50 protein-coding genes, 1 pseudogene and 1 riboswitch (1 of these 52 cut by a window edge) are annotated in these 57,671 nt (G+C 55.5%); of the genes and pseudogenes, 31 read left to right on the forward strand and 20 right to left on the reverse strand.

Annotated features, from left to right (window positions below; genetic code table 11):
• From thiP to sgrR, 3 genes and pseudogenes are all read right to left on the reverse strand, one after another.
• Positions 1–877 (reverse strand): annotated as a pseudogene (gene thiP / locus JWF83_RS10950) (thiamine/thiamine pyrophosphate ABC transporter permease); the annotation flags it as partial.
• On the reverse strand, positions 853–1,839 hold the full coding sequence (gene thiB, locus JWF83_RS10955) for a thiamine ABC transporter substrate binding subunit (protein WP_413650234.1): 987 nt from the start codon (positions 1,837–1,839) through the stop codon (positions 853–855). The gene thiB and the pseudogene thiP, both read right to left, overlap by 25 nt.
• A 47-nt stretch (positions 1,840–1,886) precedes the next feature.
• Positions 1,887–1,994, reverse strand: a riboswitch (TPP riboswitch).
• 155 nt (positions 1,995–2,149) lie between these two features.
• Positions 2,150–3,811, reverse strand: a complete 1,662-nt coding sequence (gene sgrR, locus JWF83_RS10960; RefSeq protein ID WP_413650235.1) for an HTH-type transcriptional regulator SgrR — start codon at positions 3,809–3,811, stop codon at positions 2,150–2,152.
• Between the two features lie 262 nt (positions 3,812–4,073).
• Between sgrR and JWF83_RS10965 the strand changes: the two genes are divergently transcribed.
• Positions 4,074–5,252, forward strand: coding sequence for a sugar efflux transporter (locus JWF83_RS10965; RefSeq protein ID WP_413650236.1), 1,179 nt, complete (start codon positions 4,074–4,076; stop codon positions 5,250–5,252).
• A 170-nt stretch (positions 5,253–5,422) separates the two neighbouring features.
• Here JWF83_RS10965 and leuD read toward each other — a convergent pair whose 3' ends face one another.
• From leuD to leuL, 5 genes are all read right to left on the reverse strand, one after another.
• Positions 5,423–6,025: a 3-isopropylmalate dehydratase small subunit gene (gene leuD, locus JWF83_RS10970; RefSeq protein WP_413650237.1), complete on the reverse strand. Its 603-nt coding sequence runs from the start codon at positions 6,023–6,025 to the stop codon at positions 5,423–5,425.
• Between the two features lie 10 nt (positions 6,026–6,035).
• The gene (gene leuC, locus JWF83_RS10975; protein ID WP_413650238.1) at positions 6,036–7,436 is read right to left on the reverse strand and encodes a 3-isopropylmalate dehydratase large subunit; all 1,401 of its coding nucleotides are present in this window, start codon (positions 7,434–7,436) and stop codon (positions 6,036–6,038) included.
• Between the two features lie 3 nt (positions 7,437–7,439).
• On the reverse strand, positions 7,440–8,531 hold the full coding sequence (leuB, locus tag JWF83_RS10980; RefSeq protein ID WP_413650239.1) for a 3-isopropylmalate dehydrogenase: 1,092 nt from the start codon (positions 8,529–8,531) through the stop codon (positions 7,440–7,442).
• A 2-nt stretch (positions 8,532–8,533) separates the two neighbouring features.
• A complete protein-coding gene (gene leuA, locus JWF83_RS10985) occupies positions 8,534–10,102 on the reverse strand; it encodes a 2-isopropylmalate synthase (protein ID WP_413650240.1) in 1,569 nt (522 codons plus the stop codon).
• An 88-nt stretch (positions 10,103–10,190) separates the two neighbouring features.
• The gene (gene leuL / locus JWF83_RS10990; RefSeq protein WP_413650241.1) at positions 10,191–10,289 is read right to left on the reverse strand and encodes a leu operon leader peptide; all 99 of its coding nucleotides are present in this window, start codon (positions 10,287–10,289) and stop codon (positions 10,191–10,193) included.
• Positions 10,290–10,770: 481 nt separating this feature from the next.
• Here leuL and ilvI point away from each other — a divergent pair, with 481 nt between their 5' ends.
• From ilvI to mutT, 22 genes are all read left to right on the forward strand, one after another.
• Positions 10,771–12,495: an acetolactate synthase 3 large subunit gene (ilvI, locus tag JWF83_RS10995; protein WP_413650242.1), complete on the forward strand. Its 1,725-nt coding sequence runs from the start codon at positions 10,771–10,773 to the stop codon at positions 12,493–12,495.
• A 2-nt stretch (positions 12,496–12,497) separates the two neighbouring features.
• Positions 12,498–12,989, forward strand: coding sequence for an acetolactate synthase small subunit (ilvN, locus tag JWF83_RS11000; RefSeq protein WP_413650243.1), 492 nt, complete (start codon positions 12,498–12,500; stop codon positions 12,987–12,989).
• A gap of 240 nt (positions 12,990–13,229) precedes the next feature.
• Positions 13,230–14,240 carry a catabolite repressor/activator gene (gene cra, locus JWF83_RS11005; RefSeq protein WP_413650337.1) on the forward strand — a complete coding sequence of 337 codons (1,011 nt, stop codon included), beginning with the start codon at positions 13,230–13,232 and terminating at the stop codon, positions 14,238–14,240.
• A gap of 537 nt (positions 14,241–14,777) precedes the next feature.
• Positions 14,778–15,236, forward strand: a complete 459-nt coding sequence (mraZ, locus tag JWF83_RS11010; RefSeq protein WP_413650244.1) for a division/cell wall cluster transcriptional repressor MraZ — start codon at positions 14,778–14,780, stop codon at positions 15,234–15,236.
• Positions 15,237–15,238: 2 nt separating this feature from the next.
• Positions 15,239–16,180, forward strand: a complete 942-nt coding sequence (rsmH, locus tag JWF83_RS11015) for a 16S rRNA (cytosine(1402)-N(4))-methyltransferase RsmH (protein ID WP_413650245.1) — start codon at positions 15,239–15,241, stop codon at positions 16,178–16,180.
• The gene (ftsL, locus tag JWF83_RS11020; protein ID WP_413650246.1) at positions 16,177–16,497 is read left to right on the forward strand and encodes a cell division protein FtsL; all 321 of its coding nucleotides are present in this window, start codon (positions 16,177–16,179) and stop codon (positions 16,495–16,497) included. Before rsmH ends, ftsL begins: the two co-directional genes overlap by 4 nt.
• Positions 16,498–16,512: 15 nt before the next feature.
• On the forward strand, positions 16,513–18,279 hold the full coding sequence (locus JWF83_RS11025) for a peptidoglycan glycosyltransferase FtsI (RefSeq protein WP_413650247.1): 1,767 nt from the start codon (positions 16,513–16,515) through the stop codon (positions 18,277–18,279).
• A complete protein-coding gene (gene murE / locus JWF83_RS11030; protein ID WP_413650248.1) occupies positions 18,266–19,753 on the forward strand; it encodes a UDP-N-acetylmuramoyl-L-alanyl-D-glutamate--2,6-diaminopimelate ligase in 1,488 nt (495 codons plus the stop codon). Before JWF83_RS11025 ends, murE begins: the two co-directional genes overlap by 14 nt.
• On the forward strand, positions 19,750–21,111 hold the full coding sequence (murF, locus tag JWF83_RS11035; RefSeq protein WP_413650249.1) for a UDP-N-acetylmuramoyl-tripeptide--D-alanyl-D-alanine ligase: 1,362 nt from the start codon (positions 19,750–19,752) through the stop codon (positions 21,109–21,111). Before murE ends, murF begins: the two co-directional genes overlap by 4 nt.
• Positions 21,105–22,187, forward strand: coding sequence for a phospho-N-acetylmuramoyl-pentapeptide-transferase (mraY, locus tag JWF83_RS11040; protein ID WP_413650250.1), 1,083 nt, complete (start codon positions 21,105–21,107; stop codon positions 22,185–22,187). The genes murF and mraY overlap by 7 nt, the downstream gene beginning before the upstream one ends.
• 2 nt (positions 22,188–22,189) lie before the next feature.
• The gene (gene murD / locus JWF83_RS11045) at positions 22,190–23,506 is read left to right on the forward strand and encodes a UDP-N-acetylmuramoyl-L-alanine--D-glutamate ligase (protein WP_413650251.1); all 1,317 of its coding nucleotides are present in this window, start codon (positions 22,190–22,192) and stop codon (positions 23,504–23,506) included.
• Positions 23,506–24,720, forward strand: coding sequence for a cell division protein FtsW (gene ftsW / locus JWF83_RS11050; protein WP_413650252.1), 1,215 nt, complete (start codon positions 23,506–23,508; stop codon positions 24,718–24,720). Before murD ends, ftsW begins: the two co-directional genes overlap by 1 nt.
• On the forward strand, positions 24,717–25,778 hold the full coding sequence (gene murG, locus JWF83_RS11055) for an undecaprenyldiphospho-muramoylpentapeptide beta-N-acetylglucosaminyltransferase (protein WP_413650253.1): 1,062 nt from the start codon (positions 24,717–24,719) through the stop codon (positions 25,776–25,778). Before ftsW ends, murG begins: the two co-directional genes overlap by 4 nt.
• A 97-nt stretch (positions 25,779–25,875) precedes the next feature.
• Complete coding sequence (murC, locus tag JWF83_RS11060; protein WP_413650254.1) at positions 25,876–27,354, forward strand: UDP-N-acetylmuramate--L-alanine ligase; 1,479 nt, start codon at positions 25,876–25,878, stop codon at positions 27,352–27,354.
• Positions 27,347–28,267, forward strand: coding sequence for a D-alanine--D-alanine ligase (locus tag JWF83_RS11065; RefSeq protein ID WP_413650255.1), 921 nt, complete (start codon positions 27,347–27,349; stop codon positions 28,265–28,267). Before murC ends, JWF83_RS11065 begins: the two co-directional genes overlap by 8 nt.
• Position 28,268: 1 nt before the next feature.
• Entirely contained in the window at positions 28,269–29,105 is an 837-nt protein-coding gene (ftsQ, locus tag JWF83_RS11070) for a cell division protein FtsQ (protein WP_413650256.1), read from the forward strand.
• Positions 29,105–30,361, forward strand: coding sequence for a cell division protein FtsA (ftsA, locus tag JWF83_RS11075; protein ID WP_413650257.1), 1,257 nt, complete (start codon positions 29,105–29,107; stop codon positions 30,359–30,361). The genes ftsQ and ftsA overlap by 1 nt, the downstream gene beginning before the upstream one ends.
• A gap of 72 nt (positions 30,362–30,433) precedes the next feature.
• Positions 30,434–31,588, forward strand: coding sequence for a cell division protein FtsZ (gene ftsZ, locus JWF83_RS11080; protein ID WP_413650258.1), 1,155 nt, complete (start codon positions 30,434–30,436; stop codon positions 31,586–31,588).
• 101 nt (positions 31,589–31,689) lie between these two features.
• On the forward strand, positions 31,690–32,607 hold the full coding sequence (gene lpxC / locus JWF83_RS11085; protein WP_413650259.1) for a UDP-3-O-acyl-N-acetylglucosamine deacetylase: 918 nt from the start codon (positions 31,690–31,692) through the stop codon (positions 32,605–32,607).
• A gap of 324 nt (positions 32,608–32,931) precedes the next feature.
• On the forward strand, positions 32,932–33,435 hold the full coding sequence (secM, locus tag JWF83_RS11090) for a secA translation cis-regulator SecM (protein WP_413650260.1): 504 nt from the start codon (positions 32,932–32,934) through the stop codon (positions 33,433–33,435).
• Between the two features lie 78 nt (positions 33,436–33,513).
• Complete coding sequence (secA, locus tag JWF83_RS11095) at positions 33,514–36,219, forward strand: preprotein translocase subunit SecA (RefSeq protein WP_413650261.1); 2,706 nt, start codon at positions 33,514–33,516, stop codon at positions 36,217–36,219.
• 50 nt (positions 36,220–36,269) lie between these two features.
• A complete protein-coding gene (gene mutT, locus JWF83_RS11100) occupies positions 36,270–36,668 on the forward strand; it encodes an 8-oxo-dGTP diphosphatase MutT (protein WP_413650262.1) in 399 nt (132 codons plus the stop codon).
• 43 nt (positions 36,669–36,711) lie between these two features.
• Here the strand turns inward: mutT and yacG are convergent, their stop codons facing one another.
• From yacG to coaE, 3 genes are read right to left on the reverse strand one after another with little or no spacing between them, the layout of a single operon-like run.
• Positions 36,712–36,918 (reverse strand): DNA gyrase inhibitor YacG, encoded by a 207-nt coding sequence (gene yacG, locus JWF83_RS11105; protein WP_413650263.1) that lies wholly within the window; start codon positions 36,916–36,918, stop codon positions 36,712–36,714.
• Positions 36,919–36,930: 12 nt separating this feature from the next.
• Positions 36,931–37,674 carry a cell division protein ZapD gene (zapD, locus tag JWF83_RS11110; protein WP_413650264.1) on the reverse strand — a complete coding sequence of 248 codons (744 nt, stop codon included), beginning with the start codon at positions 37,672–37,674 and terminating at the stop codon, positions 36,931–36,933.
• Positions 37,652–38,290, reverse strand: coding sequence for a dephospho-CoA kinase (gene coaE / locus JWF83_RS11115; protein ID WP_413650265.1), 639 nt, complete (start codon positions 38,288–38,290; stop codon positions 37,652–37,654). The genes zapD and coaE overlap by 23 nt, the downstream gene beginning before the upstream one ends.
• Before the next feature lie 244 nt (positions 38,291–38,534).
• Here coaE and JWF83_RS11120 point away from each other — a divergent pair, with 244 nt between their 5' ends.
• Complete coding sequence (locus JWF83_RS11120; protein ID WP_413650266.1) at positions 38,535–39,575, forward strand: GMP reductase; 1,041 nt, start codon at positions 38,535–38,537, stop codon at positions 39,573–39,575.
• 33 nt (positions 39,576–39,608) lie between these two features.
• Here JWF83_RS11120 and hofC read toward each other — a convergent pair whose 3' ends face one another.
• From hofC to JWF83_RS11150, 6 genes are all read right to left on the reverse strand, one after another.
• Positions 39,609–40,808 carry a protein transport protein HofC gene (gene hofC, locus JWF83_RS11125; protein WP_413650267.1) on the reverse strand — a complete coding sequence of 400 codons (1,200 nt, stop codon included), beginning with the start codon at positions 40,806–40,808 and terminating at the stop codon, positions 39,609–39,611.
• Positions 40,801–42,204 (reverse strand): type II secretion system protein GspE, encoded by a 1,404-nt coding sequence (gene gspE, locus JWF83_RS11130; RefSeq protein ID WP_413650268.1) that lies wholly within the window; start codon positions 42,202–42,204, stop codon positions 40,801–40,803. Before gspE ends, hofC begins: the two co-directional genes overlap by 8 nt.
• Entirely contained in the window at positions 42,204–42,650 is a 447-nt protein-coding gene (gene ppdD / locus JWF83_RS11135) for a prepilin peptidase-dependent pilin (RefSeq protein WP_413650269.1), read from the reverse strand. The genes gspE and ppdD overlap by 1 nt, the downstream gene beginning before the upstream one ends.
• A 379-nt stretch (positions 42,651–43,029) precedes the next feature.
• A complete protein-coding gene (gene nadC / locus JWF83_RS11140) occupies positions 43,030–43,929 on the reverse strand; it encodes a carboxylating nicotinate-nucleotide diphosphorylase (RefSeq protein ID WP_413650270.1) in 900 nt (299 codons plus the stop codon).
• A gap of 93 nt (positions 43,930–44,022) precedes the next feature.
• Positions 44,023–44,421 carry a tautomerase family protein gene (locus JWF83_RS11145; RefSeq protein WP_413650271.1) on the reverse strand — a complete coding sequence of 133 codons (399 nt, stop codon included), beginning with the start codon at positions 44,419–44,421 and terminating at the stop codon, positions 44,023–44,025.
• Complete coding sequence (locus tag JWF83_RS11150) at positions 44,412–44,747, reverse strand: carboxymuconolactone decarboxylase family protein (protein WP_413650272.1); 336 nt, start codon at positions 44,745–44,747, stop codon at positions 44,412–44,414. The genes JWF83_RS11145 and JWF83_RS11150 overlap by 10 nt, the downstream gene beginning before the upstream one ends.
• A gap of 106 nt (positions 44,748–44,853) precedes the next feature.
• Here JWF83_RS11150 and JWF83_RS11155 point away from each other — a divergent pair, with 106 nt between their 5' ends.
• The 4 genes from JWF83_RS11155 (at position 44,854) to ampE (ending at position 48,498) form a co-directional block, all read left to right on the forward strand.
• The gene (locus JWF83_RS11155) at positions 44,854–45,723 is read left to right on the forward strand and encodes a LysR substrate-binding domain-containing protein (protein ID WP_413650273.1); all 870 of its coding nucleotides are present in this window, start codon (positions 44,854–44,856) and stop codon (positions 45,721–45,723) included.
• 93 nt (positions 45,724–45,816) lie between these two features.
• Positions 45,817–46,986 (forward strand): amino acid deaminase, encoded by a 1,170-nt coding sequence (locus tag JWF83_RS11160; protein WP_413650338.1) that lies wholly within the window; start codon positions 45,817–45,819, stop codon positions 46,984–46,986.
• A gap of 82 nt (positions 46,987–47,068) precedes the next feature.
• Positions 47,069–47,647 carry a 1,6-anhydro-N-acetylmuramyl-L-alanine amidase AmpD gene (gene ampD / locus JWF83_RS11165; protein ID WP_413650274.1) on the forward strand — a complete coding sequence of 193 codons (579 nt, stop codon included), beginning with the start codon at positions 47,069–47,071 and terminating at the stop codon, positions 47,645–47,647.
• A complete protein-coding gene (ampE, locus tag JWF83_RS11170; RefSeq protein ID WP_413650275.1) occupies positions 47,644–48,498 on the forward strand; it encodes a beta-lactamase regulator AmpE in 855 nt (284 codons plus the stop codon). The genes ampD and ampE overlap by 4 nt, the downstream gene beginning before the upstream one ends.
• On the opposite strand, the gene JWF83_RS11175 is transcribed toward ampE, so the two are convergent.
• From JWF83_RS11175 to aroP, 3 genes are all read right to left on the reverse strand, one after another.
• Positions 48,499–49,449 (reverse strand): family 43 glycosylhydrolase, encoded by a 951-nt coding sequence (locus JWF83_RS11175; protein ID WP_413650276.1) that lies wholly within the window; start codon positions 49,447–49,449, stop codon positions 48,499–48,501. It lies immediately after the preceding gene.
• A complete protein-coding gene (locus JWF83_RS11180; protein WP_413650277.1) occupies positions 49,449–50,861 on the reverse strand; it encodes a glycoside-pentoside-hexuronide (GPH):cation symporter in 1,413 nt (470 codons plus the stop codon). The genes JWF83_RS11175 and JWF83_RS11180 overlap by 1 nt, the downstream gene beginning before the upstream one ends.
• A gap of 216 nt (positions 50,862–51,077) precedes the next feature.
• On the reverse strand, positions 51,078–52,433 hold the full coding sequence (gene aroP, locus JWF83_RS11185; RefSeq protein WP_413650278.1) for an aromatic amino acid transporter AroP: 1,356 nt from the start codon (positions 52,431–52,433) through the stop codon (positions 51,078–51,080).
• A gap of 527 nt (positions 52,434–52,960) precedes the next feature.
• On the opposite strand from aroP, the gene pdhR reads away from it, so the two are divergent.
• From pdhR to aceF, 3 genes are all read left to right on the forward strand, one after another.
• Positions 52,961–53,725: a pyruvate dehydrogenase complex transcriptional repressor PdhR gene (gene pdhR, locus JWF83_RS11190; RefSeq protein ID WP_413650279.1), complete on the forward strand. Its 765-nt coding sequence runs from the start codon at positions 52,961–52,963 to the stop codon at positions 53,723–53,725.
• 166 nt (positions 53,726–53,891) lie between these two features.
• Positions 53,892–56,555, forward strand: a complete 2,664-nt coding sequence (gene aceE / locus JWF83_RS11195) for a pyruvate dehydrogenase (acetyl-transferring), homodimeric type (RefSeq protein ID WP_413650280.1) — start codon at positions 53,892–53,894, stop codon at positions 56,553–56,555.
• Between the two features lie 13 nt (positions 56,556–56,568).
• A protein-coding gene (gene aceF / locus JWF83_RS11200; RefSeq protein WP_413650281.1) for a dihydrolipoyllysine-residue acetyltransferase crosses the window boundary here: on the forward strand, positions 56,569–57,671 show its 5' portion. Its footprint extends 499 nt past the window's final position; only the first 1,103 of its 1,602 coding nucleotides appear in the window; the start codon lies at positions 56,569–56,571; its stop codon lies beyond the right edge, outside the window.

Genomic DNA, 57,671 nt, shown 5'->3' on the forward strand with positions numbered 1-57,671 from the left:
GGCTATCGGCGAGGCGGGCGCGCAGGCTATCTTCCGGGTTACGCCAGCCATCCAGTGTTGCGCTTCCCGCCGGGATCGCTTTGCTCAGGCGCTGGCTGAGCATTACCAGACCCAGACAACAGAACATTTGCAGCAGCGCCAGCAATGCCGCACGGCCAGCATCGTAGTCGTAGCTGAGCGCCTGAAAGATAGCCAGCTCAATGGTGGTGGCTCTGGGGCCGCCGCCCAGCGACAGGACGGTGGCAAAACTGGCGAAGCACAGCATAAAAATCAGCGCGGCGGCGGGCAGTATTTGCCGTCGCAGCCATGGCCACTCCACCAGACGAAACTGATGCCAGCCACGCATACCCAACTGCGCCGCCAGCTGACGCTGCTCGGCAGGAATATTTTCCAGCGTCTGCAATAGCAGGCGGGTGGCCAGCGGCAGATTAAAAAATACATGGGCCAGCAGAATGCCCTGCAGGCCATAAGGGGAGAAGCGGTAATCAATACCGATTAGCTGACACAGATGCGCCAGCCAGCCTTCGCGGCCATAGACGCTCAGGATGCCAAACACCGCCACCAGTACCGGCAGCACCAGCGTCATGGCGCACAGGCGCAGCAGCGCATGGCGTCCGGGAAAACGCCGCCGGTAAAGCGCGCGCGCCAGCGGTATTGCCGGCATCACCGACAGCAGCGCGGATAGCAGCGCCTGCCAGAAGGAGAAACCCAGTACGTGCCACAGATAGCGATCGTGCCAGATAACGCGCCAGTCGGTTTCCGGCGCGTTAAACCACAAAGCGCCAAGCGCCAGTAGCGCCACGGCGACCAGCAGTATCGCTGCCAGGCCGCCGGGGATCATCCAGCCAGCAATTAGCGGCTGACGGCGCGTTGCCATTCACTGATCCACTGGCTACGTTTATCGGCGACTTGCTGCGAGCTGAACTCCAGCGCGGTTTTTGGCACGCTGAGAGTGCTAAAACCGTCCGGCAGTTTGCTGTCGATCACCGGATACATCCAGTTGCCGGTCGGGATGGTTTGCTGGAACGGCTGGCTGACGATAAATTTCATAAAGCGCTGCGCCAGTTCCGGCTGTTTGCTGCTGGCCAGCTGGCCAGCCACTTCGACCTGCAGATAGTGGCCTTCAGCGAAGTCGGCAGCGGCGTACTGATCTTTCTTCTCTTCAATCAGATGATAAGCCGGCGAGGTGGTGTAACTCAGTACCAGGTCGCCTTCGCCTTTCAGGAACAGGCCATAGGCTTCGCTCCAGCCTTTGGTGACGGTAACGGTTTTCTTCGCCAGCTTTTGCCAGGCCTGCGGCGCCTGATCGCCATACACTTTCTGCATCCACAGCAACAGGCCAAGGCCCGGCGTACTGGTGCGGGGATCCTCATAGATCACCTTCCAGTGTTGATCGCTGTCGACCAGTTCTTTCAGGCTTTTCGGCGGGTTTTTAACTTTGGTTTTGTCATAGACAAAGGCGAAGTAGCCGTAGTCGTAAGGTACAAAGGTGCTGTTATGCCAGCCGCCGGGAATTTTCAGCGCGCCGGTATCGACTTTGGCCGGGCTGAACAGACCGGTTTTTTCCGCCGCCTGCACCAGATTGTTATCGAGGCCGAGGATCACATCGGCTTTGCTGTTTTTGCCTTCCATGCGCAGGCGGTTCAGCAGTGAAACGCCATCTTCCAGAGCAACGAATTTCAGTTCGCAGTTGCAGTCGGCTTCAAACGCTTTTTTCACCGCCGGGCCGGGACCCCAGTCCGCTGAGAAGGAGTCATAGGTATAGACGGTCAGAACCGGTTTGGCGGCAAAAGCCGGTGTCGCCAGCAGTAACAGTAATGGCAGGGTTTTCTTTAACACTTTGCGCTCTCCTGAAGAGAAGTTTTATGAGTCGCAAAGGATCTGAGTGACGGGCAATCTCAAATCCCTACGCCGGTATTAACCGGATCAGGTTCGACGGGTCTGTCTCAGCGGAAATTTGACGGGAGCCATAAATGGCTCCCCTACCGTGTTGTAAATCATTGGGTGTCGAGGCGGCATTTATGCCGCCCGCGCCAAAGATTTTCCGTAGCCACAATGACGGCAGGTATGCCGCCTGCGCCACACAAGGTTTTTCCGCACCCCGTTGAGAACGGCCCATTCTAGTGATTTCTGCCCGGCAACAAAAGCGTCATGATTCCGGCGGCGCAAACCAGGCGGATTTAAAGTCGAACCAGCCGAGGGTATTCATGCGCACTCCACGCATACTGCGCTGGCCTTCCAGCAATAACCAGTGGTGGAACAGCGGGTGCAGACTGTAGCTGTCCACCAGTTGCTTACTCCACTCCGCCAGCGGCAGCTGCTGCTGACGCCAGCGTTGCGCATCACTTTCCCAGTCAATATTGACGCAGTGATGGAGCAGCGGAATTTCATACAGTAAGGAAAAGAGCGAAAACTCTAACGGCAGGGTGAAGTTGGCGCTACCCAGCCAGATATCGCTCTGCGCATCACCGCGATACCAGCTGTCATAGTCCACCTGTTGAGTGATCAGTTTGACGCCATATTCCGCCAGAATCGGCTCCAGCGCATTGGCGATCCCCTGATGCTCAATATGATCGCTGTACCAGGTGAGGGTTAAGGTTTCCAGCCCTTCCGGTTTACTGGCTGGCGTCATATCACGACGGTGATGCCAGCGCGGCAACAGCCCGTAAGCGGGAAACCAGTAGCGCTGGTAGCCGATACCGGAATGATTCAGCATCGCTATCGGGTTAAAGATATAGCTGATCCAGCGCCGCACCTGCTCATTGCGTCCCTGTTCGGAGCGCTGGTCAAACAGCAGAAAATAGCAGCCCTCCTCAAGGCGGCTCTCTTCCGACTTTTCATCCTGCTGGTTACCCTGCAGTTTGACGCCGGAATAGACCAGTTCATCAGTAATTTCCGGCAGAACCCAGATTGCCACCTCATCAATGAGCGCGCGATAACCGAAGTAGTCGTCAAATGCCTGAATTTTTAACTGTGACTGCTGATTGCGGACTACCGAGTAGGGTCCGGTGCCGATTGGCTGACGGCTAAAATCCGCCAGGGTCGGCCATTCGCGCGGCAGGATCATGGTGCTGACGCTACCTAACAGCCAGGGCAGCCAGTTATCCGGCTGGCTGAGATGAATATCGAGCGCCCAGGGGGGGGAAGATTCAATCACGCTCAGATGGCTGAAGAGCGGCTGGCTGGTAAGCCGCGTCAGGGTGGCGATCACATCTTCCATCTCCAGTTCGCGGCCATGATGAAAATGAATCGCCGGTCGCAGATAGAAGCGCCAGTGGGTCGCCGAGATCTGTTGCCAGTGGTGCGCAATATCGGGTTCCAGTTCCCCGTTTTCCTCATTTATGCGCGTCAGGCTGCTAAATATCTGTCTGGCGATATGGGTTTCTGAGCGTCGTAGCGGCGAACCGGGTAATAAATTCACCAGTGGACGATAGTAAAGTACGCGCAGAATATGCTTACCCTGGCGGAAGCTGCGGCCAAGATGCGAGGTAATCATCTGACGCACCTGGTTTTTATCCCCCACCAGTTGCACCAGCTGGTCGATGCGGTCCTGGTCCAGCAGATCTTCGGCGCGCTGCTGTTGCAGCGCCAGGCCGGTATACAGAAAGCTGAGTAGCGAGCGCTTGCCGCGTCCGGCCTCTGACTGCCACTCGAGCCAGCCCTCGGCCTGCATGGCGTTCAGCAGGTTACGCATATGACGGCGGGAACAGCTGAGCTGCAGCGCCAGTTCATTCAGTGTGGTTTCGTGTGACTGACCGTTACAACTTTGCCACAGGCGAATAAATTGCTGGCGCAGGCGGGGAGAGGACATAAAAGAGGAACTCCGCGGTGAAAGCTATCAGTTTTTCATTTCCTGTATTATGGCGATAATAGCGGCAGATGGAAGAGCGGGAGGCATCCGGATCGTTTAAAGATGTGCTCAACCATCCCTTTCTGAGTATGGTGCTTTTTTTTGACCTGCCAGCGACTTTATGTTGCTGGCTTTTTTCTTTTCGCTATGGTTACGTCTACGCTTCTTATTCGTTTTGTTGTTTTATTTGATGATCCCTATTTCATCCTGCAAGGATCAAGGCATGAAATCGCTGCTTACCCGCCGCCGTCGCATTAATCCGGTTTACCTCGCCTTTATGGTGGTCTCCTTTATGATTGGGGTCGCCGGCGCACTACAGGCGCCGACCCTGAGTCTGTTTTTATCCCGTGAAGTGGCCGTGCGCCCGTTCTGGGTCGGACTGTTTTATACCGTCAATGCGATTGCCGGTATCGCGGTGAGTTTGCTGCTGGCGAAGCGTTCCGACAACCGCGGCGACCGGCGTATGCTGATTCTGTTCTGCTGCGGGATGGCGTTACTTAATGCCGTACTGTTCGCCTTTAACCGTCACTACCTGACGCTGATTACGCTGGGGGTGTTTCTGTCGTCGCTGGCCAGCGTGGCGATGCCGCAGATCTTTGCTCTGGCGCGCGAGTATGCCGACAGTTCGGCGCGCGAAGTGGTGATGTTCAGTTCGGTGATGCGTGCGCAGCTGTCGCTGGCGTGGGTTATCGGGCCACCCCTCTCCTTTGCTCTGGCGCTGAATTATGGTTTCACCAGCATGTTTCTGGTGGCGGCGGCGCTGTTTGTGATCTGTCTGGCGCTGATCTGGTTTGCCCTGCCTTCGGTGCCGCGTGTGGAGCAGTCTTCTGAAGTGCTGCTGACGCAAATCAGCGCCTGGAAAAACAGTGATGTGCGTATGCTGTTTCTCGCTTCGATGATTATGTGGACCTGTAATACCATGTATATCATTGATATGCCGCTGTATATTAGCAGCGTGCTCGGGTTGCCGGATCGGCTGGCGGGGCTACTGATGGGGACTGCCGCCGGGCTGGAGATCCCGGCGATGCTGCTGGCCGGGCATTATGTTAAGCGCTTCGGCAAACGCAATATGATGCTGTTTGCCATTGCCTCAGGGGTGCTGTTTTATCTCGGGCTGGTACTGTTTCAGTCGCGTAGCGCATTAATGGCGATACAGATTTTTAATGCTATTTTTATCGGTATTATCGCCGGGATTGGCATGCTCTATTTTCAGGACCTGATGCCGGGGCGGCCAGGAGCCGCGACCACGCTGTTTACCAACAGTATTTCTACCGGGGTGATCCTTGCCGGGGTATTGCAGGGGGCATTATCAGAAACCTGGGGGCACTATTCGGTGTACTGGCTGGCGTTACTGTTATCGATTCTGGCGCTGGTGCTGTCGTTAAAGGTGAAGGACGTATAAAGCAGCAGGGCGGAATAAATCCCGTCATTACCATGGGTGAAGTCGTCGGCACGGGCGGAATAAATCCCGTCATTACCATGGATGAAATCGTCGGCACGGGCGGAATAAATCCCGCCCCTACATGGCGTTATCTGAATATTTTTCCGGCGGCATTGGTTATGCCGCCTGCATTACAGAAACGTCGGTTGCCGGCGCTCGTAATCAGCAATCTCGGCATCATGCTGCAACGTCAGACCAATACTGTCGAGGCCGTTAATCATGCAGTGGCGGCGGAAACTGTCGAGCTCAAAGTGGTAGTGCTTACCCGCGGCAATCACTTCCATGTTCTCCAGATCCACAGTAAAGCTGACGCCCGGTTCGGCTGCCACCAGCGCAAATAGCTCATCCACCTGCGGTTCCGTCAGGGTGACCGGCAATAGCTGGTTATTAAACGCGTTACCGTAAAAGATATCGGCAAAGCCCGGCGCTATCACCGCCTGAATACCGTAATCAGTCAGCGCCCATGGCGCATGTTCACGTGATGAACCACAACCAAAGTTCTCCCGCGCCAGTAAAATACTGGCGCCTTTAAACGCCGGCTTATTCAGGATGAACTGCGGATTCGGCTGGGTTCCGGCGGCATCCAGATAACGCCAGTCGTGAAACAGGTGCTCGCCGAAACCGCTACGCGTCACTTTCTGCAGAAACTGCTTCGGAAGAATGGCATCGGTGTCGACATTCGCCGCATCGATCGGCACCACAATCCCGCTATGCTGAGTAAATTTCTTCGCCATGGTGTTTTCCTTAATGCAGTTCGCGGATATCAGCGAAGTGGCCGGTGACCGCCGCCGCCGCCGCCATGGCCGGACTCAGCAGATGAGTACGGCCATCGCGCCCCTGGCGACCTTCAAAGTTGCGGTTGCTGGTGGAGGCGCAACGCTCGCCGGGGTTCAGACGGTCATTGTTCATCGCCAGACACATCGAGCAACCCGGCAGGCGCCATTCGAAACCGGCATCAAGAAAGATCTTATCCAGACCTTCCGCTTCCGCCTGGGCTTTGACCGGGCCGGAACCGGGAACCACAATCGCCTGCACCCCCTGCGCCACTTTGCGTCCTTTGGCAATGGCCGCCGCCGCGCGCAGATCTTCAATCCGCGAGTTGGTGCAGGAGCCAATAAATACTTTATCGATACGCACGTCGGTCATTTTAATGCCCGGCTGCAGATCCATATAGGCCAGCGCTTTCTCGGCGGATGCGCGTTCGACCGGATCGCTAAAGGAGGCCGGTTCAGGGATCCGCTGGTTAACCGCAATCACCTGGCCCGGATTGGTGCCCCAGGTGACCTGCGGAGCAACCTCTGCCGCATTCAGCGTCACCACCGTATCAAAATGCGCGTCGCTGTCGGATTTCAGGCTGCGCCAGTACTCCACCGCCTGCAGCCACGCTTCGCCTTGCGGCGCGAACTGACGCCCTTTCAGATAGGCAAAGGTGGTGTCGTCAGGCGCGACCAGACCGGCTTTCGCCCCCAGCTCAATCGCCATATTACACAGCGTCATGCGGCCTTCCATGCTCAGCGCTTCCACCGCTTCGCCGCAGAATTCCACCACATGACCGGTGCCGCCGGCGCTACCGGTTTTACCGATAACCGCCAGCACGATATCTTTGGCCGTGATCCCCGGCGCGGTTTTGCCCGTGACTTCGATCTTCATGGCTTTGGCGCGACTCTGTTTCAGAGTCTGCGTCGCCAGCACATGCTCCACTTCCGAGGTGCCGATGCCAAACGCCAGCGCGCCAAAGGCGCCGTGGGTAGAGGTATGGGAGTCACCGCAAACCAGCGTGGCGCCCGGCAGGGTCATACCCTGCTCAGGGCCGACCACATGCACAATACCCTGAAAAGGGTGGTTCAAATCATACAGCTGCACGCCAAACTCAGCGCAGTTTTTGATCAGCTCCTGCATCTGGATACGCGCCATCTCGCCTGACGCGTTGATATCTTTAGTCTGGGTGGAGACATTATGGTCCATGGTGGCGAACGTCTTCGACGGCTGACGTAGCGGACGACCGTGCGCCCGCAGGCCATCAAATGCCTGCGGTGAAGTGACTTCGTGCACTAAGTGGCGATCGATATACAGCAGCGGTGTTTCGTTAGCCACTTCGCGCACCACATGCGCATCAAATAACTTCTGGTATAATGTCTTACCCATTTTTTACTGTTCCTCGGTGATAAACCGGGCAATGATTGAGCCCATTTCATCGGTACTGATTGCCTGACCGTCACCGGCTAAATCGCTGGTGCGGAAACCCTCTTCCAGCGCGCGGTTAATGGCGCGCTCAATGGCGTCAGCCGCCGCGTCTGCTTCCAGGCTGTAACGGAGCAGCAGCGTCAGCGAGAGAATTTGCGCAATCGGGTTAGCGATGTTTTTCCCGGCAATATCCGGTGCTGAACCGCCAGCAGGTTCATACAGACCAAAGCCCTGTTCGTTCAGGCTGGCCGAAGGCAGCATGCCCATTGAACCGGTGATCATCGCGCACTCATCGGACAGAATGTCACCAAAAAGGTTAGAGCAAAGCAGCACGTCAAACTGTGATGGATCTTTAATCAGCTGCATGGTGGCATTGTCGATATACATATGGCTGAGCGCCACATCCGGGTACTCTTTGCCGATTTCGCTGACAATTTCACGCCACATCACTGAGGTCTGCAGCACGTTGGCTTTATCGATGGAGGTCACTTTGTTGCGGCGTTTGCGCGCCGATTCAAACGCGATGCGCGCGATACGTTCAATCTCAAACCGGTGATAGACCTCGGTATCAAACGCACGTTCATGCATCCCGCTGCCTTCACGACCTTTCGGCTGGCCGAAATAGATACCGCCGGTCAGTTCCCGGACGCACAGGATATCAAAGCCTTTATCGGCGATATCGCGGCGCAGCGGACAAAAGGCTTCCAGACCTTTATACAGGCTGGCCGGACGCAGGTTGCTGAACAGTTTAAAGTGTTTACGCAGTGGCAGCAGCGCGCCGCGCTCAGGCTGTTCGGCTGGCGGTAAATGTTCCCATTTCGGGCCGCCCACCGAGCCAAACAGAATCGCATCCGCCTGCTCGCAACCGGCAATGGTTGCCGGCGGCAATGGCATGCCGTGACGATCGATGGCGATGCCACCAATGTCATATTCGCTGGTGGTAATGCGCATGGCGAAACGCTGGCGAATGGCGTCCAGTACCTTTGCCGCCTGCGCCATGACTTCCGGGCCAATGCCGTCACCCGGCAGCACCGCGATATGATAAGTTTTAGACATAATTACACCGTTTCCTTCTGGTCTTTATTCTTAAATTTGCGTTGCAATTCTTGCTCAACCTGACGTGCGCGCCAGATGTTGTTTAAGGCGTTAATCATCGCTTTGGCGGAAGATTCAACGATATCGGTGGCCAGACCGACGCCGTGGAATTTACGGCCATTGTAGTTGACCACGATATCCACCTGGCCCAGCGCATCTTTGCCGTGACCTTTGGCGGTCAGCTGATATTTCACCAGTTCAGTATCAAACTCGGTGATGCGGTTGATCGCCTGATATACCGCGTCCACCGGACCATTTCCGGTTGCCGCTTCCGATTTCTGCTCGTCGCCACAGCCGAGGTTAACCGAGGCGGTGGCGTTAATGCTGGAACCTGATTGCACGTTGAAATCTTTCAGCTGGTAGTGCTCGGGTTCTTCATTCTGTTTGTTGATAAACGCCAGCGCTTCCAGGTCGTAATCAAATACCTGGCCTTTTTTGTCGGCCAGCTTCAGAAAGGCGTCATACAGCGCATCCAGACTGTAATCGGTCTCTTTGTAACCCATCTCTTCCATCCGGTGTTTCACCGCCGCACGGCCCGAGCGTGAAGTCAGGTTCAGCTGGATTTTATGCAGGCCGATCGACTCTGGCGTCAGGATTTCGTAGTTTTCACGGTTTTTCAGTACGCCGTCCTGGTGGATACCGGAGGAGTGGGCAAAGGCATTGGAGCCGACAATCGCTTTATTGGCCGGGATCGGCATATTGCAGATCTGGCTGACAATCTGGCTGGTGCGATAGATTTCCTGATGACGGATATTGGTATGCACATTCATCATCTGGCTGCGGGTTTTGATCGCCATAATCACTTCTTCCAGCGCACAGTTACCGGCGCGCTCACCCAGCCCATTCAGCGTACCTTCCACCTGACGGGCGCCGGCGCGCACCGCGGCGATAGAGTTGCCAACCGCCATCCCCAGGTCATCATGGGTATGTACTGACAGAATTGCTTTATCAATATTGGGTACGCGGGCAATCAGTGAAGAGATGATGTTGCTGTATTCGTCTGGCAGGGTGTAGCCGACGGTGTCCGGGATGTTGATGGTGGTGGCGCCGGCGTTAATCGCCGCTTCCACTACCCGACACAGATCGTCAATCGGCGTACGGCCGCCATCTTCGCAGGAGAATTCGACATCGTCAGTATAGTTACGCGCCCGCTTGATCATGCTCACCGCGCGTTCGATCACTTCCGGCAGGGTGCTGCGCAATTTAGTGGCGATATGCATCGGCGAGGTGGCGAGGAAGGTGTGAATACGATAGGCATCAGCAATGCGCAGCGCTTCATAAGCGGCGTCGATATCTTTCTCGACGCAACGCGCCAGGGCGCAAACGCGGCTGTTTTTAACCTGGCGCGCAATGGTCTGTACCGATTCAAAGTCACCCGGGGAGGAGATCGGGAAACCGACTTCCATTACGTCGACGCCCATGCGCTCCAGCGCCAGAGCAATCTGCAGTTTTTCTTTAACACTCAGGCTGGCCTGCAACGCCTGCTCGCCATCGCGCAGAGTGGTATCGAAAATAATTACTTGTTGGCTCATCGTAGCTGTCCTGTATGTATTTGCCTGTAACGCGAGCATAAAAAAACCCGCGCATCGGCGCGGGTTTTGTTAGTTTTGCGAGTCTGAATCAGTGACTGATTTCGCCCACAAGCCTACCGCGCAAAGAAGATGCGTTTAGTAGTAGACCGAGTAGGCGGAAGTTGCCAATCATTGAATCAAACCCCATAAAATTTCTGTTGCCAATAGTGATACGTGTTTCAGCGGGCGATGTCAACCATCAGACCGGCGCCAATTGCCGGGTGGCGGTTTCATAACTTCCGGCTTAATTTTAATAACAATAAGATCACACTGTTGATGGTTTCACAGACAGAATAAACCGCTTTTGTTGGCCGCCGCCTCAGTGAAAATGTCGAAGCCAGTCCCTTTCCCGCAGATGCTTAATTTTATGCGTTATCCACGAAGCTGCGTTTGTCGTTTGCCTGCCAACTTTTTCGCGGTTATGGTAAATGCACAACTCTAACGAGAAATCAGCAAGGGCATCACTTACCCTGTACCTGGGTTGTGGAAACGATTTCCATAATCTGTGAATAAAACCCAAGGTTCTGCCTTCCTCTGGCATCGTCTGTGCGACGCTTCGTTTTGTGGCGCAGCGCTTATGGCAAGCGAATAGAGTCAGTAGAATCAGTATCTTAAGCCTGGAGGCGAAAATGGAGATGTTGTCAGGAGCCGAGATGGTAGTCCGATCGTTAATCGATCAGGGCGTGAAACATGTGTTCGGTTATCCGGGCGGAGCGGTATTGGATATTTATGACGCTCTGCAAACGGTCGGCGGCGTCGACCATGTGCTGGTGCGTCACGAACAGGGCGCGGTGCATATGGCTGATGGCTATGCGCGCGCCACCGGGGAAGTCGGCGTGGTGCTGGTGACCTCGGGTCCGGGCGCCACCAATGCCATTACCGGCATTGCCACTGCCTATATGGACTCGATTCCACTGGTGGTACTGTCCGGCCAGGTGGCCTCGTCGCTGATTGGCTACGATGCGTTCCAGGAGTGCGACATGGTGGGGATCTCCCGCCCGGTGGTAAAGCACAGTTTCCTGGTGAAACACACCGAAGATATCCCCGGCGTGATTAAAAAAGCCTTCTGGCTGGCGGCCAGCGGTCGTCCGGGGCCGGTGGTTATCGATCTGCCAAAAGATATTCTTAACCCGGCAAACAAACTGCCGTACACCTGGCCGGAGTCGGTGAGCATGCGCTCTTATAACCCGACCACTCAGGGGCATAAAGGCCAGATTAAGCGTGCGCTGCAAACGCTGTTAGCGGCGCAGAAACCGGTTATTTACGCCGGCGGCGGGGTGATCAACGCCGCATGCCACGATCAACTGCGCGAGCTGGCGGAAAAACTCAATGTTCCGGTAACCACCTCCCTGATGGGGCTGGGGGCTTTCCCGGGCAGCCATCGCCAGTGTATCGGCATGCTGGGCATGCACGGCACCTATGAAGCCAATATGACGATGCATCACTCCGATGTGATCTTCGCGGTCGGCGTGCGTTTCGATGACCGCACCACCAACAATCTGGCCAAATACTGCCCGAATGCCACGGTGCTGCATATCGATATCGACCCGACGTCAATTTCGAAAACTGTTCCGGCGGATGTGCCGATTGTCGGCGATGCGAAACAGGTGCTGGAGCAGATGCTGGAACTGTTGGGGCAATCCGACGCCAGCCAGAATTTCGACAGTCTGCGCGACTGGTGGCAGAGCATCGATCAGTGGCGCTCGCGTAAGTGTCTGGAATTCGATCGCAGCAGCGACAAGATCAAGCCGCAGGCGGTGATCGAAACTATCTGTCGTCTGACCCATGGCGATGCCTATGTGACCTCCGATGTCGGTCAGCATCAGATGTTCGCCGCGCTCTACTATCAGTTTGATAAGCCGCGTCGCTGGATCAACTCCGGTGGTCTCGGCACCATGGGCTTCGGCCTGCCGGCGGCGCTGGGCGTGAAGTTAGCCCTGCCGGAAGAGACGGTGGTGTGTGTCACCGGCGATGGCAGTATTCAGATGAATATCCAGGAACTTTCCACCGCGCTGCAATACGGTATTCCGGTACTGGTGCTGAACCTGAACAACCGTTACCTCGGGATGGTGAAGCAGTGGCAGGATATGATCTATTCCGGACGCCATTCGCAATCCTATATGCAGTCGCTGCCTGATTTTGTGCGCCTGGCGGAAGCCTACGGGCACGTGGGTGTGGCGATTAATCATCCGGAAGAGCTGGAAGATAAGCTGACGCACGCGCTGGAAGAGCTGGGCAAAGGGCGCCTGGTGTTTGTTGACGTGAACGTCGATGGCACCGAGCACGTCTACCCGATGCATATTCGCGGTGGCGGTATGGACGAGATGTGGCTGAGCAAAACGGAGAGGACATAATCATGCGTCGTATTTTATCAGTATTGCTGGAGAACGAATCCGGCGCATTGTCCCGCGTAGTCGGCCTGTTTTCGCAGCGCGGTTATAATATCGAAAGCCTGACCGTGGCGCCGACCGACGACCCGACGCTATCGCGCATGACGATTCAAACCGTCGGCGACGAGAAAGTGCTGGAGCAGATTGAAAAGCAGCTGCACAAACTGGTGGATGTGCTGCGCGTCAGCGAACTGGGCCAGGGCTCGCACGTTGAACGTGAAATCATGCTGGTGAAGATCCAGGCCAGCGGTTACGGACGTGAAGAAGTGAAGCGCAGCGCGGAAATTTTCCGTGGTCAAATTATTGACGTTACGCCGACGCTTTACACGGTTCAGCTGGCCGGGACCAGTGACAAGCTGGACGCTTTCCTCAACACCGTACGCGAAGTGGCGGAAATCGTTGAAGTAGCACGTTCCGGTATTGTCGGCGTGTCGCGCGGCGACCGTATTATGCGCTAAGGCGCACCTCTCCGGGGGTGAAGCGTTCTCCGAACCCGGCTCCGGCCGGGTTTTTTTATCTGCCGCAAAAAGTGCCACTCCCCCTCAACAGATTGTTACTTTTGCCGGTTAGCGCCGCTAAGTCGATGAAAAGCGGTTGCTCACCAATCTTTTCTGCTGTTAGATGTAACAAAGGTCTTATCCATGGCTACGACATGGCTATTAATAGCACGGTCGTGGCCGCTGAAGTGTGGGGTTATTGTGAAACTGGATGAAATTGCGCGCCTCGCCGGTGTTTCGCGTACGACCGCCAGCTATGTCATTAATGGCAAAGCAAAGCAGTATCGTGTCAGCGATAAAACCGTCGAGAAAGTGATGTCGGTGGTGCGTGAGCATAATTACCATCCCAATGCGGTTGCGGCAGGCCTGCGTGCCGGTCGTACGCGCTCGATTGGCCTGGTTATTCCCGATCTGGAGAATACCAGCTACACGCGCATCGCCAACTATCTTGAACGTCAGGCGCGTCAGCGCGGCTATCAGCTGCTGATCGCCTGCTCTGAAGACCTGCCGGAAAATGAGATGCGTTGCATTGAGCATCTGCTGCAGCGCCAGGTCGACGCCATTATTGTTTCCACTGCCTTGCCGCCGGAGCATCCGTTCTATCAGCGCTGGATCAACGATCCGCTGCCGATTATCGCCCTGGACCGCGCGCTGGATCGTGAACATTTCACCAGTGTGGTCGGCGCCGATCAGGATGATGCGGAAATGCTGGCGGCGGAACTGCGTAAACTGCCGGTGAAAAATGTACTGTACCTCGGCGCTCTGCCGGAACTCTCCGTCAGCTTTTTACGCGAGGCGGGGTTTCGTCAGGCGTGGCAGGGAGATGAGCGTAAAATTGATTTTATTTACGCCAACAGCTACGAGCGTACCGCGTCGGCCGCGCTGTTTGAGAAGTATCTTGAGGACCATCCGATGCCGGAGGCGCTGTTTACCACCTCCTTTGGCTTGTTGCAGGGCGTGATGGATGTGACGCTGAAACGTGAAGGGCGCCTGCCGGTTGATCTGGCGATTGCCACCTTTGGCGACCATGAACTGCTTGATTTCCTTGAGTGTCCGGTACTGGCGGTGGCGCAGCGTCATCGCGATGTGGCGGAGCGGGTGCTGGAACTGGTGCTGGCCAGCCTTGATGAACCGCGCAAACCGAAGCCGGGTTTAACCCGCATTCGGCGTAATCTGTTTCGCCGCGGGAAATTAAGCCGCAAGAGCAGTTAAAAAAAGAGAGGCAGCGGTTGCTGCCTTTTTTACATTTATTAATATTTTGATTGAAATTTAACTACCACAAAAAATAGCCGGATAAATTTCAAAGCAACAGCCGCGGTTTACGTAAATTAAAGTAAGTATTGCCGCTGCCGATGTTTATAGTAAAAACCTCCAACGACCTGCCGGGACACCATTTTCGCTTCCGTTCAGGCCCCGTCAGGCGCTAACCCTCTGTGCAATCTCTCGGAAATACCTTAAAATGCAAACCGGCTCGCAAAGTTTGCAGTTTAATTTCATTGGCTTTTGGCTGCTATATTTTTGAGCATAATTAAAGTTAATGTGAATTTTTTGTCATTATTCATCGGCTTATTTTTTTGTTTTGTATCAGGCAGGCTTTTTTTTAACTCCCCTCCCTTTACAACCTTTCAGAAATAATGTCATCAGGCCGGTACTGCGGCTTGACAATGTTTTCCTTCGCTCCGTAAACTCTTTTAGTGGGAATTTGTGGTGTAAAGTGGTGAAACGGGGTAACCGAGGGGTGAGGCTGGCATGTTCCGTGGGGCAACGTTAGTCAATCTCGACAGCAAAGGGCGGCTCGCCGTTCCGACGCGCTACCGCGAAATGCTGATCGGGGAATCTCAGGGGCAAATGGTCTGTACCATTGACCTCCACCAGCCATGCCTGTTGCTTTACACCCTGCCCGAATGGGAAATCATTGAACAAAAGCTGTCTCGCTTGTCCAGCATGAACCCCGCCGAACGTCGTGTACAGCGACTGTTACTTGGGCATGCCAGTGAGTGTCAGATGGATAATGCAGGTCGTTTACTGCTGGCGAACACCCTTCGTCAACATGCGAGCCTGACCAAAGAAGTGATGCTGGTTGGACAGTTCAATAAGTTTGAGCTGTGGGATGAACAGACCTGGTATCAACAAGTCAGGGAAGATATTGACGCTGAGCAGTCGAGTCAGGAGCCGTTATCTGATCGATTGCAGGATTTGTCGCTATAGCTATGCAGGATAATTTTAAACATACCACGGTGCTGTTAGACGAGGCGGTAAATGGCCTCAACCTGAAGGATAACGGCATCTATATTGATGGCACGTTCGGGCGCGGAGGGCATTCGCGCCTGATTCTTTCCCAGCTGGGAGAGCAAGGTCGTCTGTACGCCATCGATCGTGATCCGCAAGCTATCGCCGCTGCTGCAGAGATTACCGATCCACGTTTTAACATCATTCATGGCCCGTTTTCCGCTTTGGCAGAGTATGTGGAAGAACGGGGACTGACCGGCAAGATCGACGGTATTTTGTTGGATCTTGGCGTCTCGTCGCCGCAGCTGGATGATGCAGAACGCGGATTTTCCTTTATGCGTGACGGACCACTGGATATGAGGATGGATCCGACGCGCGGCCACTCCGCCGCTGAATGGTTGTTGCATGCCGAAGAGAACGACATTGTCTTTGTCCTGAAGACCTTCGGTGAAGAGCGCTTTGCCAAACGCATTGCGCGCGCCATCGTCGAGCGCAATCGTGAACAGCCAATGACGCGTACCAAAGAACTTGCCGATGTGATCTACGCGGCGACGCCGGTGAAAGACAAGTTTAAGCATCCGGCGACGCGTAGTTTTCAGGCCATCCGTATCTGGGTAAACAGTGAACTGGAAGAGATTGAACTGGCGCTGAAAGGCGCGCTGACGGCGCTGGCTCCGGCAGGACGCTTATCGGTGATCAGTTTTCACTCGCTGGAAGATCGTATTGTGAAACGTTTTATGCGTGAGCAGAGTCGCGGCCCGCAGGTACCGGCGGGGATCCCGATGACCGAAGCGCAGTTGCAGAGCCTGGGTGGCCGCCAGTTGAAAGCGCTCGGCAAGATGATGCCGGGCGATGCGGAAGTGGCTGAGAATCCGCGGGCGCGTAGCTCTGTGCTGCGTATTGCGGAAAGGACCGCAACGTGATTGGTAACGAGCGCCATAGCTTACCTGCGGTGATCGCCGGAGACTTGCTGCGTCATGGCAAGATCCCGCTGATTCTGCTGGTGGCGGTGCTGGTTTCTGCGGTGCTGGTGGTAACGACTGCCCACAAAACCCGTCTGCTGACGGCGCAGCGTGAGCAAATGGTATTGGAGCGTGACGCGCTGGATATCGAATGGCGCAACCTGATTCTGGAAGAAAATGCCCTCGGCGATCATAGCCGGGTCGAGCGTACCGCGACCGAGAAGCTGCAAATGCAGCATGTCGATCCGGCGCAGGAAAATATAGTGGTACAGCAATAAGGAACCACGGACTCAATGAGAGCCGCGACCAAAACGCTTAAATTGAAACGACAGGAAGATCAGGCCAGCTTTGTAAGCTGGCGTTTTGCGTTGCTGTGCGGTTGTATTTTACTGGCGCTGGTGGGTTTGCTGCTGCGCGTGGCTTATCTGCAGGTGATTAACCCGGACAAACTGGTGCGTGAAGGCGATATGCGTTCACTGCGCGTACAGGCGATCCCCACTTCGCGCGGCATGATTAGCGACCGCGCCGGGCGTCCGCTGGCGGTCAGCGTTCCGGTCAACGCTATCTGGGCCGATCCAAAAGAGTTAAATGAACATGGCGGCATCAGCCTCGACAGCCGCTGGAAAGCGCTGTCTGATGCGCTCTCTATTCCCCTCGATCAACTGGCGGCGCGGGTTAATGCCAACCCGAAAGGGCGCTTTGTCTATCTCGCGCGTCAGATCAATCCGGCGATTGGCGACTACATCAAAAAACTGAAGCTCCCGGGCATCTATCTGCGCGAAGAGTCACGCCGTTACTATCCGGCGGGGCAGGTGACCTCGCATCTGATTGGCTTTACCAATATCGATGGTCAGGGCATTGAAGGGGTGGAGAAGAGCTTCGACAAGTGGCTCACCGGCCAGCCTGGCGAACGTACCGTGCGTAAAGACCGCTTTGGCCGGGTGATTGAAGATATCTCCTCGGTCGATAGTCAGGCGGCGCATAACCTCGCACTGAGTATCGATGAGCGTCTGCAGGCGCTGGTTTACCGCGAACTGAATAACGCCGTGGCATTTAACAAAGCGGAATCCGGCACGGCGGTACTGGTGGACGTCACGACCGGCGAAGTACTGGCGATGGCCAATAGCCCGGCATATAACCCGAATAACCTGAGCGGAACGCCGAAGGATGTGATGCGTAACCGTGCGATCACCGACATCTTCGAACCCGGTTCCACGGTGAAGCCGATGGTGGTGATGACCGCGTTGCAGCGCGGCGTGGTGAAAGAAAATAGCGTACTGAATACTGTCCCGTATCGCATTAACGGCCATGAAATTAAGGACGTTGCGCGCTACAGCGAACTGACCCTGACCGGGGTCTTGCAGAAATCGAGTAACGTCGGCGTTTCCAAGCTGGCGTTAGCGATGCCGTCCTCAGCGTTAGTGGATACTTACGCACGCTTTGGACTGGGAAAGGCGACCAATTTGGGATTGGTCGGAGAAAGCAGTGGCTTATATCCTCAAAAACAACGGTGGTCTGACATAGAGAGGGCCACCTTCTCTTTCGGCTACGGGCTAATGGTAACGCCGTTACAGTTAGCGCGAGTCTACGCAACCATTGGCAGCTATGGCATTGCCCGCCCGCTGTCGATTACCAAAGTTGATCCGCCAGTCTCTGGCGAGCGTGTCTTCCCGGAAGATCTGGTGAAGACCGTGGTGCATATGATGGAAAGCGTCGCCCTGCCGGGCGGCGGCGGGGTAAAAGCCGCCATTAAAGGCTATCGCATTGCGATTAAGACCGGTACTGCGAAGAAAGTCGGTCCGGATGGTAGCTACGTGAATAAATACATTGCTTATACCGCAGGCGTTGCGCCTGCCAGCCATCCTCGTTTTGCCCTGGTGGTGGTGATTAACGATCCACAGGCCGGGAAATATTATGGTGGTGCGGTATCCGCACCGGTGTTTGGCGCCATCATGGGCGGCGTATTACGCACCATGAACGTTGAGCCGGATGCGTTACCGACCAGCGACAAAAACGACGTGGTAATTAACAAGAATGAGGGAACAGGTGACAGATCGTAATTTGCGCGACCTACTGGCTCCGTGGGTGCCTGGCGCACCGGAGCGACCGCTTCGTGAAATGACACTGGATAGCCGCCAGGCGGCATCCGGCGATCTGTTTGTGGCGATTGCAGGCCATCAGGCCGACGGGCGACGTTTTATTCCGCAGGCGATTGCGCAGGGGGTGGCGGCAGTGATTGCCGAAGCCGAAGGCGTCGCGGCCGATGGTGATATCAGCGAAATGCACGGCGTACCGGTGATTTATCTTTCGCAGCTGCCGCAGCGTCTGTCGGCGCTGGCCGGACGTTTTTATCAGCAACCGGGCGAACAACTGCGCCTGATTGGCGTCACCGGCACCAACGGTAAGACCACCACTACCCAGCTGTTGGCGCAGTGGGCCACCCTGCTGGGCGAGACCGGCGCGGTGATGGGTACCGTCGGTAATGGTTTGTATGGCCAGCTGATTGCGGCGGAAAACACCACCGGTTCGGCGGTGGATGTGCAGCACGTTTTACATGCGCTGGTGAAGCAGGGCGCGACGCTGGCGGCGATGGAAGTCTCTTCGCACGGTCTGGTGCAGCATCGTGTTGCGGCGCTGCCGTTTGCCGCCGCCGCCTTTACCAATCTCAGCCGCGATCATCTCGACTATCACGGTGATATGACGCGCTATGAAGCCGCTAAGTGGCTGTTGTTTTCTGAGCATCAGGTTGGTCAGATCATTATCAATGCCGACGATGAAGTCGGTTTCCGCTGGTTACAAAGTCTGCCGGATGCGGTGGCGGTCACCATGGAAAATAACCTGCAGCCCGGTTGCCGCGGCCGCTGGTTAAAAGCCACGGATGTGGTGTACCACGATAACGGCGCGACGGTGCGCTTTGAATCCAGCTGGGGTAACGGTGAAATTGACAGCCGCCTGATGGGGGCGTTTAACGTCAGTAACCTGCTGGTGGCGCTGGCAACGTTACTGGCGCTGGATTATCCGCTGGCATCGCTGATTGCCAGCGGTAATCAGTTGCTGCCGGTCTGTGGCCGCATGGAAGTATTTAACGCCCCGGCGAAACCGACGGTGGTGGTGGATTATGCCCATACCCCGGATGCGCTGGAGAAAGCGCTGGAAGCGGCACGCCTGCACTGTAAAGGCCAGCTGTGGTGCGTCTTCGGTTGCGGCGGCGATCGCGACAAAGGTAAGCGTCCGTTGATGGGGGCCATTGCCGAGCAGTTCGCCGATGTGGTGGTGATCACGGATGATAACCCACGCAGCGAAGAGCCGGCGGCGATTGTTGCAGATATTCTTACCGGCCTGCTTGACGCCGGTCGCGCCCGGGTGGTCCACGGACGTGCGCAAGCGGTCACTAACGCCGTAATGCAGGCGCAGCCTGATGATTTAGTTCTGGTGGCCGGTAAAGGTCATGAAGATTATCAGCTGGTCGGCAACCGCCGCCTTGATTACTCCGATCGCGTGACGGTCGCCCGTCTGCTGGGAGTGGTGGCATGATTGCGCTGTCATTAGAGCAGTTGGCGGCTGTCACCGGCGGCAAGCTGGTGGGCGGCGATCTGACGATTGCTGCGGTGACCACCGATACCCGTAAGGTTACCGCCGGGGTGCTGTTTATTGCCCTGCAGGGTGAACGTTTTGATGCCCATGATTTTGTCGGCGATGCGATTGCCAGCGGCGCCTCTGCATTATTGGTAAGTAAGCACTTACCAGTGGCGGTGCCGCAGGTGGTGGTGAAAGACACGCGCCTGGCGCTCGGCCAGCTGGCTGCCTGGGTGCGTCAGCAGAGCAGCGCGCGCGTGGTGGCGTTAACCGGTTCGTCCGGGAAAACCTCGGTGAAAGAGATGACCGCCGCCATCCTGCGCGTTTGCGGTGAAACCCTCTATACCGCCGGTAATCTGAATAATGATATCGGCGTGCCGCTGACGCTGCTGCGTCTGACCGCCGGGCATCAGTATGCGGTAATTGAACTGGGCGCCAACCACCAGGGGGAGATTGCTTACACCACCGATTTGACCCGGCCGGAAAGCGCGCTGGTAAATAATCTCGCGGCGGCCCATCTGGAAGGTTTTGGTTCCCTCGCGGGAGTGGCGCAAGCCAAAGGCGAAATTTTCAACGGTCTGCCGGCAAACGGCACCGCGATTATCAATGCTGACAGCCATGACTGGCCGCACTGGCAGAATCATCTGCAGCATAAAACCGTCTGGCGCTTTTCACCTGAACCACAGCCGGACAGCGATTTCTGGGCCAGCGATATCCGTTTCGCCACTCAGGGCACCTGCTTCACTCTGAACACCCCGGCCGGCGCGGTTGACGTTACGCTGCCGCTGCCTGGCCGCCACAATATCGCTAACGCCCTGGCGGCGGCGGCGCTGGCCCTGTCGGTTGATGCGCCGCTGAGCGCCATTCAGCAGGGTTTAGCCACGCTGCAGGCGGTGCCGGGGCGTTTATTCCCGATTGTGCTTAACCGCCAGCAACTGCTGCTTGATGACAGCTATAACGCCAATGTCGGTTCGATGACCGCCGCGGCGCAGGTGCTGGCAGAGATGCCCGGCTATCGCGTGATGGTGGTCGGCGATATGGCTGAACTGGGCGCAGAAGCGGCGGAGTGCCATCGCGAAGTCGGCGAAGCGGCGCGTCTGGCGGGGATTGATAAAGTATTGAGTGTCGGTTCGCTAAGTAAAGGCATCAGCGATGCCAGCGGTGTGGGCGAACACTTCCAGCAAAAAGCAGCGCTGACTGAACGTTTATTGACGCTGCTGTCGGAACATCAAGAGATGACTATTTTAGTTAAAGGTTCTCGTAGTGCCGCCATGGAGCAGGTAGTACAGAGCTTACAGGAGAAAGGAACATGTTAGTCTGGCTGGCCGAACATCTGGTCGCTTTTTATTCCGGCTTTAACGTCTTTTCCTATCTGACGTTTCGCGCCATTGTCAGCCTGCTGACCGCACTGTTTCTTTCGCTGTGGATGGGGCCGCATCTGATTGCGTGGCTGCAAAAATTACAGATTGGTCAGGTTGTTCGTAACGACGGTCCTGAGTCGCACTTTAGTAAACGTGGTACGCCAACCATGGGCGGCATTATGATCCTCACCTCAATCACCATTTCGGTGCTGATGTGGGCCTATCCGTCGAACCCTTACGTCTGGTGCGTGCTGTTTGTGCTGGTGGGCTATGGCATTGTCGGTTTTGTTGATGATTACCGCAAAGTGGTGCGTAAAGACACCAAAGGACTGATCGCCCGCTGGAAGTATTTCTGGCAGTCGGTGATTGCCCTGGCAGTGGCTTTCGTTATGTATGCCATCGGCAAAGACACCCCGGCCACTGAGCTGGTGGTGCCGTTCTTTAAAGACATTATGCCGCAGTTGGGGCTGCTCTATCTGCTGCTGGCCTATTTCGTGATTGTCGGCACCAGTAATGCCGTCAACCTGACCGATGGTCTCGACGGCCTGGCGATTATGCCAACGGTATTTGTGGCGGCAGGCTTTGCGCTGGTGGCCTGGGCGACCGGTAACGTGAATTTCGCCGCCTACTTACATATTCCTTATCTGCGGCATGCGGGTGAGCTGGTGATTGTCTGTACGGCAATTGTGGGCGCCGGGTTGGGTTTCTTATGGTTCAACACCTATCCGGCGCAGGTATTTATGGGTGATGTCGGTTCACTGGCGCTGGGCGGCGCGCTTGGCACTATCGCCGTGCTGCTGCGTCAGGAGTTTCTGCTGGTGATTATGGGCGGCGTGTTCGTGGTGGAAACGCTGTCGGTGATCCTGCAGGTTGGATCGTTCAAGCTGCGCGGACAACGTATTTTCCGCATGGCGCCGATTCATCATCACTATGAATTGAAGGGCTGGCCGGAACCGCGCGTGATCGTGCGCTTCTGGATTATTTCGCTGATGCTGGTGCTGATTGGCCTGGCAACGCTGAAGGTACGTTAATCATGGCAGACTATCAGGGTAAAAAAGTTGTCATCATCGGCCTCGGTCTGACCGGGCTTTCCTGTGTTGATTTCTTTTTAGCGCAGGGCGTTACGCCCCGCGTAATGGATACCCGACTGTCGCCGCCGGGCCTCGACAAGCTGCCGGAAGCGGTGGAACGCCATTTAGGTTCACTGGATGACAGCTGGCTGCAGAGCGCCGACCTGATTATCGCCAGCCCGGGTATCGCGCTGGCGCATCCTTCGCTGCTGGATGCCGCGGCAAAGGGCGTAGAGATTATTGGCGATATCGAGCTGTTTTGTCGCGAAGCGAAAGCGCCGATTGTGGCGATTACCGGCTCTAACGGCAAAAGCACCGTTACCACGCTGGTGGGAGCGATGGCGCAGGCGGCAGGCTGGACCGTGGGGGTTGGCGGTAATATCGGCCTGCCGGCGCTGACCCTGCTGCAGAATCCGCCTCAGCTGTATGTGCTGGAGCTTTCCAGTTTTCAGCTGGAGACCACGTACAGCCTGAAAGCGGCGGCGGCCACCATCCTCAATGTCACTGAGGACCATATGGATCGCTACCCACTCGGTTTGCAGCAGTATCGTGCCGCCAAGTTAAAGATTTATGAACACGCGGAAGTGTGTGTCGTCAATGCGGATGATGCGCTGACCATGCCGGTACGCGGCGCCGATAAGCGCTGCATCAGCTTTGGCGTTGATGTCGGCGACTATCACCTGAATCGTCAGCAGGGCAGTATCTGGCTGCGGGTTAACGGCGAAAAAGTGCTGAATACCGCGGAGATGACGCTGGTCGGACAGCATAACTATACCAATGCGCTGGCCGCGCTGGCGCTGGCCGATGCCGTCGGTCTGCCGCGCGCCACCAGCCTGCAGGCGCTGACCACCTTTAGTGGCCTCGCGCACCGTTTTCAGCTGGTGTATGAGCACAATGGCGTGCGCTGGATTAATGATTCCAAAGCCACCAATGTCGGCAGCACCGAAGCGGCGCTGAATGGCCTGAAGGTGAAAGGCACGCTGTGGCTGCTACTGGGTGGCGACGGTAAATCGGCGGATTTCAGCCCGCTGGCGCGCTACCTGCAGGGCGATAACGTGCGCATTTACTGCTTCGGGCGCGACGGGGCGGAACTGGCCGCTTTACGTCCGGAGATTGCGGTACAGACCGGGACCATGCAGCAGGCGATGACGCAAATTGCCGCGCAAGTGCAGCCGGGCGATATGGTGCTGTTGTCGCCAGCCTGCGCCAGCCTCGATCAGTTCCGCAACTTTGAACAGCGCGGCGACTATTTCGCGCAACTGGCAAAGGAACTGGGCTGATGCGTTTTCCGGGGCTGAGTCTGGCCGGTGGCATCACCCAACGCCTGAAAGAGTGGGTGATGGGCGCGCGTGAAAACGATGCGACATCAATGGTGTTGTATGACCGCACTCTGCTGTGGCTGACCTTTGGTCTGGCGATTATTGGTTTTGTGATGGTGACCTCGGCTTCCATGCCGGTGGGTCAGCGTTTGTCGAATGATCCGTTCTTTTTCGCCAAACGTGATGCGTTCTATCTGGTGCTGGCGTTTGTGATGGCGCTGGTTACCCTGCGGGTGCCAATGGATGTCTGGCAGCGCTACAGCAATATTATGCTGCTGGCCTCGGTGGTGATGCTGCTGATTGTGCTGGTGGTGGGCAGTTCGGTAAACGGCGCCTCGCGCTGGATTGCCCTCGGACCGCTGCGTATTCAGCCGGCGGAGCTGTCGAAGTTGTCGCTGTTCTGCTATCTCGCCAGCTATCTGGTGCGCAAAGTGGAAGAGGTGCGTAACAACTTCTGGGGCTTCTGCAAACCGATGGGGGTGATGGTGGTGCTGGCGGTGTTACTGCTGGCGCAGCCGGACCTCGGTACCGTGGTGGTGCTGTTTGTCACCACTCTGGCGATGTTGTTCCTCGCCGGGGCGAAATTATGGCAATTTCTGGCGATTATCGGCTCGGGGATCTTCGCTGTTTGCCTGCTGATTGTGGCTGAACCCTATCGTATGCGCCGCGTGACCTCTTTCTGGGATCCGTGGGAGGATCCATTCGGTAGTGGTTACCAGTTAACCCAGTCTTTGATGGCCTTTGGCCGTGGCGAATTCTGGGGGCAGGGACTGGGTAATTCGGTGCAAAAGCTGGAGTATTTACCTGAGGCGCATACTGACTTCATTTTCTCGATTATCGGGGAAGAACTGGGTTATATCGGTGTGGTTTTAGCCCTGTTAATGGTATTCTTCGTCGCTTTTCGGGCGATGTCGATTGGTCGTCGCGCCTTAGAGCTTGACCAGCGTTTTTCCGGTTTTCTGGCCTGTTCGATTGGCGTCTGGTTCAGCTTTCAGGCGCTGGTTAACGTCGGCGCTGCAGCCGGTATGTTGCCGACCAAAGGTCTGACGTTGCCGCTGATCAGTTACGGTGGTTCCAGTCTGATTATTATGTCGACGGCCATCGTCCTGTTGTTGCGTATTGATTATGAAACGCGTCTGGCAAAAGCCCAGGCGTTTACACGAGGTGGTCGATGAGTGGTAAGCGACTGATGGTGATGGCTGGCGGAACCGGTGGACATGTTTTTCCCGGGCTGGCGGTAGCGCACCATCTGATGGCGCAAGGCTGGCAGGTGCGCTGGCTGGGCACCGCTGATCGCATGGAAGCGGATTTAGTACCGAAGAACGGTATTGAAATTGATTTTATTCGCATCTCTGGCCTGCGGGGCAAAGGGGTGAAAGCGCTGCTGCTGGCGCCGATGCGTATTTTCTGCGCATGGCGCCAGGCGCGCGCCATTATGCAGGCTTACCGGCCGGATGTGGTGCTGGGGATGGGCGGTTATGTCTCTGGCCCTGGCGGTCTGGCGGCGTGGAGTTGCGGGATTCCGGTGGTGCTGCATGAGCAGAACGGGATTGCCGGCCTGACCAACAAGTGGCTGGCGAAAATTGCCAGCAAAGTGCTGCAGGCATTTCCCGGGGCGTTCCCGACTGCCGATGTGGTGGGCAACCCGGTGCGTACCGACGTGCTGGCGCTGGCGCTGCCGCAACAGCGTTTAGCCGGGCGTGAAGGGCCGGTGCGCGTATTAGTGATCGGCGGTAGCCAGGGCGCGCGGGTGCTGAACCAGACGCTGCCGCAAGTGGCGGTGATACTGGGCGACAGCATCAGCTTATGGCATCAGACCGGGAAGGGCGCATTAGCGACGGTGGTGCAGGCCTATCAGCAGGTCGGGCAGACGCAGCATAAGGTCACCGAGTTTATCGATGATATGGCTGCAGCCTACGCCTGGGCGGATGTGGTGGTGTGCCGTTCCGGCGCGCTGACCGTCAGCGAAGTGGCGGCGGCAGGTTTACCGGCGATTTTTGTGCCGTTTCAGCATAAAGATCGTCAGCAGTACTGGAATGCGCTGCCGCTGGAGCAGGCGGGCGCGGCCAAAATTTTCGAACAGCCGCAGTTTACTGCGGAGGTGGTAGCAACCACGCTGGCAGGCTGGGATCGCCCGGTACTGCAGCAGATGGCGGTAAAGGCACGAGCGGTGTCGATTCCGGATGCTACCGAGCGGGTTGCTGAAGCGGTGAGCGCGGCAGCACGTAAATAAATAATCCAGGTGCGGCAGTGATGCCGCCCGTTGGGCCGGATTAATCCGGCCCGTAATGGGGCGAATTTATTCGCCCCGGTACTGGCAGGCAGAAGAGATGAATACACAACAATTAGCGAAACTGCGTTTAATCGTGCCCGAGATGCGTCGCGTCCGGCACATTCACTTTGTCGGCATCGGTGGTGCCGGCATGGGCGGTATTGCTGAAGTGTTGGCTAACGAAGGCTATGAGATTAGCGGTTCGGATTTAGCACCCAACCCGGTGACTCAGCATCTGACGACGCTGGGCGCGACGGTCTATTTTAACCATCGCCCGGAGAACGTCAGCGGCGCCAGCGTGGTGGTGGTGTCGACGGCGGTATCTCAGGATAACCCGGAGATCGTCGCCGCGCGTGAAGCGCGTATCCCGGTTATTCGCCGTGCTGAGATGCTGGCTGAGCTGATGCGTTTTCGCCACGGCATCGCCGTGGCCGGTACCCATGGCAAAACCACCACTACGGCGATGGTTTCCAGTATTTATGCCGAGGGTGGACTGGATCCGACCTTTGTCAACGGTGGTCTGGTGAAAGCCGCGGGGACCCATGCGCGTCTCGGCAGCAGCCGTTATCTGATTGCGGAAGCGGATGAGAGCGACGCGTCGTTCCTGCATTTGCAACCGATGGTGGCGATTGTCACCAACATTGAAGCCGACCATATGGATACGTACCAGGGCGACTTTGAGAATTTAAAGCAGACGTTTATTAATTTTCTGCACAACCTGCCATTTTACGGCCGTGCGGTGATGTGTATTGATGATGTGGTGATCCGCGATCTGCTGCCGCGGGTCGGGCGTCAGATTACCACTTACGGTTTCAGCGATGACGCCGATGTGCGCATCGAGAACTACCAGCAGCTGGGCGCGCAGGGGCACTTTACTCTGGTTCGTCAGGATAAGCCGCTGATGAAGGTAACGCTGAACGCCCCTGGCCGTCATAACGCGCTGAATGCGGCGGCGGCGGTGGCGGTGGCGACGGAAGAAGGGATTGAGGATGAGGATATCCTCAGCGCGCTGGAGAGCTTCCAGGGTACCGGACGCCGTTTCGACTTTCTCGGCGAATATCCGCTGGCGCCGGTGAACGGTATGGCGGGCAGCGCGATGCTGGTGGACGATTATGGCCATCATCCGACGGAAGTGGATGCCACGATCAAGGCGGCGCGCGCAGGCTGGCCGGATAAAAAGCTGGTGATGATATTTCAGCCGCACCGTTATACCCGTACCCGCGACCTGTATGACGATTTTGCCAATGTGTTGTCGCAGGTTGATGTATTGCTGATGCTGGATGTCTATCCGGCGGGTGAGTCACCGATCCCGGGCGCCGACAGTCGTTCACTGTGCCGTACCATTCGCGGACGCGGCAAAGTGGATCCGATCCTGGTATCGGATCATGACGCGGTGCTGGAGATGCTGATCCCCGGCTTGTCAGGTAACGATTTGATCCTGGTACAGGGCGCCGGTAACGTCGGCAAGATCGCCCGCAAGCTGGCCGAGCAGCAGTTACAACCACTGGTCACCAATGGAGATGATCATCATGGCTGAGAAAGTCGCCGTATTGCTGGGTGGAACTTCCGCAGAACGTGATGTGTCGTTGCTGTCCGGCAATGCCGTGCTGGCAGGTCTGAGAGAGGCGGGAATTAATGCCCATGCGGTTGATACCCGTGATTTTCCGCCGACGCGCCTGAAAGAGGAGGGCTTTGATAAAGCCTTTATCGCATTACATGGTCGCGGCGGCGAAGACGGTACGCTGCAGGCGCTACTGGAATTTATTGCGCTGCCTTATACCGGCAGCGGCGTGATGGCTTCGGCGATCACCATGGACAAGATGCGCACCAAACTGCTGTGGCAGGGGGCCGGTCTGCCGGTCGCGCCATGGGTGGTGATTAACCGCCAGCAGATGAGTGACGGCATTAGCGCGGAGCAGAATGCGCGTATCGCCGCGCTGGGTTTGCCGCTGTTCGTTAAGCCCAGCTGCGAAGGCTCCAGCGTCGGTATTTCGCGTGTCGATCGCGCGGCCGATCTGATGGCGGCGCTGGAAGAGGCTTTTCGTCACGATAATGAAGTGCTGATTGAGCAGTTTTTAAGTGGTGCTGAGTACACTATCGGCATTGTTGGCGATGAAATTTTGCCTTCAATCCGGATTAAACCGGCCAGCGACTTCTATGACTATCAAGCTAAGTATATTTCTGACGATACTGAGTATTTCTGTCCCAGCGGGTTAAGCGCCGATCGTGAGGCGGAGCTGAGTCAAATCGTTATCGACGCCTGGCGTGCACTGGGTTGCAGCGGCTGGGGACGAGTGGATGTGATGATGGACAGCGACGGCGATTTTTGTCTGCTGGAAGTGAATACGTCGCCGGGGATGACCAGCCATAGTCTGGTGCCGATGGCGGCGAAACAGGCGGGGATGACTTTCCCGCAACTGGTCGCGCGTATTCTGGAGCTGGCGGACTGATATGTCCCAGGCGGCTCTGAATGTACGTAACCGGGAAGCGCAGGAGAAGGCGCGCGCCGGGCGCAGTAATGGTTCGCGCCTCGCGGGAATTATCTTCCTGCTGATGGTGATCGGCACGATGGCCTTTGGTGGCCTGGTAGTACTGAAGTGGATGAATGATGCGTCGCGCTTACCGCTGTCGACGCTGGTGGTGACCGGGAAAACCCACTACACCACCAATGACGATATCCGTCAGGCAATTCTGGCGCTGGGTTCACCGGGCACATTTATGTCGCAGGATGTGAACATTATTCAGCAGCAGATTGAGCGCCTGCCGTGGATCCAACAGGTAAGCGTGCGTAAGCAGTGGCCGGATGAATTAAAGATTCATCTGGTGGAATATGTGCCGGTAGCGCGCTGGAATGATCTGCATATGGTTGATGCAGAAGGGAAATCATTTAGCGTACCGGCAACTCATAGCGGTAAAGAAGAGATGCCGATGCTGTATGGCCCCGAGGGCAGCGAGCAGGAAGTGCTGAACGGCTATCGCGAGATGAGCCAGACGCTGGCGGCAGGTAAGTTTAAGTTGAAGATGGCAGCAATGACGGCACGTCGTTCATGGCAGCTGGTGACGGAAGATGATGTCCGCATCGAACTTGGCCGCAACGATGATATGAAGCGTTTGAAGCGTTTTATGGAGCTCTATCCTTCTCTGCAACAGCAGGCCACGGCGGAGAATAAACGCGTTAGCTACGTTGATCTGCGTTATGACTCTGGCGCGGCAGTAGGATGGGCACCGGCATTTATTGAGCCGCAGGACAGTAATCAGCAACAGAATCAGGCACAGGTTAAACAATAATGATCAAGTCGACGGACAGAAAACTGGTAGTTGGACTCGAGATTGGCACCGCGAAGGTTGCCGCTTTAGTAGGGGAAGTTCTGCCCGATGGCATGGTCAATATTATCGGGGTCGGTAGCTGTCCGTCCCGCGGGATGGATAAAGGCGGTGTAAACGATCTGGAATCGGTAGTGAAATGCGTTCAGCGCGCTATCGACCAGGCGGAACTGATGGCGGATTGCCAGATTTCTTCGGTTTACCTCGCATTATCGGGTAAACACATCAGTTGCCAGAATGAAATCGGGATGGTTCCGATTTCCGAAGAGGAAGTGACCCAGGAAGATGTAGAGAACGTGGTACATACCGCCAAATCGGTCCGCGTTCGTGATGAGCACCGTATCCTGCATGTTATTCCTCAAGAGTATGCCATCGACTATCAGGAAGGGATCAAAAATCCGGTCGGGTTATCCGGGGTGCGTATGCAGGCCAAAGTGCATCTGATCACCTGCCACAACGATATGGCTAAAAACATTGTGAAAGCCGTGGAACGTTGTGGACTGAAAGTCGATCAACTGATTTTCGCCGGTCTGGCATCAAGCTTTGCGGTGCTGACCGAAGATGAGCGCGAACTGGGTGTCTGCGTGGTCGATATTGGCGGCGGCACCATGGATATCGCGGTATATACCGGCGGCGCGTTGCGTCATACCAAAGTGATCCCGTATGCCGGGAACGTGGTAACCAGCGATATCGCCTACGCTTTTGGCACGCCGCCAACGGATGCCGAAGCGATTAAAGTTCGTCATGGCTGTGCGCTGGGCTCCATTGTGGGCAAAGACGAAAACGTCGAAGTACCGAGCGTCGGTGGACGTCCGCCAAGAAGTTTGCAGCGACAGACGCTGGCTGAGGTCATTGAACCGCGCTACACCGAACTGCTGAATCTGGTTAATGAAGAGATTCTGCAGTTGCAGGAACAGCTGCGTCAGCAGGGGGTTAAACACCACCTGGCGGCAGGCATTGTTCTTACCGGCGGTGCTGCACAAATTGAAGGGCTGGCTGCCTGTGCTCAGCGTGTATTCCACACGCAGGTGCGTATTGGGCAGCCGCTGAATATCACCGGATTAACGGATTACGCGCAGGAGCCGTACTACTCAACGGCGGTGGGCTTACTGCACTATGGAAAAGAGTCGCACCTGAACGGTGAGGCTGATGTTGAAAAAAGAGCCTCGGTCGGCAACTGGTTTAAACGCATCAATAGCTGGCTGAGAAAAGAGTTTTAATGTTTAGAAAAGGGGATCAAGCTGGCACTTTTTTGTGGTCCCCAGGCGACAGGCACATAACGGAGAGAAATTATGTTTGAACCTATGGAATTAACCAATGACGCGGTGATTAAAGTCATCGGCGTCGGCGGTGGCGGCGGCAACGCTGTAGAGCATATGGTGCGTGAACGCATCGAAGGCGTGGAGTTCTTCGCGGTTAACACCGACGCCCAGGCGTTGCGTAAAACTGCGGTCGGTCAGACCATCCAGATCGGTAATGGTATTACCAAAGGTCTGGGCGCGGGTGCTAACCCGGAAGTGGGCCGTAACTCCGCTGAGGAAGATCGCGAAGCACTGCGTTCAGCACTGGAAGGTGCCGACATGGTGTTTATCGCCGCTGGCATGGGTGGCGGTACCGGTACCGGCGCCGCGCCTGTGGTGGCCGAAGTGGCAAAAGAGTTGGGTATCCTGACGGTTGCTGTGGTAACCAAGCCTTTTAATTTTGAAGGCAAAAAGCGCATGGCGTTCGCCGAGCAGGGTATCGCGGAGCTGTCCAAGCACGTTGACTCACTGATCACCATTCCTAACGACAAATTGCTGAAAGTGCTGGGTCGTGGTATCTCTCTGCTGGATGCTTTCGGTGCGGCAAACGACGTACTGAAAGGTGCGGTGCAGGGTATCGCCGAGCTGATCACCCGTCCGGGTCTGATGAACGTCGACTTCGCAGACGTGCGTACCGTGATGTCTGAAATGGGTTATGCCATGATGGGCTCCGGCGTGGCCTGTGGTGAAGACCGTGCGGAAGAAGCGGCAGAAATGGCGATCTCCAGCCCACTGCTGGAAGATATCGACCTGTCTGGCGCCCGCGGCGTGCTGGTTAACATCACGGCTGGCTTTGACCTGCGTCTGGATGAGTTCGAAACGGTGGGTAACACCATTCGTGCGTTCGCCTCCGACAATGCCACTGTGGTGATCGGTACCTCACTGGATCCGGAAATGAATGACGAACTGCGCGTGACCGTAGTTGCGACCGGTATCGGCATGGACAAACGTCCGGAAATTACGCTGGTGACCAGCAAGCAATCCAGCCAGCCAGTGATGGATCATCGCTACCAGCAGCACGGTATGGCTCCACTGCCTCAGGAGCAGAAACCGGCCGCGAAAGTGGTGAACGATCAAGGCGCACCGACCAGCAAAGAGCCCGACTATCTGGATATTCCGGCCTTCCTGCGTAAGCAGGCGGACTAGGATTTACCCGATAATTGGGTTACTCCGCTCTTTGTGCTAAAATCTTCGTCCGCTGGTGATATACACTGGCGGTCGGATGAGTAATTTTGCGAGATAATGCGATGATCAAACAACGGACATTAAAACGTATTGTTCAGGCGACTGGTGTCGGGTTACATACCGGCAAGAAAGTCACACTGACGTTACGCCCTGCGCCGGCTAATACCGGGGTCATCTATCGTCGCACTGACTTGAATCCACCGGTCGATTTCCCGGCTGATGCCAAATCCGTGCGTGATACTATGCTCTCTACTTGCCTGGTAAATGAGCATGGCGTGCGTATTTCCACAGTCGAACACCTGAACGCAGCACTTTCCGGTCTGGGTATTGATAACATTGTGGTTGAAGTCGATGCGCCTGAAATCCCGATTATGGACGGCAGCGCAGCACCCTTTGTTTATCTGCTGATGGACGCCGGTATTGAAGAGCTGAACAGCGCGAAAAAATTTGTTCGCATCAAACAACCAGTCCGGGTTGAAGATGGCGACAAATGGGCTGAAATCAAGCCATTCAATGGTTTTTCGCTGGACTTTACCATCGATTTTAACCATCCGGCGATTGATTCCAGCGCTCAACGTTACTGCATGAATTTCTCATCAGAAGCGTTTACGCGTCAGATCAGCCGTGCACGTACTTTCGGCTTTATGCGTGAAATCGAGTATCTGCAGTCCAAAGGTCTGTGCCTTGGCGGCAGCTTCGACTGTGCAATCGTGGTGGATGATTACCGCGTATTGAACGAAGACGGTTTACGCTTTGAAGACGAATTTGTCCGTCACAAAATGCTTGATGCGATCGGTGACCTGTTTATGTGTGGCCATAATATCATTGGTGCGTTTACCGCATTCAAATCAGGCCATGCATTAAATAATAAACTGCTGCAGGCGGTAATGGCGAAACAGGAAGCCTGGGAATGGGCAACGTTTGAAGACGATGCTGAACTTCCGCTGGCATTCAAGGCACCAAATCTGGTTCTGGCATAAGTCAAAACCGGACTATATAACGACTGGTTGAGCTGGTACTCTCTCCGGCCAGTGAGACCAGTCGTTCTGTTATTCTGCGCGCTCCGCACTCTACTGACCTCTCGCTTTTGTTGCGTTTATTTGCTGCTTTACCAGGCAAATAACCAGACTTTTCCCCTGCCTGAGAGATTTCTCCTGATGTCGGCGGCCACTAATAATGGTAATATTTGCCCTCATAAAAACAGGTAACTGCTGCACAACGCCAGTTACCGGTTCAGCAAACAGACTTTTTAATAATCCTTGCGACCCGGTGAGCACTGATCCCGGGCGTGGTGGCGGAATAAAGTGATCGGCATCCTTAATCGTTGGCGACAATTTGGCAGACGTTACTTCTGGCCGCATCTCCTGTTGGGGATGGTCGCGGCAAGTCTTGGCCTGCCTGCCGCACACGCCAGCGAACAAAACAGCCTGCCGGAAGCCTCCTCCAGTAGCCTGACTATCGGCAATGTGGTGCGTTTTGACAGCCTGGCGCTGTTGCAGGGCAGCGCCCGTCGGCCGAACTTTAATGTCGACTACTGGCATCAGCATGCGATCCGCACGGTTATTCGCCACCTCTCTTTTACCTTAACGCCGACCCACCTGCCCAGTGTTGAGCAGGCGTTGCCGCTCGAAGTCCAGAAACTCGCGCTGCTCGACACCCTTAATGCGCTGTTGACCCACGAGTCTCGTCCCCCGGTTATTACCCGCGACACTTCACGCCACACAAATGCGGCGCGTACGCCGCACCAGACAGGATTGTGGCTGGCTCAGGTTCAGGGCATCCGCGCCGGACCTGTTACTCTCGCCTGAAATAGTCAGAGCACAGCTCTACACACCTTTTATAAGAACGCTGTAGGCCGCTAATGTGGCTGGAGAGAAGTATTTATTATGTTGACGAAAATTTTAACCAAAGTCTTTGGTAGCCGTAACGATCGTACGTTGCGTCGCATGCGTAAATCCGTTGAGCTGATCAATAAGATGGAGCCGGATTTCGCTAAGCTCTCTGACGATGAGCTGAAAGCGAAAACCGACGAATTCCGCGCGCGCCTGGCAAAAGGCGAATCGGTGGAGAGCCTGATCCCGGAAGCTTTCGCCACGGTGCGTGAAGCCAGTAAACGTGTATTTAGCATGCGCCACTTCGACGTGCAGCTGCTGGGCGGGATGGTACTGAATGACCGGTGTATCGCTGAAATGCGCACCGGTGAAGGTAAAACGCTGACGGCAACGCTGCCTGCTTATCTCAATGCGTTAAGCGGCAAGGGCGTGCACGTGGTGACCGTCAACGATTATCTGGCCCAGCGTGACGCCGAGAATAACCGTCCGCTGTTTGAGTTCCTTGGCCTGAGCATTGGCATTAACCTGCCAAATATGCCGGCGCCCGCCAAGCGTGCGGCCTATGCCGCTGATATCACCTACGGTACCAACAACGAATACGGTTTTGACTACCTGCGTGACAATATGGCGTTCAGCCCGGAAGAGCGTGTGCAGCGTAAACTGCACTATGCCCTGGTGGATGAGGTGGACTCGATTCTGATCGATGAAGCGCGTACTCCGCTGATCATCTCCGGCCCGGCTGAAGACAGCTCCGAGATGTATATCAAAGTTAATAAAATCATCCCGCACCTGATCCGTCAGGAAAAAGAAGATTCCGACACCTTCCAGGGGGAAGGCCACTTCTCGGTAGATGAGAAAGCGCGTCAGGTGCATCTGACCGAGCGCGGGCTGGTGAATATCGAAGAGTTGCTGGTCAGCCACGGTATTATGGATGAGGGCGAATCACTCTACTCGCCAACCAATATTATGCTGATGCACCACGTGACTGCCGCCCTGCGTGCGCACGTGCTGTTTGCCCGCGATGTGGATTACATTGTCAAAGATGGCGAAGTGATCATCGTTGATGAACACACCGGCCGTACCATGCAGGGGCGTCGCTGGTCTGATGGTCTGCATCAGGCGGTTGAAGCCAAAGAAGGCGTGGACATCCAGAACGAAAACCAGACGCTGGCGTCGATCACTTTCCAGAACTACTTCCGTCTGTATGAAAAACTGGCCGGTATGACCGGTACCGCCGACACCGAAGCCTTTGAATTCAGCTCGATCTACAAGCTGGATACCATTGTGGTGCCGACTAACCGTCCGATGGTGCGTAAAGATCTGCCGGATCTGGTCTATATGACCGAGCAGGAGAAGATCGATGCGATTATCGAAGATATCCGCGAACGCTCCGCTAACGGCCAGCCCATTCTGGTGGGTACCATCTCGATTGAAAAATCCGAGGTGGTTTCGCATGCGCTGGAACGCGCGGGGATTAAACACAACGTACTGAACGCCAAGTTCCATGCCCGCGAAGCCGAGATCGTGGCGCAGGCCGGCCAGCCGGGTGCCGTTACTATTGCCACCAACATGGCCGGTCGTGGTACCGATATCGTGCTGGGCGGCAGCTGGCAGGCAGAAATCGCCGACCTGGCGGAACCGACCGCGGAGCAGATTGAGGCAATTAAAGCAGCATGGAATATTCGCCATGAAGCGGTGCTGGCCTCCGGTGGTCTGCATATCATCGGTACTGAACGTCACGAATCGCGTCGTATTGATAACCAGCTGCGTGGCCGTTCCGGTCGTCAGGGTGACCAGGGTTCATCGCGCTTCTACCTGTCGATGGAAGATGCGCTGATGCGTATTTTCGCTTCTGACCGCGTGTCTAATATGATGCGTAAACTGGGGATGAAGCCGGGCGAAGCGATCGAGCATCCATGGGTGACCAAAGCGATTGCCAATGCGCAGCGCAAAGTGGAAAGCCGCAACTTTGATATTCGTAAGCAGCTGCTGGAATATGATGACGTAGCCAACGATCAGCGTCGCGCGATTTACTCGCAGCGTAACGAACTGCTGGACGTGTCTGATGTTAGCGAAACCATTCACAGCATCCGTGACGATGTGTTTAAAACCACCATCGATTCCTATATCCCGCCGCAGTCGCTGGAAGAGATGTGGGATGTCGCCGGTCTGGAAGAGCGTCTGAGAAGCGACTTCGATCTGGATATGCCAATCGCCGAGTGGCTCGACAAAGAGCCAGAGCTGCATGAAGAGACGCTGCGTGAGCGCATTATGGAGCAGGGGAAAGCGGTTTACCTGGCGAAAGAAGAGGTGGTTGGCGCTGAAATGATGCGCAATTTCGAGAAAGGGGTAATGTTGCAGACCCTCGACTCGCTGTGGAAAGAGCATCTGGCGGCAATGGACTACCTGCGTCAGGGTATCCACCTGCGTGGTTACGCGCAGAAAGATCCTAAGCAGGAGTACAAACGTGAATCTTTCGCCATGTTCGCGACTATGCTGGAATCACTGAAATATGAAGTGATCAGCACCCTGTGCAAAGTGCAGGTGCGGATGCCGGAAGAGGTTGAAGCGATGGAAGAGCAGCGTCGTCTGGATGCAGAACGCCTGCAGCAGCAGCAACAGCTGAGCCACGTTGATTCCGATACCGAAGCGGCAGTATCGCTGGCCGCTCAGACCGGTGAACGCAAAGTGGGGCGTAACGATCCTTGCCCATGCGGTTCCGGCAAAAAATATAAACAGTGCCATGGTCGTTTAGCCTGACAGATGCCAGCGGGCGGCATTAATGCCGCCCTTGTTAATGGAGCCGAATAATGAAACACCTGCAAGTCGCAGTTGGCATCATTCGTAATGCCAGCATGGAGATTTTTCTCGCACAGCGTTCCGCCAGCTCTTATATGGCAAATATGTGGGAATTTCCCGGCGGTAAAATTGAAAGCGGTGAAAGTGCCGCCGAGGCATTAAAGCGGGAATTGCTGGAAGAGACCGGCATTGAGGTGACGGCGGCTGAGCCTTTTGATACCGCTGATCATACTTATGAGGATTTACGCGTCACGCTGCACTTTTTTATCGTGACAAGCTGGAATGGCGAACCCTGGGGCCGGGAAGGGCAGCCGATGCGCTGGGTGCCGCAGGCACAGCTGATCGCGGCGGAATTTCCGCCTGCCAATATTCCGATTGTCGCCCGTCTGCTGGCTGAAGTTAGCGCCTGATAATGTTGCGGGCGGCATCAATACCGCCCCTTGCCGAATCCGATCAATGACGATCGATCTGCTCTTCACTCCAGTCATCGCTGTCTGACAGATCGCCACTACTCGGGATACGCTTCTCTTCTGCCGCCCACTCGCCAAGATCAATCAGCTGGCAGCGTTTGCTGCAAAATGGCCGCCACTGGCTCAGCTCATCCCAGATCACATCTTTGCCACAGGTCGGGCATTTCACCACTAATACTTCATCTTTCATTACGACAAACCTTTAACAACAAGCCAGTTCAAAATCGAGTCGGGCGGGGACGTCGCCGTTTTCACTATCAAGCGGCAGAAAACGAATCGCATAACGGCTCTTATGGCCCGACACTTGCGGATAGAGTGAGTCTTCCAGCATCAGCTGCAAGCGCAACAGATCGGAACCCTCAGCATTATCCTGAAAAAAACCATTCAGGCTGGTTTGATTGCGGAAGATCCCTGACTGGCGGATTAAATCCAGAATCAGCGTCAGGGACTCGCGCACCGGAGCCAGCGACTCCAGCCATATGGCCACCTGTTTATCGCGCAGCTCCTGATCCACATGCAGCCAGACATGCAGCGTGGGAAGATCAAAGCTACAGCAGCCCCCCGGGATGCTCAGACGCTGACGTACCAGACCAATCAGACGGTCTTCGCGCAGCTGCTGACCCATGCGTGGCGCAGCCATCAGGATGGTGGCGCAGCGCTTAAGACGCTGGCTGAGCTGATTGATTAGCTCCATATCGACGCCGGGAACCTCAGACCAGGAGCGTAACTTCTGCTGCTGGCGCTCAAGTTCTTTCAGAATATCGGTACGCAGTTCGCCACGCTCAAATACATCCAGTAACTCGGCAGCGTTACGAAAAAATGTCAGTGCGCCGAGATGGTCGGTGATGCTTTTGCAGGCCTCTAACTGCTTAAGTAAAAATTCGATACGTAACCAGGTACGCATTTTTTCATTCAGTGGATGTTCAAAAAGTATCGTTGTGCTCATGCTTTTTATCCTGTTCCGCTGACATCGCCAGCGCGCAATAGCGCTGATTTAATGCAGCAACGAGTGGCAGCACCGCTTCGGGAGCACCACTGTTATCAATAACATCGTCAGCTACGGCCAGGCGAGCTTCGCGCGTCGCCTGGGCAGCAAGAATATTGCTGGCCTGTTCACGACTGATATTGTCGCGGGCCATGGTTCGCGCCAGTTGCGTCGCCGGGTCGACATCGACCACCAGTACGCGATCTGCCAGTTTATGCAGATTGTTCTCTACTAAGAGCGGCACAACCCACAAACACCATAAGGACTGGCTTTCCGCCAGCTGACGACGCGTCTGCTGGTGGATTAAGGGGTGAAGCAATTCATTTAGCCACTGTTTGTCCGCTGGCGAGCTGAAAATCCTCTGGCGCAGGCTGGCACGGTTTAGGGTGCCATCGGCATTGAGCACCTCAGCGCCAAATTTTTCCGCAATTTCACGCAATGCGGGCTGACCGGGTTCGACAACCTGGCGGGCGATCACATCGGCATCCACCACATCAATACCGAGATCGGCAAAGGCACGGGCAATGGTGCTTTTTCCGCTGCCGATGCCACCGGTCAGCGCGACGGTATAGCGCATAAGCCTGATCCCAGATTAACTTGCGCGAAAAATAAGAATTTCGGGGGTTTTATCGCAACAACAGCCCCGAATTCTGCGGCACAGATCACAAGTAAGATTCACAGATAAATTTATGCGATTGTAGCGTAAATAAAGGCAGTTTCGCAGTCTTGTAGTCGCGATTTTAGCGCGTATGATAGCTTCACTGGAGCTGGGCAGCAGCACCCGATCGCCAGATCGCCGCCACTAACCAGGAAATTATGTCATGCGTATCGAAGAAGATTTAAAACTCGGCTTTAAAGATGTCCTTATCCGGCCCAAGCGTTCGACGCTAAAAAGCCGCTCCCAGGTTGAACTCGAACGTCAGTTCAATTTCAAACATTCAGGCATCGCCTGGTCAGGTGTTCCGATTATTGCCGCTAACATGGATACCGTTGGCACTTTCCGCATGGCAGAAGCGCTGGCGTCATTTGATATTCTCACCGCCGTCCACAAGCATTATAGCGTTGAAGAGTGGCAATCTTTTGTCTCAGCGGTACCGGAAGAGGTGCTGAAACATGTGATGGTCTCCAGCGGCACCTCAGAAGCTGACTTTATTAAAATGAAGCAAATTCTGGCGCTTTCACCCGCGCTGAACTTTATCTGTATTGATGTCGCAAATGGTTACTCGGAACATTTTGTCGAGTTTCTGCAGCGCGCCCGTGAAGCCTGCCCGGATAAAACCATTTGCGCCGGCAACGTGGTGACCGGTGAAATGGTGGAGGAGCTGATTCTTTCCGGCGCCGATATTGTCAAAGTAGGGATCGGCCCGGGGTCGGTCTGCACCACCAGGGTGAAGACCGGCGTCGGCTATCCGCAGCTTTCGGCGGTGATTGAGTGTGCGGATGCGGCACACGGTCTCGGCGGTCAGATAGTCAGCGACGGCGGCTGCGCGGTGCCGGGCGATGTGGCGAAAGCCTTTGGCGGCGGCGCAGATTTTGTCATGCTTGGCGGTATGCTGGCCGGACATCATGAGTGTGAGGGAACCATTATCGAGGAGAATGGCGAGCAGTTTATGCTGTTCTACGGTATGAGTTCCGAATCGGCGATGAAGCGCCATGTGGGTGGCGTGGCCGAGTATCGTGCCGCAGAAGGTAAAACGGTGAAACTGGCGCTGCGTGGGCCGGTAGAGAATACCGCGCGCGATATCCTCGGCGGTCTGCGTTCGGCTTGCACCTATGTCGGTGCTGAACGTCTGAAAGAACTGACCAAGCGCACGACCTTTATCCGGGTGGCCGAGCAGGAAAACCGTCTGTTTAACCGTTAACCGCCGGACGGGTGGCCCAACTGCCGCCCGTCGTTATCCCAGCGCATTCCCGAGACCAAATATTGGCAGATACATCGCCACCACCAGCGTACCGACAATCGTGCCAGTCACCAGCATCAGCAGCGGTTCCAGGCTGGCGGCCAGCGTGTCTGCCAGCTGATGGGTCTGCTCTTCATGCCATTGCGCCAGCCGCGCCAGCAACACATCAAGTGAACCCGCCTCTTCGCCGACTTTAATCAGCTGATAACAGAGCGGAGTAAACAGTTTGTGCTGCGCCAGCGCCTGATGTAACGGCCTGCCTGCGGCAATATGCTGCTGCAGCTCAGCGATTGCCGCACGCCATATACCGTCATTCAGGGTTTGCTCCACTGCCTGTAAGCTTTGCAACAAGGTTAAACCAGCCTGCTGGGTTAAGGTCAGGGTGGTAAAAATCTGGCTAAGATGGCTGCCGCGATACAGTAGCGCAATCAGCGGCAGGCGCAGCAGCAGTTGCTGTTGCCGGTAGCGCCAGCCTGGTCGTTTTCTGCTCTGCTGGCGCCAGATTATCGCCAGTGCCGCGCTGCTAAGGGTCAGCGGCACCATACTTTGCTGTAACGCTACGGATAACGCCATCACGGCGGTAGTAAAAGCGGGCAGCGGCGTGTCAAACACGGCATAGATGGCGACAAATTCCGGTAACACCAACAGTAGCATGCCAGCACTGACCGCCAGAGCCACCAGCAGAATAAACAGCGGGTAGCGCAGCGCTTTCACCACCTTCTTTTGTAGCTGTTGCTGGCGCTCCTGCTGACGGGCCAGCTGAAAACAGCACTCATCAAGCCGACCGGTGACTTCGCCAATATGCATCAGGGCCGGAAACAGCGGCGGGAAAATATCCGGCCAGCGGCTCAGTACCTGCGAGAAAGGGGTTCCCTGCTCAATATGCGCCTGAATATCGCGCAACAGCGCCTGCCAGCCCGGATGAGGATGGTCTTCGGCCAACAGTCTGATGCCCTGAGCCAGAGTGATGCCCGCTTTCAGCAGCGTGGCCAGTTGCCGGATCAACATAATCTTGTGCTGCCATTGCCAGTCACGCGCGCGCCAGCTTTTACCGCGTTTAATCCGCACCGGCGAGCAGCCCTCATCGGTTAACCTTTGTATCACCGCCAGCGGGCTGCTACTGAGCTGCGTGCCGCTAACATAGTTGCCGCCGGCATCAATCGCCTGCCAGTAAAACAGTGTGTGATTAGCCATCACTGCTCCCGACAATGCGATTAACTTCTGCCAGCGAGGTGTCGCCGCGATGCACCGCATGCAGACCCTCGGTAAACAACGAGTTCATTCCCTGCTGCTGCGCCAGGCTGGCAAGTTCATCAGCCGTGGCATTCGCGGCAATCGCCTGCTGCAGCTGGCTATCGATCGGCAGCAGTTCAAATAGCGCCAGCCGGCCATAATAGCCGGAGAAGCAGTGATCGCAGCCATTTGCCCGCCAGCTTTGCAGCGTACCTGGCCACAGTTGCGGCGGGAAATGACTCAGCGGCGCATCGGGCTGACGGCAGCGCGGGCATAAACGACGCACCAGACGCTGGGCGATCACCAGTTTCAGTGCCGATGCCAGCAGATAGCCGGGGATCCCCATTTGACTTAGCCGGGTCAGGGTGTCGCGGGTGGAATTGGTATGCAGCGTCGACAGCACCAGATGGCCGGTTTGCGCCGCTTTAATGGCGATTTCCGCCGTTTCGCCATCGCGGATCTCCCCCAGCATAATAACGTCAGGATCCTGGCGTAACAGTGCGCGTAGTACGCGATGAAAATCGAGACCGGATTTACTGTTGATCTGCGTTTGATTCACGCCGGGTAGCGGGATTTCAACCGGATCCTCGACACTGCACAGGTTTTGTCCCGGCTGATTTAACGCGCTTAAACCGCTGTAGAGGGTAAAGGTTTTGCCGCTGCCGGTCGGGCCAGTGACGAGGATCAGCCCCTGCGGACGCGCCAGGGCCGCGCGGTAACACTGCAGGGCAGCGGCAGGCATGCCGAGTTTATCGAGGTCAATGGTTTGCGACTCGCTCTGCAATAAACGCACCACGGCTTTTTCGCCGAGGCGCGTTGGCAGCGTGGAGAGTCGGAATGATTCCGGCTTGCCATTTATCTGCTGCGTAAACTGCCCGTCCTGCGGCATACGGCGTTCGGCAATATCGAGGCTGGCGAGGATCTTCAGGCGCGCCAGTACGGAAGCATTTAGCGGCTGATAGTAGTCTTGCAGCGGGTGAAGTACGCCGTCAATGCGCAGGCGGATACGTAAACCGCTGAGCTGGGGTTCAAAATGGATATCTGAGGCACGGCGCTGAACAGCGATCTGCAGGGTCTGATTCACCAGTTCCACCGCTGAAGCGCCTGGCGCCTCAGCAGCGGCGTTTTCGCCTGCCAGCGCGGCGGCCGGTTGCGGCGGGTGATACTGCTCAATGCGCGCCTGCGGCCAGCATTCGATTTCAATCTGACACTGGCTGGCAAAGCGTAATGCTTCAATCATCTGCGGCGTGGGCGTTTTACTGACCGCCAAAGACAGGCGCCCGGCATTATGCTCGAGGATGATCGCCTGATAGCGCTGGCAGAGCATACGGACAGTGCGCTGATTTGCCGTATCCATTATGCGCCACCTGCAGCGGCGTCAAAGCGGAAGATATCATTACAGGCCTCAACCAGGCTGCTCTGGGTGCTGTTACAACTGCGTTGCCAGCTGATTCGGCCATCGGTAACCGCCCATAGCGGGGTGAGGACCACGGTTAAACTCTCCAGACTATCCTGACCGGCCAGCGTGATAACGCCGGCGGTCACCGTCACACTGCGCACATAGCGCGAGCCGCTGGCGGTGGGCACGCCATTACTGCCGGCGTTGCAGTTAGTGGTGGCGCCACGTTCAATGGTACAGAGCTCTACCGCCGTCTTGTACGGCAGCATGGTCTGTAACATATCGGTGAGCGCGGCTTTCTGCAGGTAATTTTGATAAGCCGGTAAACCTATCGCGCTGAGAATAGCGACGATAGCGACGACAATCATCAGCTCAATCAGGGTAAATCCGCGTTGCTTGTCCATCGTTGTTGCTCTCCTTAAGGTGTCTGGCGGCACCTTAAGCAGGCAGGCTGATGGAGACCAGCGGCAAAGCATTTATCTGCGCGAGCACGCGGAAAGTTTTTCGCGGTGAAATGCAGGGTAACAGACAGAATGGAAGCGGGTACGCAAAATGGTGATTGAGGGGGCGGTGTTACGGCTGGTGCAAACCATAAATACGGGCGGCATTAATGCCGTCATTATGGTTGGTGCAAATCATAAATACGGGCGGCATTAATGCCGCCATTGTGGCTGGTGCAAATCATGAATACGGGCGGCATTAATGCCGCCCCTACAAGGGGTTATCTGAAACACTGTAGGGGAGCCATTAATGGCTCCCGTCCCATTAATGGCTCCCGTCCCATTAATGGCTCTGGTTAAAACGCATCGACAGATCCAGCGCCCGCACATGCTTGGTCAGCGCACCAACGGAAATATAGTCCACGCCGGTTTCGGCAAAGGTGCGCAGCGTTTCATTGGTTACATTGCCGGAGACTTCGAGCAGCGCACGCCCGGCGGTTAAAGCGACGGCTTCACGCATCTTGTCGACGCTGAAATTATCCAGCATGACGATATCGGCACCGGCGGCCAGCGCCTGCTCCAGCTCGTCAAGGGACTCCACCTCCACCTCCACCGGAACATCGGGATGCAGCCAGAAGGCTTTTTCCACCGCCTGACGAATCGAGCCGGTGGCAATAATATGGTTCTCTTTAATCAGAAAGGCGTCGGACAGTCCGAGGCGATGGTTGCTGCCGCCACCGCACAGCACGGCATATTTCAGCGCGGTACGCAAACCCGGCAGGGTTTTACGGGTATCCAGCAACTGGGTATCGGTGCCCTCAAGCAAGGCGACATAGCGGCTGACTTCGGTTGCCACGCCAGATAAGGTCTGCACAAAGTTCAGGGCGGTGCGTTCAGCGGTCAGAATCAACTGTGCCGGGCCGGTGATTTCAAACAGAACCTGATTGGCGCTGATGGGATCGCCATCATTGACATGCCAGGTCAGCTGGGTGCGGTTACCAAGCTGAATAAACACCTCTTCCACCCAGCGCTTACCGCAAAAAATGCCGGGTTCACGGGTAATCACCGTCGCGTGGGATTGGGTATCGGCGGGTAGCAGACTGGCGGTAATGTCGTTACTGGCATCCACTTCACCACCTAAATCTTCCTGCAGCGCATAGGCTACCGCGGCAGGAATATCGTTTTCAATACGGCCGAGCAGTTCTGCACGGCGGCTGGCAGAGTCATAGCGACGCGTCGTCATGTTCAAGCTCCGAAAGTTCGGACAAAAGAGTCCGGACACTCTAGCGCGTTTACTACAGGCTTGCCAGCCAGCGCCAGGCTGCGGGCTGTGCAATTATGCGCGTGGCGCCGCGGGAGAGATAAACTGCTGACCGTTGGCAAACGACCAGTCTTCTGGTTGCGTGGTGCTAATGACTATCATCACGTCCTGTGGCCGTACCGCCAGCTGGAGTTCAAGCTGAGAAACCAGCTGAAGATAGAAGTCGCGTTTAGTCAGTGCGGAACGCGGTCGGCCGGCGGTGATCTGCAGCAGCATAAAATCTGCCGAGCGTGGGCCGCCCAGATAGTGGGTATCGTAGACCAGCTGCCCAGGCGCAAGCTGTTCGAAGATCTGAAAACAGTCACATGCTGGCACCGCAAAATGACTTTCCAGAGTTTGCTGTAATAACCGTGACAGCGTATTCAGAAAGTGTTGGGGTTTGCCCTGATGCAGCGTGATGCGGGTTAAGGGCATAATGGCGGCTCCTGATCCTGCGGTTGCTGTGCTGGCATCACTTCCAGCGCGGAAACGGCGGCAGGCCAGCCAGCATAGAACGCCAGATGGGTGATCGCTTCCACCAGTTGCTGATATGTCAAACCATTCTGTTGCGCCAGTTGCAGATGCCATGGCAACTGACCGGTACGCGACAGCGCCACCAGCGCGGCAACGGTAATCAGGCTGCGGTCGCGTGCCGACAATTCACTGCGCTGCCAGATATCAGCAAACAGCACCTGTTCGGTCAGTTCCGCCAGCTTAGGCGCCAGCTGGTGCAATGTGTCACGATTCAGTGAGGTACTCATCTTATTTTCCTTTTCTTACGGGGATAAAACCAGCATAAAACCGCGCGATAGTTTATAAAATCGCATATATTTTGATTAATCATCCCGAATATCAGGACTATTGGTTATGGCCCGACAACCCACCTTTGATCTTGAGGCCCTGCGCAGTTTTGTCACCGGCATCGATCTTGGCAGCTTCGCATTGGCGGCGGATCGTCTTAATCGCTCGACTTCCGCAGTCAGTGCGCAGCTGAAGAAACTGGAGGCGCAGAGTGGCTTACCGCTGGTGCAAAAAGTGGGGCGGCACCTGCAGGTAACCCATCGCGGTGAGCTACTGTTAACCTATGCCCGCAGGCTGCTGGCGCTGAATGATGAAGCCGCCATCGCGCTAAGCGGACATGAGATTGGCGGCCATATCCGGGTTGGGATGCAGGAAGATTTTGGCGAGAGCTTACTGCCGGACATTCTTGGTCAGTTCTCACGTGCTCATCCGCAGGTGCAAATTTTCGCGCGTATCGGGCGCAACGCGGAATTGCTACAGGGCATCCGCGAGGATGAACTGGATCTGGCGCTGTGCTGGATGGGAGCGGAAAGCACGTTGCATGCCACGCCTCTTGGCGCCACTCCGCTTTACTGGATTGCCCGCGGCGATATCGATGTCGCCCGTTGGATTAGCCGTGGCGAACCTTTGCCACTGCTGCTATTTGATGCCCCCTGTCTGCTGCGCAATTATGCGATTGAGGCGCTGGAACGGGCGGGGATCCCCTGGCGGGTGGCTTTCAGCAGTCGCAGTTTGGGGGGGATCTGGGCCGCCGCCGCCGCCGGACTGGGGATCACCATTCGTACCACCTTTGGTATGCCGGCAAATTTATCCATTTTGCGCGATAAGGCTCTGCCGGTATTACCGCCATTGGGGATTGCGCTGCATCGACGCACCGTGGCGCATTCCGCAGCACTGACTCTTTTGCAAAGTATTATTGCCGATCAGTTGACGTAAGCGGTTGAGAGAGTGAAGGTATTAGCCTCTGAGTTATCAATAACTAGTGCCATGAGGGTCAGTATGCAGGTGATATCGATACGGGAAAAAGGTATGCCGGTGAGTGGTAAACAACTGCTGCAGGACGTTTCCCTGCCTGCACTGGTATTGCATCAGTCAGCGCTACAGCACAATCTTGACTGGATGCAGCGCTATGCCACTGAACACGGCGCGGAGCTGGCCCCCCATGGCAAAACCACCATGACCCCGGCGCTGTTTCAGCGCCAGATTGACGCCGGCGCCTGGGGGATGACGCTGGCGACCGCCAGCCAGTGCGTGGTCGCGGCACAACATGGCATCCGACGCATTCTGCTGGCGAATCAGCTGGTGGGCGGTCCGAATATGCAGCTGGTAGCCGATCTGTTGCGGGCGGATATCGAGTTTTATTGCCTGGTCGATAGCGTGGACAATGTCCATCAACTGGGCAGGTTTTTTACTGAGCGCCAGCTAACGCTCAATGTCATGCTGGAAGTTGGCGTGGCGAATGGCCGTTGCGGTTGCCGTAACGCCCGGCAGATTGCTGAGGTGATTGCGGCGATTGTCGGGTACGATGCGCTGTCCCTCAGCGGTATCGAGGGCTATGAAGGGGTGATCTCCGGCCATCGCGAGCAGCAGGAGGTGGCGGACTTTATCAGCATGCTGGTAAAAACCGCGCTGGAGCTAAAAGCGGCCGGGCAGTTTGCCAGTGAACGGCCGATTATCACCGCCTCGGGTTCAGCCTGGTACGATTTGGTGGCGGAGGCGTTTGCCCGTGAAGATGCGCGCGGCGCTTTTATTACCCTGATGCGGCCCGGTTGCTATCTGGTGCACGATCACGGCATCTATCAGCAGGCGCAGAATGCGCTGCTGCAACGTCATGCGGAAATGCACAGCGCCCTGCAGCCGGCGATGGAGGTGTTTGCCTATGTCCAGTCAGTGCCGGAAGCAGGGCGGGTGATTGCCGCGCTGGGTAAACGCGATATCGCCCACGATAGTATGCCGCTGCCGCTACGCGTCTATCCGCAGGGGCAGCGTCAGGCGCGCAACCTCAACGCCGGTTATCGGGTGATCCGCCTGATGGATCAGCATGCTTTTATCGAAGCGCCTGAGGATCATCAACTGGTGCCAGGGGATATTATTGCTTTTGGCGCTTCGCATCCCTGCCTGACATTTGATAAGTGGCGTCAGCTATGTGTGGTGGATGATAATCTGCAGGTAGTGGAAACGCTGCCGACCTTTTTCTGACGCCGGTAACCGATCCGAAGATATCTGAACTGAAAAAAAACCGTGTTACTCTGGTGGAAATGTCATAACAGGAGGGAAGGGAATGCAGTTGCAGGATGGCTGGATTGTCGGGGTAAAGCAGGTGCCATCGCCACATTTTAATTTACGTCCGGCAGATGAAGCACCTTCGTTACTGGTGGTACACAATATCAGCTTACCGCCCGGTGAGTTCGGCGGCCCGTATATTGATGCGCTGTTTACCGGCACACTGGATGCCAGCGCCCACCCGTTTTTCGCCGAAATTTGTCACCTGCGCGTCTCGGCGCACTGCCTGATACGACGCGACGGCGAAATTGTGCAATATGTCCCTTTCCATCTGCGCGCCTGGCATGCGGGCGTTTCCCTCTGGCAGGGGCGTGAAAACTGTAATGACTTCTCCATCGGCATCGAACTGGAAGGAACCGACATCCTTCCTTATACCGATGCGCAATATCAGGCGCTTAGCGCGGTTACCCAGCTGCTAATGCAGCACTATCCGCTCACCGCAGAGCGCATTACCGGCCATAGCGATATTGCTCCGGTGCGCAAGAGCGATCCCGGACCGGCTTTTGACTGGGAAAAATTTCGCCGCGCATTAAGCCATGATGCGAAGGACGCCACTCCGAAGGAGCGTAATGCATGACCTTGTTTAGCTTATTGCTGGTGTTAGGTTGGGAGCGACTGTTTAAATCGGGTGAGCACTGGCAGCTGGACCACCGGCTGGAACCGTTGTTCCGGCGGCAGAAACGCTTTTCGCTGCTGCGTACGCTGCTGATGACGCTGATAGCGATGGCGGTGGTGCTGGTGGTGATTAGCTCGCTGAAAGGGTTGTTCTTTGGCGTGGTACAACTGATTTTCTGGATTCTGGTGGGCCTGCTATGCATTGGCGCCGGTTCAGTGCGCCTGCATTATCATGCTTATCTGAAGGCGGCCAGCCTTAACGATGCCGGCGCGCGCGATGCGCTGGCGGAAGAACTGACGCTGATCCACGGCGTCCCGGTGGACTGCGACGAAACTGAATACCTGCGCGAACTGCAGAATGCGCTGCTGTGGATTAACTTCCGTTTTTATCTGGCGCCGATGTTCTGGTTTGTGGTGGGAGGACACTGGGGGCCGGTGCTGCTGGTAGGTTACGCTTTTTTACGCGGCTGGCAGAGCTGGCTGGCACGGCACCATACGCCGCTGGAACGCTCTCAGTCCGGGATTGATGCGATTTTACACTGGCTGGACTGGATCCCGGTGCGTCTGGCCGGTGTGGCTTACGCACTGCTCGGTCATGGTGAACGCGCGTTGCCGGCGTGGTTTGCCTCGCTCGGCGATCGCCACAGCGCGCAATATCAGGTGCTAACGCGGCTGGCGCAATTCTCGCTGGCGCGCGATCCCCATCTGGATAAAACAGAGACACCGCGCGTGGCGGTGTCTCTGGCGAAGAAAGTGTCGCTGGTGCTGGTGGTGGTGGTGGCGTTGCTCACCATCTACGGCACCCTGGTATAATCACTGCTCGGCTGGCGGTACGCCGAAGTTTGGCATGCCGTCAGCATCCCAGCTAAAGGTTTTGATCCGCGTATGGCGGTTCGGATCCCACAGCGGATCCCCCTCAATTTCCGTATAGCTGCGCGCATGATAAACCAGTACATCCTCGCCGTTTTCTGCGCGGGTAAAGCTGTTATGCCCCGGTCCATACTGCTGGTTTAGCCAGTGGGTGGTAAATACCGGGCGGGCCGATTTTGACCAGTTGGCGGCGCGCATCGGGTCGGCGTCAGCATCAATCCACAACAATCCCATACAGTAGTTTTCATCCGTCGCGCTGGCGGAATAGCTGACAAACAGTGTGTTGCCGTGGCGGATCACCGCCGGACCTTCATTAACGCTAAATCCGGCACATTCCCACTGATACTGCGGACGGCTAAGCATGACCGGCGGGGATTTTAGTGTCCAGGGGTTTTCCAGCTCCGCTAAATAGAGATTGGAGTTGCCGGGGATTTGCGGATCTTTCTGCGCCCATAAATACCAGTTTTTTCCCTGATGCTGAAAAGCCGTGGCATCAAGCGCAAAGCTGTCGATCGGCGTGTGGATCTGTCCGCGTTCCTGCCAGCTGCCGTTAAGGGGATCGCTGTCGCGGCACTCAAGAGCAAACATACGATGCTGGAACAGCCCGTCTTTAATCGCCCGGCTTGGTGCCGCAGCAAAGTAGATTATCCAGCTGCCATCGATCAGATGCAGCTCCGGCGCCCAGATCAGTTCGCTCATCGGGCCGCTGGCTGGTTTGCGCCAGACCACCACCGGCGGCGCATCGCGCAGACCGATCAGGGTGCTGGCGCGGCGAATCTCCAGCCGATCGTATTCAGGCACCGAAGCAATAAAGTAGTAGTTATCGTGGTGACGCAGGATAAAGGGGTCAGCGCGCTGTTCAATTAGCGGATTAGGCCAGCTCAGGTTACTCATTACGCCACTCCTTCAGGTTTTACTTCAACAGGTTTACCGTCGCGATAGTCGCTCAGTTCGCGATAATTTTCGCGACGTTTGGCAAGATCAAGCTGGATGGTCTGCATCAACTGGCGGTCCACTTTCAGCAGCCGAATCACCCCGGCAGTAATCAGATAACCGATCCCAGGGATCACGGTAAACAGCAGCATAATGCCGTTAATCGCCGTGGGGCTTTGCTGTTTCGCACCGGCGTCGTAGCCATACCATGACAGCAGGAAACCGACCATTGCGCCAGCTACCGCCAGCCCAACTTTAAGAAAGAACAGGTTGCCGGAGAAGCTGATGCCGGTAATACGCTTGCCGGTTTTCCATTCGCCGTAATCATCGACGTCAGCCATCAGTGACCAGTGCAGCGGCGACGGGATCTGGTGGAAAATATTGAGCAGGAAGTACATCACCACAATTAACACCGTGGCGTGCGGGTCGAGAAAATAGAAGCCGGTGGAGAAAATCGCCAGCACAATATTGGTCCAGAAAAACACTTTCAGTTTACACCAGCGGTCGGTAAGGATTTTCGCCAGCGTACTGCCGATCATCATGCCGACCACGCCAAGACTGATAAACAGCGTAGCGAAACTGGTTGATTGCTGCATTACCCAGGTGACGTAATACATGGTGGCCGCCATACGGATAAAACCGGGGCAGACGTTACAGAAGGTCAGCAGCAGGATGCGCACCCACTGATCGTTTTTCCACACGTCTTTTAAGTCGGCCTTCAGGTCATCATTACTTGGCACCGCCGGGGTAATGCGTTCACGCACCGTGGCAAAGCAGAACAGAAACATAAACAGGCCAATGGTGGCCAGCACCGCCATCGCCAGCTGATAGCCGCGCGCTTTATCGTCACCACCAAACCATTGCGCCAGCGGCAACAGCGATAGCGACAGAATCAGGGTGGCAATACCGACCATAACAAAACGGTAGGACTGGCAGGAGACGCGTTCACCGGGATCGTTAGTGATCACGCCGCCCAGCGAACAGTAAGGAATATTTATCGCCGTGTAAGACAGTGACATCAGAAAGTAAGTGACAAAAGCATAGATCACCTTACTTTCATAACTCCAGTTCGGGGTGGTAAACATCAGCACACTAAACAGGACATACGGAACGGAAACCCATAATAGCCACGGACGAAAACGTCCCCAGCGGCTGCGCGTGCGGTCAGCAATCGCTCCCATAATCGGGTCAGTCACCGCATCAAGTACCCGTACTGACAGCAATATTATGCCGACCATTGCCGGCGCCAGACCGTAAACATCCGTGTAAAAGTAACTCAGGAACAACATGATGGCGCCGCCGATCATATTGCAACCTGCATCGCCCATGCCGTAGCCAATCTTCTCTTTAATCGAAAGCGCTGTTGCCTTCATCGTCTGTTCCCCGCCCCTGGATGATATTCCTGTGTAGTGGAAAACATTATTGATGTTTATGTCTTAACCTGCGCAGCAGGAAACCGTCGCACAGATGGACAAAATAACTGAGGGGGGAAAAGTGTGATGGAGTTAACGATTGAACAACGAGGTGAGCCGCATCGGGATAGCAGACGGATGGATTGAGGGGCGGCGAAAATGCCGCCCACAACAATATCAGGCCTTTTGCGTTTTATTTTTAATAAAGTAGCCGATGGCGAGGATCAATACCCATACCGGTATCAGCCAGACCGAGATCGCCATACCTGGGGTTAACGCCATAATCACCAGAATCCCGGCGAGGAACACCAGACAGATCCAGTTGCCAAGCGGATAGAGCAGCGCTTTAAAGCGGGTAGTGACCCCTTGCTGATCCTTCTTGCGACGGAACTTCAGGTGAGCGAGGCTAATCATTGCCCAGTTGATCACCAGCGCAGAAACCACCAGCGACATCAGAATGCCGAAAGCCTCGCCTGGCATCAGGTAGTTCACCAGCACGCAGATCGCGGTTGCCAGCGCGGAAACGCCAATCGCCACCACCGGTACGCCACGCGCATCCACCTTCAGCAGGGATTTTGGACCGTTACCCTGTTTTGCCAGACCGTAGAGCATGCGGCTGTTACTGTAAACGCAGCTGTTATAGACCGACAGTGCGGCGGTGAGGATGACCACATTCAGCGCATTAGCCACCAGGCTGTCGCCGAGATCGTGGAAAATCATCACAAACGGACTGCCGCCTTCCACCACTTTGGTCCACGGATAGAGCGACAGCAGCACCGCCAGCGAACCGATATAGAAAATCAGGATCCGGTACAGCACCTGGTTGGTCGCTTTCGGAATGCTTTTCTCCGGGTCATCCGCTTCTGCTGCGGTAATACCAATCAGTTCCAGCCCGCCAAAGGAGAACATGATCACCGCCATCGCCATCACCAGCCCGCTGATGCCGTTCGGGAAGAAGCCGCCAATCTCCCAGATATTGCTGACTTTCGCTTCCGGCCCGGCATGACCGCTAAACAGCAGCCAGCCACCGAAAATGATCATGCCGACCACCGCAACAACTTTAATGATCGCGAACCAGAACTCCATCTCGCCATACACTTTGACATTGGAGAGGTTAATCGCGTTGATCACCAGAAAGAAGACGGCGGCGGAGACCCAGGTAGGAATTTCCGGCCACCAGTACTGAACATAGATGCCGACAGCGGAGAGCTCAGCCATCGCTACCAGCACATACAGTACCCAGTAGTTCCAGCCGGAGGCAAAGCCGGCAAAGTTGCCCCAGTATTTGTAGGCAAAGTGGCTAAAGGAGCCGGCGACCGGCTCTTCCACCACCATCTCGCCTAACTGACGCATAATCATAAAGGCGATAAAGCCGCCTATCGCGTAACCAAGCAGTACAGATGGGCCTGCCATTTTGATCGTTTGAGCGATCCCCAGAAACAAGCCGGTACCGACTGCGCCACCCAATGCAATAAGCTGAATATGGCGATTTTTCAATCCCCTTTTCAGCGTATCGCCTTGCTGTTGTTCCATATAAAACCTCGTGATGTCGTTATTTTTATTGGCTTTTTTTGCACCGCTCTGCGCGCCGCTGTAAGCAAAATCTGACAGATAACGTATTGATTATTTTACAGTACCAACGTCCCAAAAATGAGGGTGATGCTACCTCCGCGACAAGAATAGTGGTAAGCGGTGGCCTTTGCACTTGCTTTCTCTTTTCGTGCGGCGGAATGGACAAAAAACAGGCGTTTGTTTTCAACGGACAACCGATATTTTCTGGCATGAAACCGGCAAAAAGACGAATAGTTTTCCCTTATGGTAAAGCCGCAGAAACCCTACTAACCCCGTGTAAGGTTTCGTAAAAGTTATCGCCATTAACATTTGTATCGGCGTGGTGAAGTACCCTTTCTGGTGCGTTATCAGTGTGTTTACAACGTGAACCAGCCCTGATTTCGGGCTTATGCCATATAGACACAAGGTGAATACTTTGTTACTTTAGCGTCACCTTTTTGCAATTGGTATTACCAATTTACTTCGGACAAATGGCAGAAGAAGGGAAGATGGCCTACAGTAAGATTCGCCAACCAAAGCTATCCGATGCAATCGAGCAACAGCTCGAGTCTCTGATTATGGAAGGGACACTGCGTCCGGGTGAAAAACTGCTGCCTGAGCGCGAACTCGCCAAACAGTTTGATGTCTCCCGCCCCTCTTTACGTGAAGCTATCCAGCGTCTGGAAGCAAAAGGTCTGCTGCTGCGTCGTCAGGGCGGTGGCACATTCGTACAAAAAAGTCTGTGGCAAAGCCTGAGCGACCCGCTCGTAGCACTGCTTGCCGAACATCCTGAATCTCAGTTCGATCTGCTGGAAACCCGTCACGCACTGGAAGGCATTGCTGCTTATTATGCGGCGCTGCGCGGTACCGACGAAGATTTGCAGCGTATTCGCGACTGTCATCAGCTGATTCAACAGGCGCAGGATAGCGGCGATTTAGACGCCGAGGCCGACGCGGTTATGCAGTATCAGATTGCGGTCACCGAAGCGGCGCACAATGTGGTGCTTTTGCATCTGCTGCGCTGTATGGGACCGATGCTGGAACAGAACGTACGACAGAACTTTGAATTGCTCTACTCACGCCGGGAGATGTTGGCGAAAGTGAGCGGTCACCGCGCCAGCATTTTTGCGGCGATTGTGGCACGCGAGCCGGAACAGGCCCGCGAAGCGTCACACCGCCATCTGGCGTTTATCGAGGAAATATTGCTGGACAGAAGTCGGGAGCAGAGTCGTAGAGAGCGCTCCTTACGACGTTTACAGCAACGTAAGGAATAACGCGTCATAAAACGCGGCAACTATGCCTGATTTCGCTGGCGGCAACGTGCAGGGAAAAAGGCATAAACGACGAGCCTGTCTCGTTGTGCTCCGCTGACCGGCTGAGTACAACGAGACAGGCTCCAGACAATTCAACGTATATAGACACAGATAAGGAATACCCCCCATGTCAGAACGTTTACACAATGACGTGGATCCGATTGAAACTCGCGACTGGCTACAGGCGATCGAATCGGTCATCCGTGAAGAAGGTGTTGAGCGCGCACAGTATCTGATCGATCAGGTACTGAGTGAAGCACGTAAAGGCGGCGTCAAAGTGGCGGCTGGTACTGGTGTAAGTCAGTACATTAACTCCATCGCTGTTGAAGACGAACCGGAATACCCGGGCAACCCTTCTCTGGAGCGTCGTATCCGTTCCGCGATCCGCTGGAACGCTATCATGACGGTTCTGCGTGCATCGAAGAAAGATCTGGATCTGGGCGGCCATATGTCCTCCTTCCAGTCTTCTGCCACTATTTATGAAGTGTGCTTCAACCACTTCTTCCGTGCACGTAACGACAAAGATGGCGGCGATCTGGTCTATTTCCAGGGCCATATCTCGCCTGGCGTTTACGCACGTGCCTTCCTTGAAGGTCGTCTGACTGAAGATCAGATGAACAATTTCCGTCAGGAAGTGGCTGGTAAGGGGCTGTCTTCTTATCCGCATCCAAAACTGATGCCTGATTTCTGGCAGTTCCCAACCGTTTCTATGGGCCTCGGCCCGCTGGGCGCGATCTACCAGGCGAAATTCCTCAAGTATCTTGAGCACCGTGGTCTGAAAGAGACTGCCGCCCAGACCGTCTACGCCTTCCTCGGCGATGGCGAAATGGATGAGCCGGAATCAAAAGGCGCGATCACTATCGCTACCCGTGAGAAGCTGGACAACCTGTGCTTTATTATCAACTGTAATTTGCAGCGTCTGGACGGACCGGTCACCGGTAACGGCAAGATTATCAACGAACTGGAAGGCATCTTTGCTGGCGCCGGTTGGGAAGTGATCAAGGTTATCTGGGGCGGTCGTTGGGATGAGCTGCTGCGCAAAGATACCAGCGGTAAACTGATTCAGCTGATGAACGAAACCGTTGACGGCGACTATCAGACGTTCAAATCCCGTAACGGCGCTTACGTGCGTGAACACTTCTTCGGCAAATATCCGGAAACCGCTGCGCTGGTGAAAGATATGTCCGACGACGAGATTTGGTCTCTGAACCGTGGCGGCCACGATCCGAAGAAAGTCTATGCAGCACTGAAAAAAGCTCAGGATACCAAAGGCAAGCCGGTAGTGATTCTGGCGCATACCATTAAAGGTTATGGTATGGGCGACTCTGCAGAAGGCAAAAACATTGCTCACCAGGTGAAGAAAGTGAACATGGAAGGCGTACGCTATATCCGTGATCGTTTCAATGTACCGGTTAGCGATGCCGATCTGGAAAAACTGCCGTATGTTACCTTCCCGGAAGGTTCAGAAGAGCATACCTATCTGCACGCTCAGCGTCAGAAACTGGGTGGCTACCTGCCAACCCGTCAGGCGAAGTTCAGCGAGAAGCTGGCAATGCCTGCGCTGGAAGATTTCCAGTCGCTGCTGGAAGAGCAAAACAAAGAGATCTCCACCACTATCGCGTTTGTGCGCGTACTGAACGTTATGCTGAAGAACCCGTCGATCAAAGATCGTCTGGTGCCGATCATTGCCGACGAAGCCCGCACTTTCGGTATGGAAGGTCTGTTCCGTCAGATCGGTATCTACAGCCCGAATGGTCAGCAGTACACCCCGCAGGACCGTGAGCAGGTTGCTTACTATAAAGAAGACGAGAAAGGTCAGATCCTGCAGGAAGGTATTAACGAACTGGGCGCTGGCGCGTCATGGCTGGCGGCGGCAACGTCTTACAGCACCAATAACCTGCCAATGATCCCGTTCTACATCTACTACTCGATGTTTGGTTTCCAGCGTATTGGCGATCTGTGCTGGGCAGCGGGCGATCAGCAGGCGCGCGGCTTCCTGGTGGGCGGTACCTCCGGTCGTACCACGCTGAACGGTGAAGGCCTGCAGCACGAAGATGGCCACAGCCATATTCAGTCGCTGACTATCCCTAACTGTATCTCTTACGATCCGGCTTACGCTTACGAAGTCGCGGTGATTATGCATGACGGCCTGGTGCGTATGTACGGCGAAGCGCAAGAGAACATCTACTACTACATCACCACGCTGAATGAAAACTACCATATGCCTGCGATGCCGCAGGGTGCGGAAGAGGGTATCCGTAAGGGTATCTACAAGCTGGAAACGGTAGCTGGCAGCAAGGGCAAAGTTCAGCTGCTGGGTTCAGGTTCGATCCTGCGTCACGTGCGTGATGCGGCACAGATCCTGGCGAAAGATTACGGCGTTGGTTCCGACGTTTACAGCGTAACGTCATTCACTGAACTGGCACGTGATGGTCAGGACTGTGAGCGCTGGAACATGCTGCACCCGGCCGAAGAAGCACGTGTACCGTATATCGCTCAGGTGATGAATGATGCACCGGCAGTAGCGTCAACTGACTATATGAAACTGTTCGCTGAGCAGGTTCGCAGCTATGTACCTTCAAGTGATTATCGCGTACTGGGCACCGACGGTTTTGGCCGTTCTGACAGCCGCGAAAATCTGCGTCACCACTTCGAAGTGGACGCATCTTACGTAGTTGTTGCAGCTCTGGGTGAACTGGCCAAACGCGGCGAAATCGATAAGAAAGTCGTGGTGGAAGCCATCGCTAAATTCAATATCGATGCTGATAAAGTCAACCCGCGTCTGGCATAAGAGGTAAAGATTAATGGCTATCGAAATCAAGGTACCGGATATCGGTGCAGACGAAGTTGAAGTCACCGAGATTATGGTGAAAGTTGGCGATAAAGTTGAAGTTGAACAGTCGCTGATCACCGTTGAAGGTGACAAGGCCTCGATGGAAGTCCCTTCGCCAGAAGCTGGCGTAGTGAAAGAGATCAGAGTGGCCACCGGTGACAAAGTGGAAACCGGCAAACTGATTATGATTTTCGAATCCGCCGATGGTGCTGCAGCTGCAGCACCTGCTCCGGCAGAAGAGAAAAAAGAAGCTGCCCCGGCGGCGGCCCCGGCAGCCAGCGAAAGCAAAGAAGTTGCCGTGCCGGATATCGGTTCTGACGAAGTTGAAGTGACCGAAATCCTGGTGAAAGTGGGTGACAGCGTGGAAGCTGAGCAGTCACTGATTACCGTCGAAGGCGATAAGGCTTCGATGGAAGTACCGGCGCCATTTGCCGGTACCATCAAAGAGATCAAGATCGCAGTTGGCGCTAAAGTCAGCACCGGTTCTCTGATTATGATCTTTGAAACCGCCGGTTCTGGCGCGGCGGCTCCGGCAGCAGCAGCACCAGCACCAGCAGCAGCGCAAGAAGAAGCGCCTGCCGCTCCGGCGAAGAAAGAAGCAGCTAAACCTGCGGCGAAGGCCGAAGGTAGTAGCGAGTTCGCTGAGAACGATGCTTACGTGCACGCCACTCCGGTTATCCGTCGTCTGGCACGTGAATTCGGCGTAAACCTGGCGAAAGTCAAAGGCTCCGGTCGAAAAGGCCGTATTCTGAAAGAAGACGTTCAGTCTTACGTGAAAGATGCGGTGAAACGCGCTGAGTCTGCACCTGCTGCAGCCGGCGGCGGTATTCCGGGCATGCTGCCGTGGCCGAAAGTTGATTTCAGCAAGTTTGGTGAAATCGAAGAAGTCGAGATGGGTCGCATCCAGAAAATCTCTGGTGCTAACCTGAGCCGTAACTGGGTGGTTATCCCACACGTTACTCAGCACGATGAAGCTGATATTACTGATGTGGAAAACTTCCGTAAGCAGCAGAACACCGAAGCTGAGAAGAAGAAACAGGATCTGAAGATCACCCCACTGGTGTTCCTGATGAA

Source organism: Pantoea sp. B65 (assembly GCF_047308185.1).
GTDB lineage: Bacteria > Pseudomonadota > Gammaproteobacteria > Enterobacterales > Enterobacteriaceae > Erwinia.

Excerpts from the sequence above, each read along its gene's own strand:
- secA (WP_413650261.1), top strand. The coding sequence starts at position 33,514 with ATGTTGACGAAAATTTTAACCAAAGTCTTTGGTAGCCGTAACGATCGT.
- JWF83_RS11145 (WP_413650271.1), bottom strand. The coding sequence starts at position 44,421 with ATGCCCTTAACCCGCATCACGCTGCATCAGGGCAAACCCCAACACTTT.
- gspE (WP_413650268.1), bottom strand. The coding sequence starts at position 42,204 with ATGGATACGGCAAATCAGCGCACTGTCCGTATGCTCTGCCAGCGCTAT.
- lpxC (WP_413650259.1), top strand. The coding sequence starts at position 31,690 with ATGATCAAACAACGGACATTAAAACGTATTGTTCAGGCGACTGGTGTC.
- hofC (WP_413650267.1), bottom strand. The coding sequence starts at position 40,808 with ATGGCTAATCACACACTGTTTTACTGGCAGGCGATTGATGCCGGCGGC.
- mutT (WP_413650262.1), top strand. The coding sequence starts at position 36,270 with ATGAAACACCTGCAAGTCGCAGTTGGCATCATTCGTAATGCCAGCATG.
- JWF83_RS10965 (WP_413650236.1), top strand. The coding sequence starts at position 4,074 with ATGAAATCGCTGCTTACCCGCCGCCGTCGCATTAATCCGGTTTACCTC.
- murF (WP_413650249.1), top strand. The coding sequence starts at position 19,750 with ATGATTGCGCTGTCATTAGAGCAGTTGGCGGCTGTCACCGGCGGCAAG.
- murC (WP_413650254.1), top strand. The coding sequence starts at position 25,876 with ATGAATACACAACAATTAGCGAAACTGCGTTTAATCGTGCCCGAGATG.
- ftsA (WP_413650257.1), top strand. The coding sequence starts at position 29,105 with ATGATCAAGTCGACGGACAGAAAACTGGTAGTTGGACTCGAGATTGGC.
- ilvI (WP_413650242.1), top strand. The coding sequence starts at position 10,771 with ATGGAGATGTTGTCAGGAGCCGAGATGGTAGTCCGATCGTTAATCGAT.
- JWF83_RS11155 (WP_413650273.1), top strand. The coding sequence starts at position 44,854 with ATGGCCCGACAACCCACCTTTGATCTTGAGGCCCTGCGCAGTTTTGTC.
- leuA (WP_413650240.1), bottom strand. The coding sequence starts at position 10,102 with ATGAGCCAACAAGTAATTATTTTCGATACCACTCTGCGCGATGGCGAG.
- nadC (WP_413650270.1), bottom strand. The coding sequence starts at position 43,929 with ATGACGACGCGTCGCTATGACTCTGCCAGCCGCCGTGCAGAACTGCTC.
- JWF83_RS11025 (WP_413650247.1), top strand. The coding sequence starts at position 16,513 with ATGAGAGCCGCGACCAAAACGCTTAAATTGAAACGACAGGAAGATCAG.
- rsmH (WP_413650245.1), top strand. The coding sequence starts at position 15,239 with ATGCAGGATAATTTTAAACATACCACGGTGCTGTTAGACGAGGCGGTA.
- leuL (WP_413650241.1), bottom strand. The coding sequence starts at position 10,289 with ATGGGGTTTGATTCAATGATTGGCAACTTCCGCCTACTCGGTCTACTA.
- coaE (WP_413650265.1), bottom strand. The coding sequence starts at position 38,290 with ATGCGCTATACCGTCGCGCTGACCGGTGGCATCGGCAGCGGAAAAAGC.
- sgrR (WP_413650235.1), bottom strand. The coding sequence starts at position 3,811 with ATGTCCTCTCCCCGCCTGCGCCAGCAATTTATTCGCCTGTGGCAAAGT.
- mraZ (WP_413650244.1), top strand. The coding sequence starts at position 14,778 with ATGTTCCGTGGGGCAACGTTAGTCAATCTCGACAGCAAAGGGCGGCTC.
- JWF83_RS11150 (WP_413650272.1), bottom strand. The coding sequence starts at position 44,747 with ATGAGTACCTCACTGAATCGTGACACATTGCACCAGCTGGCGCCTAAG.
- ppdD (WP_413650269.1), bottom strand. The coding sequence starts at position 42,650 with ATGGACAAGCAACGCGGATTTACCCTGATTGAGCTGATGATTGTCGTC.
- murG (WP_413650253.1), top strand. The coding sequence starts at position 24,717 with ATGAGTGGTAAGCGACTGATGGTGATGGCTGGCGGAACCGGTGGACAT.
- ftsZ (WP_413650258.1), top strand. The coding sequence starts at position 30,434 with ATGTTTGAACCTATGGAATTAACCAATGACGCGGTGATTAAAGTCATC.
- ampE (WP_413650275.1), top strand. The coding sequence starts at position 47,644 with ATGACCTTGTTTAGCTTATTGCTGGTGTTAGGTTGGGAGCGACTGTTT.
- yacG (WP_413650263.1), bottom strand. The coding sequence starts at position 36,918 with ATGAAAGATGAAGTATTAGTGGTGAAATGCCCGACCTGTGGCAAAGAT.
- JWF83_RS11065 (WP_413650255.1), top strand. The coding sequence starts at position 27,347 with ATGGCTGAGAAAGTCGCCGTATTGCTGGGTGGAACTTCCGCAGAACGT.
- mraY (WP_413650250.1), top strand. The coding sequence starts at position 21,105 with ATGTTAGTCTGGCTGGCCGAACATCTGGTCGCTTTTTATTCCGGCTTT.
- JWF83_RS11160 (WP_413650338.1), top strand. The coding sequence starts at position 45,817 with ATGCCGGTGAGTGGTAAACAACTGCTGCAGGACGTTTCCCTGCCTGCA.
- JWF83_RS11175 (WP_413650276.1), bottom strand. The coding sequence starts at position 49,449 with ATGAGTAACCTGAGCTGGCCTAATCCGCTAATTGAACAGCGCGCTGAC.
- aroP (WP_413650278.1), bottom strand. The coding sequence starts at position 52,433 with ATGGAACAACAGCAAGGCGATACGCTGAAAAGGGGATTGAAAAATCGC.
- ftsW (WP_413650252.1), top strand. The coding sequence starts at position 23,506 with ATGCGTTTTCCGGGGCTGAGTCTGGCCGGTGGCATCACCCAACGCCTG.
- JWF83_RS11180 (WP_413650277.1), bottom strand. The coding sequence starts at position 50,861 with ATGAAGGCAACAGCGCTTTCGATTAAAGAGAAGATTGGCTACGGCATG.
- JWF83_RS11120 (WP_413650266.1), top strand. The coding sequence starts at position 38,535 with ATGCGTATCGAAGAAGATTTAAAACTCGGCTTTAAAGATGTCCTTATC.
- ftsQ (WP_413650256.1), top strand. The coding sequence starts at position 28,269 with ATGTCCCAGGCGGCTCTGAATGTACGTAACCGGGAAGCGCAGGAGAAG.
- leuD (WP_413650237.1), bottom strand. The coding sequence starts at position 6,025 with ATGGCGAAGAAATTTACTCAGCATAGCGGGATTGTGGTGCCGATCGAT.
- leuC (WP_413650238.1), bottom strand. The coding sequence starts at position 7,436 with ATGGGTAAGACATTATACCAGAAGTTATTTGATGCGCATGTGGTGCGC.
- zapD (WP_413650264.1), bottom strand. The coding sequence starts at position 37,674 with ATGAGCACAACGATACTTTTTGAACATCCACTGAATGAAAAAATGCGT.
- pdhR (WP_413650279.1), top strand. The coding sequence starts at position 52,961 with ATGGCCTACAGTAAGATTCGCCAACCAAAGCTATCCGATGCAATCGAG.
- leuB (WP_413650239.1), bottom strand. The coding sequence starts at position 8,531 with ATGTCTAAAACTTATCATATCGCGGTGCTGCCGGGTGACGGCATTGGC.
- ampD (WP_413650274.1), top strand. The coding sequence starts at position 47,069 with ATGCAGTTGCAGGATGGCTGGATTGTCGGGGTAAAGCAGGTGCCATCG.
- murD (WP_413650251.1), top strand. The coding sequence starts at position 22,190 with ATGGCAGACTATCAGGGTAAAAAAGTTGTCATCATCGGCCTCGGTCTG.
- aceE (WP_413650280.1), top strand. The coding sequence starts at position 53,892 with ATGTCAGAACGTTTACACAATGACGTGGATCCGATTGAAACTCGCGAC.
- ilvN (WP_413650243.1), top strand. The coding sequence starts at position 12,498 with ATGCGTCGTATTTTATCAGTATTGCTGGAGAACGAATCCGGCGCATTG.